This is a genomic window from Kitasatospora viridis (assembly GCF_007829815.1).
GTDB classification, from domain to species: Bacteria; Actinomycetota; Actinomycetes; order Streptomycetales; family Streptomycetaceae; genus Kitasatospora; species Kitasatospora viridis.
This window is the reverse complement of the sequence record NZ_VIWT01000001.1, coordinates 4,582,892-4,636,814: the sequence shown is the minus strand read 5'-3', so window position 1 is coordinate 4,636,814 and position 53,923 is coordinate 4,582,892. Positions and strand designations below refer to the sequence as shown.

At 73.6% G+C, this 53,923-nt stretch carries 55 protein-coding genes, 1 other RNA gene and 1 pseudogene (1 of these 57 only partly in view); 24 read left to right on the top strand and 33 right to left on the bottom strand.

The annotated features are described in order from the left end of the window. Positions 1-290 precede the first annotated feature (290 nt). Entirely contained in the window at positions 291-1,652 is a 1,362-nt protein-coding gene (gene glnA / locus FHX73_RS20915; protein ID WP_145906455.1) for a type I glutamate--ammonia ligase, read from the bottom strand. A 209-nt stretch (positions 1,653-1,861) separates the two neighbouring features. Between glnA and FHX73_RS20910 the strand changes: the two genes are divergently transcribed. Continuing rightward, positions 1,862-3,589 (top strand): NAD+ synthase, encoded by a 1,728-nt coding sequence (locus tag FHX73_RS20910; protein WP_145906454.1) that lies wholly within the window; start codon positions 1,862-1,864, stop codon positions 3,587-3,589. 28 nt (positions 3,590-3,617) lie between these two features. Here FHX73_RS20910 and FHX73_RS20905 read toward each other — a convergent pair whose 3' ends face one another. From FHX73_RS20905 to FHX73_RS20895, 3 genes are all read right to left on the bottom strand, one after another. Further along, positions 3,618-4,685 (bottom strand): endonuclease/exonuclease/phosphatase family protein, encoded by a 1,068-nt coding sequence (locus tag FHX73_RS20905; protein WP_211786228.1) that lies wholly within the window; start codon positions 4,683-4,685, stop codon positions 3,618-3,620. A 146-nt stretch (positions 4,686-4,831) separates the two neighbouring features. Then, positions 4,832-5,497 (bottom strand): TetR/AcrR family transcriptional regulator, encoded by a 666-nt coding sequence (locus tag FHX73_RS20900; RefSeq protein WP_145906453.1) that lies wholly within the window; start codon positions 5,495-5,497, stop codon positions 4,832-4,834. Positions 5,498-5,522: 25 nt separating this feature from the next. Next, the gene (locus FHX73_RS20895) at positions 5,523-7,145 is read right to left on the bottom strand and encodes an MFS transporter (protein ID WP_211786227.1); all 1,623 of its coding nucleotides are present in this window, start codon (positions 7,143-7,145) and stop codon (positions 5,523-5,525) included. A 276-nt stretch (positions 7,146-7,421) separates the two neighbouring features. On the opposite strand from FHX73_RS20895, the gene panB reads away from it, so the two are divergent. From panB to FHX73_RS20880, 3 genes are all read left to right on the top strand, one after another. After that, entirely contained in the window at positions 7,422-8,333 is a 912-nt protein-coding gene (panB, locus tag FHX73_RS20890) for a 3-methyl-2-oxobutanoate hydroxymethyltransferase (protein ID WP_145906452.1), read from the top strand. Between the two features lie 104 nt (positions 8,334-8,437). Beyond that, positions 8,438-9,466 (top strand): ATP-binding cassette domain-containing protein, encoded by a 1,029-nt coding sequence (locus FHX73_RS20885; protein ID WP_145906451.1) that lies wholly within the window; start codon positions 8,438-8,440, stop codon positions 9,464-9,466. Beyond that, positions 9,463-10,281: an ABC transporter permease gene (locus tag FHX73_RS20880; RefSeq protein ID WP_145906450.1), complete on the top strand. Its 819-nt coding sequence runs from the start codon at positions 9,463-9,465 to the stop codon at positions 10,279-10,281. The genes FHX73_RS20885 and FHX73_RS20880 overlap by 4 nt, the downstream gene beginning before the upstream one ends. Before the next feature lie 22 nt (positions 10,282-10,303). Here the strand turns inward: FHX73_RS20880 and FHX73_RS20875 are convergent, their stop codons facing one another. Beyond that, on the bottom strand, positions 10,304-13,657 hold the full coding sequence (locus FHX73_RS20875; RefSeq protein ID WP_145906449.1) for an AfsR/SARP family transcriptional regulator: 3,354 nt from the start codon (positions 13,655-13,657) through the stop codon (positions 10,304-10,306). 113 nt (positions 13,658-13,770) lie between these two features. Between FHX73_RS20875 and FHX73_RS20870 the strand changes: the two genes are divergently transcribed. Beyond that, positions 13,771-14,580 (top strand): site-2 protease family protein, encoded by an 810-nt coding sequence (locus FHX73_RS20870; protein WP_145906448.1) that lies wholly within the window; start codon positions 13,771-13,773, stop codon positions 14,578-14,580. Between the two features lie 13 nt (positions 14,581-14,593). On the opposite strand, the gene FHX73_RS20865 is transcribed toward FHX73_RS20870, so the two are convergent. Continuing rightward, positions 14,594-14,839: a hypothetical protein gene (locus FHX73_RS20865; RefSeq protein WP_425461405.1), complete on the bottom strand. Its 246-nt coding sequence runs from the start codon at positions 14,837-14,839 to the stop codon at positions 14,594-14,596. Positions 14,840-14,916: 77 nt separating this feature from the next. Further along, complete coding sequence (gene npdG, locus FHX73_RS20860; protein WP_145906447.1) at positions 14,917-15,600, bottom strand: NADPH-dependent F420 reductase; 684 nt, start codon at positions 15,598-15,600, stop codon at positions 14,917-14,919. Positions 15,601-15,646: 46 nt separating this feature from the next. On the opposite strand from npdG, the gene FHX73_RS20855 reads away from it, so the two are divergent. Continuing rightward, a complete protein-coding gene (locus FHX73_RS20855; protein WP_145906446.1) occupies positions 15,647-16,222 on the top strand; it encodes a hypothetical protein in 576 nt (191 codons plus the stop codon). Positions 16,223-16,264: 42 nt separating this feature from the next. Here FHX73_RS20855 and FHX73_RS20850 read toward each other — a convergent pair whose 3' ends face one another. Continuing rightward, complete coding sequence (locus FHX73_RS20850) at positions 16,265-16,495, bottom strand: hypothetical protein (RefSeq protein WP_145906445.1); 231 nt, start codon at positions 16,493-16,495, stop codon at positions 16,265-16,267. A 96-nt stretch (positions 16,496-16,591) separates the two neighbouring features. On the opposite strand from FHX73_RS20850, the gene map reads away from it, so the two are divergent. Beyond that, on the top strand, positions 16,592-17,440 hold the full coding sequence (gene map / locus FHX73_RS20845; protein ID WP_145906444.1) for a type I methionyl aminopeptidase: 849 nt from the start codon (positions 16,592-16,594) through the stop codon (positions 17,438-17,440). A 44-nt stretch (positions 17,441-17,484) separates the two neighbouring features. On the opposite strand, the gene FHX73_RS20840 is transcribed toward map, so the two are convergent. Further along, positions 17,485-18,183 carry a bifunctional DNA primase/polymerase gene (locus tag FHX73_RS20840; RefSeq protein ID WP_145906443.1) on the bottom strand — a complete coding sequence of 233 codons (699 nt, stop codon included), beginning with the start codon at positions 18,181-18,183 and terminating at the stop codon, positions 17,485-17,487. A 308-nt stretch (positions 18,184-18,491) separates the two neighbouring features. Between FHX73_RS20840 and FHX73_RS20835 the strand changes: the two genes are divergently transcribed. Next, entirely contained in the window at positions 18,492-18,710 is a 219-nt protein-coding gene (locus FHX73_RS20835) for a hypothetical protein (RefSeq protein WP_145906442.1), read from the top strand. A gap of 33 nt (positions 18,711-18,743) precedes the next feature. Here the strand turns inward: FHX73_RS20835 and FHX73_RS20830 are convergent, their stop codons facing one another. Further along, positions 18,744-19,340, bottom strand: coding sequence for a PadR family transcriptional regulator (locus FHX73_RS20830; RefSeq protein ID WP_145906441.1), 597 nt, complete (start codon positions 19,338-19,340; stop codon positions 18,744-18,746). A 186-nt stretch (positions 19,341-19,526) separates the two neighbouring features. Between FHX73_RS20830 and FHX73_RS20825 the strand changes: the two genes are divergently transcribed. Further along, the gene (locus FHX73_RS20825) at positions 19,527-19,925 is read left to right on the top strand and encodes an ACT domain-containing protein (RefSeq protein ID WP_145906440.1); all 399 of its coding nucleotides are present in this window, start codon (positions 19,527-19,529) and stop codon (positions 19,923-19,925) included. Positions 19,926-19,947: 22 nt separating this feature from the next. On the opposite strand, the gene FHX73_RS20820 is transcribed toward FHX73_RS20825, so the two are convergent. Next, on the bottom strand, positions 19,948-21,441 hold the full coding sequence (locus tag FHX73_RS20820) for a DUF2079 domain-containing protein (protein WP_145906439.1): 1,494 nt from the start codon (positions 21,439-21,441) through the stop codon (positions 19,948-19,950). 159 nt (positions 21,442-21,600) lie between these two features. Here FHX73_RS20820 and hemC point away from each other — a divergent pair, with 159 nt between their 5' ends. Then, the gene (hemC, locus tag FHX73_RS20815) at positions 21,601-22,533 is read left to right on the top strand and encodes a hydroxymethylbilane synthase (RefSeq protein WP_145906438.1); all 933 of its coding nucleotides are present in this window, start codon (positions 21,601-21,603) and stop codon (positions 22,531-22,533) included. Positions 22,534-22,574: 41 nt separating this feature from the next. On the opposite strand, the gene FHX73_RS44820 is transcribed toward hemC, so the two are convergent. The 3 genes from FHX73_RS44820 to FHX73_RS20805 form a co-directional block, all read right to left on the bottom strand. Beyond that, complete coding sequence (locus FHX73_RS44820) at positions 22,575-22,742, bottom strand: hypothetical protein (protein ID WP_170304984.1); 168 nt, start codon at positions 22,740-22,742, stop codon at positions 22,575-22,577. 115 nt (positions 22,743-22,857) lie between these two features. Continuing rightward, a complete protein-coding gene (locus FHX73_RS20810; RefSeq protein ID WP_145906437.1) occupies positions 22,858-23,184 on the bottom strand; it encodes an AzlD domain-containing protein in 327 nt (108 codons plus the stop codon). Further along, complete coding sequence (locus FHX73_RS20805) at positions 23,181-23,861, bottom strand: AzlC family ABC transporter permease (RefSeq protein WP_145906436.1); 681 nt, start codon at positions 23,859-23,861, stop codon at positions 23,181-23,183. The genes FHX73_RS20810 and FHX73_RS20805 overlap by 4 nt, the downstream gene beginning before the upstream one ends. Positions 23,862-23,976: 115 nt before the next feature. Between FHX73_RS20805 and FHX73_RS20800 the strand changes: the two genes are divergently transcribed. Beyond that, positions 23,977-24,252, top strand: coding sequence for a DUF6059 family protein (locus FHX73_RS20800; protein WP_145906435.1), 276 nt, complete (start codon positions 23,977-23,979; stop codon positions 24,250-24,252). A gap of 19 nt (positions 24,253-24,271) precedes the next feature. On the opposite strand, the gene FHX73_RS20795 is transcribed toward FHX73_RS20800, so the two are convergent. Beyond that, positions 24,272-24,496, bottom strand: coding sequence for a hypothetical protein (locus FHX73_RS20795; protein ID WP_145906434.1), 225 nt, complete (start codon positions 24,494-24,496; stop codon positions 24,272-24,274). Positions 24,497-24,682: 186 nt separating this feature from the next. On the opposite strand from FHX73_RS20795, the gene FHX73_RS20790 reads away from it, so the two are divergent. After that, complete coding sequence (locus FHX73_RS20790) at positions 24,683-24,913, top strand: hypothetical protein (RefSeq protein ID WP_145906433.1); 231 nt, start codon at positions 24,683-24,685, stop codon at positions 24,911-24,913. Between the two features lie 20 nt (positions 24,914-24,933). Here the strand turns inward: FHX73_RS20790 and rnpB are convergent. The 3 genes from rnpB to FHX73_RS20775 form a co-directional block, all read right to left on the bottom strand. Continuing rightward, positions 24,934-25,327: RNase P RNA component class A (rnpB, locus tag FHX73_RS20785), an RNA gene on the bottom strand. 53 nt (positions 25,328-25,380) lie between these two features. Beyond that, positions 25,381-26,832 (bottom strand): RNB domain-containing ribonuclease, encoded by a 1,452-nt coding sequence (locus tag FHX73_RS20780; protein ID WP_145906432.1) that lies wholly within the window; start codon positions 26,830-26,832, stop codon positions 25,381-25,383. A 43-nt stretch (positions 26,833-26,875) separates the two neighbouring features. After that, positions 26,876-27,310, bottom strand: a complete 435-nt coding sequence (locus FHX73_RS20775; RefSeq protein ID WP_145906431.1) for an SRPBCC family protein — start codon at positions 27,308-27,310, stop codon at positions 26,876-26,878. 301 nt (positions 27,311-27,611) lie between these two features. Between FHX73_RS20775 and yaaA the strand changes: the two genes are divergently transcribed. Next, complete coding sequence (gene yaaA, locus FHX73_RS20770) at positions 27,612-28,409, top strand: peroxide stress protein YaaA (protein WP_145906430.1); 798 nt, start codon at positions 27,612-27,614, stop codon at positions 28,407-28,409. A gap of 33 nt (positions 28,410-28,442) precedes the next feature. Here the strand turns inward: yaaA and FHX73_RS20765 are convergent, their stop codons facing one another. The 3 genes from FHX73_RS20765 to FHX73_RS20755 all read right to left on the bottom strand — a co-directional run bounded on the left by FHX73_RS20765 (position 28,443) and on the right by FHX73_RS20755 (position 31,325). Further along, on the bottom strand, positions 28,443-29,582 hold the full coding sequence (locus tag FHX73_RS20765) for a bifunctional RNase H/acid phosphatase (protein ID WP_145906429.1): 1,140 nt from the start codon (positions 29,580-29,582) through the stop codon (positions 28,443-28,445). 11 nt (positions 29,583-29,593) lie between these two features. Beyond that, the gene (locus FHX73_RS20760) at positions 29,594-30,337 is read right to left on the bottom strand and encodes a zinc ribbon domain-containing protein (RefSeq protein WP_145906428.1); all 744 of its coding nucleotides are present in this window, start codon (positions 30,335-30,337) and stop codon (positions 29,594-29,596) included. Between the two features lie 142 nt (positions 30,338-30,479). Next, positions 30,480-31,325: a Nif3-like dinuclear metal center hexameric protein gene (locus FHX73_RS20755; protein WP_145906427.1), complete on the bottom strand. Its 846-nt coding sequence runs from the start codon at positions 31,323-31,325 to the stop codon at positions 30,480-30,482. A gap of 372 nt (positions 31,326-31,697) precedes the next feature. On the opposite strand from FHX73_RS20755, the gene lanL reads away from it, so the two are divergent. From lanL to FHX73_RS20730, 5 genes and pseudogenes are all read left to right on the top strand, one after another. Beyond that, positions 31,698-34,634 (top strand): class IV lanthionine synthetase LanL, encoded by a 2,937-nt coding sequence (gene lanL / locus FHX73_RS20750; RefSeq protein ID WP_342795310.1) that lies wholly within the window; start codon positions 31,698-31,700, stop codon positions 34,632-34,634. Continuing rightward, positions 34,631-36,694: a S9 family peptidase gene (locus FHX73_RS20745; protein WP_145906425.1), complete on the top strand. Its 2,064-nt coding sequence runs from the start codon at positions 34,631-34,633 to the stop codon at positions 36,692-36,694. Before lanL ends, FHX73_RS20745 begins: the two co-directional genes overlap by 4 nt. Before the next feature lie 208 nt (positions 36,695-36,902). Next, positions 36,903-37,043 carry a VenA family class IV lanthipeptide gene (locus tag FHX73_RS44810; RefSeq protein WP_170304982.1) on the top strand — a complete coding sequence of 47 codons (141 nt, stop codon included), beginning with the start codon at positions 36,903-36,905 and terminating at the stop codon, positions 37,041-37,043. Between the two features lie 134 nt (positions 37,044-37,177). Further along, complete coding sequence (locus tag FHX73_RS47260; RefSeq protein ID WP_145906424.1) at positions 37,178-39,208, top strand: ATP-binding cassette domain-containing protein; 2,031 nt, start codon at positions 37,178-37,180, stop codon at positions 39,206-39,208. After that, positions 39,205-40,917, top strand: a pseudogene (locus tag FHX73_RS20730) (ATP-binding cassette domain-containing protein); the annotation flags it as partial. The gene FHX73_RS47260 and the pseudogene FHX73_RS20730, both read left to right, overlap by 4 nt. Before the next feature lie 243 nt (positions 40,918-41,160). Here the strand turns inward: FHX73_RS20730 and FHX73_RS20725 are convergent. Beyond that, positions 41,161-41,700: a GNAT family N-acetyltransferase gene (locus tag FHX73_RS20725; protein WP_145906423.1), complete on the bottom strand. Its 540-nt coding sequence runs from the start codon at positions 41,698-41,700 to the stop codon at positions 41,161-41,163. A gap of 48 nt (positions 41,701-41,748) precedes the next feature. Further along, positions 41,749-42,396, bottom strand: coding sequence for a TetR/AcrR family transcriptional regulator (locus FHX73_RS20720; protein WP_145906422.1), 648 nt, complete (start codon positions 42,394-42,396; stop codon positions 41,749-41,751). Between the two features lie 92 nt (positions 42,397-42,488). Here FHX73_RS20720 and FHX73_RS20715 point away from each other — a divergent pair, with 92 nt between their 5' ends. Further along, positions 42,489-43,103 (top strand): RBBP9/YdeN family alpha/beta hydrolase, encoded by a 615-nt coding sequence (locus FHX73_RS20715; protein WP_145906421.1) that lies wholly within the window; start codon positions 42,489-42,491, stop codon positions 43,101-43,103. 7 nt (positions 43,104-43,110) lie between these two features. Here FHX73_RS20715 and FHX73_RS20710 read toward each other — a convergent pair whose 3' ends face one another. The 3 genes from FHX73_RS20710 to FHX73_RS20700 all read right to left on the bottom strand — a co-directional run bounded on the left by FHX73_RS20710 (position 43,111) and on the right by FHX73_RS20700 (position 45,664). Next, entirely contained in the window at positions 43,111-43,941 is an 831-nt protein-coding gene (locus FHX73_RS20710) for a thioesterase family protein (RefSeq protein WP_145906420.1), read from the bottom strand. Between the two features lie 141 nt (positions 43,942-44,082). After that, positions 44,083-44,778 (bottom strand): DUF4232 domain-containing protein, encoded by a 696-nt coding sequence (locus FHX73_RS20705; protein WP_170304981.1) that lies wholly within the window; start codon positions 44,776-44,778, stop codon positions 44,083-44,085. 115 nt (positions 44,779-44,893) lie between these two features. Further along, the gene (locus tag FHX73_RS20700) at positions 44,894-45,664 is read right to left on the bottom strand and encodes an ArsR/SmtB family transcription factor (RefSeq protein WP_145906418.1); all 771 of its coding nucleotides are present in this window, start codon (positions 45,662-45,664) and stop codon (positions 44,894-44,896) included. Positions 45,665-45,770: 106 nt separating this feature from the next. Here FHX73_RS20700 and FHX73_RS20695 point away from each other — a divergent pair, with 106 nt between their 5' ends. After that, positions 45,771-46,262 carry a GNAT family N-acetyltransferase gene (locus FHX73_RS20695; RefSeq protein WP_246213617.1) on the top strand — a complete coding sequence of 164 codons (492 nt, stop codon included), beginning with the start codon at positions 45,771-45,773 and terminating at the stop codon, positions 46,260-46,262. Positions 46,263-46,292: 30 nt separating this feature from the next. Here the strand turns inward: FHX73_RS20695 and FHX73_RS20690 are convergent, their stop codons facing one another. Further along, positions 46,293-46,949, bottom strand: a complete 657-nt coding sequence (locus tag FHX73_RS20690) for a class I SAM-dependent methyltransferase (protein WP_145906416.1) — start codon at positions 46,947-46,949, stop codon at positions 46,293-46,295. A gap of 49 nt (positions 46,950-46,998) precedes the next feature. Next, positions 46,999-47,526: a PadR family transcriptional regulator gene (locus FHX73_RS20685; RefSeq protein ID WP_145906415.1), complete on the bottom strand. Its 528-nt coding sequence runs from the start codon at positions 47,524-47,526 to the stop codon at positions 46,999-47,001. Positions 47,527-47,697: 171 nt separating this feature from the next. Between FHX73_RS20685 and FHX73_RS20680 the strand changes: the two genes are divergently transcribed. Next, positions 47,698-49,191, top strand: coding sequence for an MATE family efflux transporter (locus FHX73_RS20680; RefSeq protein ID WP_145906414.1), 1,494 nt, complete (start codon positions 47,698-47,700; stop codon positions 49,189-49,191). Positions 49,192-49,609: 418 nt separating this feature from the next. On the opposite strand, the gene FHX73_RS44805 is transcribed toward FHX73_RS20680, so the two are convergent. Genes FHX73_RS44805 through FHX73_RS20670 form a run of 3 tightly spaced genes read right to left on the bottom strand, consistent with a single transcriptional unit; the run spans position 49,610 to position 50,225 of the window. Beyond that, a complete protein-coding gene (locus FHX73_RS44805; protein WP_170304980.1) occupies positions 49,610-49,780 on the bottom strand; it encodes a hypothetical protein in 171 nt (56 codons plus the stop codon). Further along, positions 49,777-49,998 carry a hypothetical protein gene (locus tag FHX73_RS20675; RefSeq protein WP_145906413.1) on the bottom strand — a complete coding sequence of 74 codons (222 nt, stop codon included), beginning with the start codon at positions 49,996-49,998 and terminating at the stop codon, positions 49,777-49,779. Before FHX73_RS20675 ends, FHX73_RS44805 begins: the two co-directional genes overlap by 4 nt. Continuing rightward, the gene (locus FHX73_RS20670; RefSeq protein ID WP_145906412.1) at positions 49,995-50,225 is read right to left on the bottom strand and encodes a hypothetical protein; all 231 of its coding nucleotides are present in this window, start codon (positions 50,223-50,225) and stop codon (positions 49,995-49,997) included. Before FHX73_RS20670 ends, FHX73_RS20675 begins: the two co-directional genes overlap by 4 nt. A 106-nt stretch (positions 50,226-50,331) precedes the next feature. Between FHX73_RS20670 and FHX73_RS20665 the strand changes: the two genes are divergently transcribed. The 3 genes from FHX73_RS20665 to FHX73_RS20655 all read left to right on the top strand — a co-directional run bounded on the left by FHX73_RS20665 (position 50,332) and on the right by FHX73_RS20655 (position 51,620). Then, entirely contained in the window at positions 50,332-51,168 is an 837-nt protein-coding gene (locus FHX73_RS20665; protein WP_145906411.1) for a helix-turn-helix domain-containing protein, read from the top strand. After that, complete coding sequence (locus FHX73_RS20660) at positions 51,153-51,359, top strand: DUF397 domain-containing protein (protein WP_145906410.1); 207 nt, start codon at positions 51,153-51,155, stop codon at positions 51,357-51,359. The genes FHX73_RS20665 and FHX73_RS20660 overlap by 16 nt, the downstream gene beginning before the upstream one ends. A gap of 75 nt (positions 51,360-51,434) precedes the next feature. Next, entirely contained in the window at positions 51,435-51,620 is a 186-nt protein-coding gene (locus tag FHX73_RS20655) for a DUF397 domain-containing protein (protein ID WP_145906409.1), read from the top strand. Here FHX73_RS20655 and FHX73_RS20650 read toward each other — a convergent pair. Next, a complete protein-coding gene (locus FHX73_RS20650; RefSeq protein WP_246213616.1) occupies positions 51,610-52,893 on the bottom strand; it encodes an MFS transporter in 1,284 nt (427 codons plus the stop codon). The genes FHX73_RS20655 and FHX73_RS20650 overlap by 11 nt on opposite strands. A 293-nt stretch (positions 52,894-53,186) precedes the next feature. After that, a protein-coding gene (locus FHX73_RS20645) for a radical SAM protein (RefSeq protein WP_145906408.1) crosses the window boundary here: on the bottom strand, positions 53,187-53,923 show its 3' portion. The gene runs 481 nt beyond the window's last position; only the last 737 of its 1,218 coding nucleotides appear in the window; its start codon lies beyond the right edge, outside the window; the stop codon is at positions 53,187-53,189.

The window sequence follows — 53,923 nt, the reverse complement described above, 5'->3', positions numbered from 1 at the left end:
AGAGGCGCTTCCCCATGCAATTGCGCTGATGACGGACACGCATTGCCCCCTAGAATCCGGTCAGGTTATCCACGGATGTGACGCGGATTCTACTCCCACGAGCCTGGCGACAGAACCGGTTCTTCGTGAGTGCCATGCAGCCGGTGCCCGGTGGACGGCTCGGGCTGGGCGGCGGCTTCCGGGAGCGGTGACCCACAGGCGGCCAGGGCAAGTGAACGGCCTCGTGCCAGCGGAATGAAGTCCGCTGGCACGAGGCCTTTCGCTCGCCTGTGTACCGCTCTGACCTGGGCTTACAGCACCTGCAGGTTCTTCCGCAGCTCGAACGGCGTGACCTCGCTGCGGTACTCCTCCCACTCCTGCTTCTTGTTCCGGAGGAAGAAGTCGAAGACGTGCTCGCCCAGCGTCTCCGCGACCAGCTCGCTCTTCTGCATCAGGTCGATCGCCTCGCCGAGGTTCTGCGGCATGGGCTGGATGCCCATGGCGCGGCGCTCGGCGTCGGTCAGGGCCCAGACGTCGTCGTCGGCGCCGGGCGGGAGTTCGTAGCCCTCCTCGATGCCCTTGAGGCCGGCGGCGAGGGTGACCGCGTAGGCGAGGTAGGGGTTGCAGCCGGTGTCGAGGGAGCGGACCTCGATGCGGGTGGAGCCCTGCTTGCCGGGCTTGTACATGGGGACGCGGATCAGGGCGGAGCGGTTGTTGTGGCCCCAGCAGATGTAGGAGGGGGCCTCGCCGCCGGCGCCGGCGGTGCGCTGGGAGCCGCCCCAGATCCTCTTGTACGAGTTGACCCACTGGTTGGTGACGGCGGCGGTCTCGGCGGCGTGCTTGAGCAGGCCGGCGATGAAGGAGCGGCCGACCTTGGAGAGCTGGTACTCGGCGCCGGACTCGTGGAAGGCGTTGCGGTCGCCCTCGAAGAGGGAGACGTGGGTGTGCATGCCGGAGCCGGGGTGCTGGGAGAACGGCTTGGGCATGAAGCTGGCGTGCACGCCCTGCTCCAGCGCGACCTCCTTCATGACCAGGCGGAAGGTCATGATGTTGTCGGCGGTGGAGAGCGCGTCGGCGTAGCGCAGGTCGATCTCCTGCTGGCCGGGGGCGCCCTCGTGGTGGGAGAACTCGACCGAGATGCCCATCGACTCCAGCATGGTGATGGCCTGTCGGCGGAAGTCGTGGCCGATGCCGCGCGGGGTGTGGTCGAAGTAGCCGGACTGGTCGGCGGGCTCGGGGGCGGTGCCGTCGCCGGGGAGGTTCTTCAGCAGGAAGAACTCGATCTCCGGGTGGGTGTAGAAGGTGAAGCCCTGCTGGGAGGCCTTCTCCAGGGTGCGCTTGAGCACGTAGCGCGGGTCGGCGTAGGAGGGCGAGCCGTCCGGCATCATGATGTCGCAGAACATCCGCGCGGTGCCGGGGGTCTCGGAGCGCCAGGGCAGTATCTGGAACGTGGTCGGGTCCGGCTTGGCGATCATGTCGGACTCGTAGACCCGGGCGAAGCCCTCGATCGCCGAGCCGTCGAAACCGATGCCCTCCTCGAACGCCTGCTCCAGTTCGGCCGGCGCCACGGCGACCGACTTCAGGAACCCCAGCACGTCGGTGAACCACAGCCGGACGAACCGGATGTCACGCTCTTCGAGCGTACGAAGCACGAACTCCTGCTGCTTGCCCATGGGGACAGTCTCACCTCTGCTCTTTACGTTCGTGTTACGCATGCGGGGCGTCCGGCCACCACTGCCACCGGACCTGCGCGCGACCTGTCCCCATCATCCCGGATCCCGCACCCGAGGGGCAGTCAGGGGCGGCTGAAGCTACCGCGGACGGGGGCCGCGAGCCCCTCCCCACCCCCCATAGCGTCAGAACGACGATTACACTGGCGGGCATGCCGAACCTCCGCATAGCCCTGGCCCAGGTCGACCCCCGTGTCGGTGACATCGCGCGCAACTGCGACGAAGTGGTGCGCCGGGTCGAGGAGGCGGTGGCGGGCGGAGCCCGGCTGGTGGCGTTCCCCGAGCAGGTGGTGACCGGGTACCCGGTGGAGGACCTGGCGTTGCGCGGGTCGTTCGTGGAGGCGTCGCGGGCGGCGCTGGTGGAGTTGGCCGGGCGGCTGGCCGGCGCGGGGCTGGGCGCGGTGCCGGTGGTGGTCGGCTACCTGGGGCGCCGGCCTTCGAGCGGGGCACCGCAGAACTGCGCGGCGGTGCTGCACCGGGGCGAGGTGGTGCTGCGGTTCGCGAAGCACTACCTGCCCAACTACGGGGTCTTCGACGAGCACCGCTACTTCGTGCCGGGCGACCAGCTGCCGGTGCTCCGGGTGGACGGCGTGGACGTGGCGCTGGCGATCTGCGAGGACATCTGGCAGGAGGGCGGCCGGGTGCGCGCGGCCGGGGAGGCCGGGGCGGGGCTGCTGCTGGTGATCAACGGCTCGCCGTACGAGCGGGACAAGGACGACCAGCGCCTCGCGCTGGTGCGCCGCCGGGCCGCCGAGGCGGGCTGCACGCTGGCCTACCTGAACCTGGTGGGCGGCCAGGACGAGCTGGTCTTCGACGGCGACTCGGTCGTGGTGGCCGCCGACGGCGAGGTGCTGGCCCGAGGCCCGCAGTTCGAGGAGGCGCTGCTGGTGCTGGACCTGGAGCTGCCGGCCGCGCACAGCACGGACGCCGAGGGCACGGTCTACGGCGACGGCCTGCGCCTGGTGCGGGTGGACGCGGGCACCGAGCCGGTGGCCCCGGACGTACCGGCCCCGGCGCAGGAGTTCGCCCGGCTGGACGACGAGGCGGAGATCTACGCCGCGCTGGTCACCGGCACCCGGGCGTACGTGCGCAAGAACGGCTTCCGCTCGGTGCTGATCGGCCTGTCCGGCGGGATCGACTCGGCGCTGGTGGCGGCGATCGCCTGCGACGCGGTCGGCGCGGCGAACGTGCACTGTGTCTCGATGCCCAGCCGGTACTCCTCGCAGCACTCCCGGGACGACGCGGCCGAGCTGGCCCGCCGCACCGGCCTGAACTTCCGCACGGTGTCGATCGCCCCGATGTTCGACGCGTACATGGACCCGCTCGGGCTGACCGGGCTGGCCGAGGAGAACCTGCAGTCCCGGCTGCGCGGCACGCTGTTGATGGCGGTCTCCAACCAGGAGGGCCACCTGGTGCTGGCCCCGGGCAACAAGAGCGAGCTGGCGGTGGGCTACTCGACGCTGTACGGCGATTCGGTGGGCGCCTTCGGCCCGATCAAGGACGTCTACAAGACGCTGGTCTTCCGGCTGGCCCGCTGGCGCAACGAGCAGGCCGGGCTGCGCGGCGAGGTTCCGCCGATCCCGGAGAACACCATCGTCAAGCCGCCGAGCGCCGAGCTGCGCCCGGACCAGGTGGACGCCGACTCGCTGCCGGACTACGACCTGCTGGACACCGTGCTGGACCTGTACGTCGAGCAGGACCTGGGCCGGGACGCGATCGTCGCAAAGGGCTTCGACGCGGCGGTGGTGGACCGGATCGTGCGGCTGGTGGACACCGCCGAGTACAAGCGGCGGCAGTACCCGCCGGGCCCGAAGATCTCGCCCAAGGGCTTCGGCCGGGACCGCCGCCTGCCGGTCACCAACGGCTGGCGCCGCGGGTGACCGCGAGCCTCCAGGGCCTGACGGTGCGTCAGCGGTTGTAGCGGTAGTCGGCGCCGATCGCCCGGTGGTCGCTGCCGTCGGCGGGCAGCACCCAGGACTCGGTGGGCTTCATGCCCCGGCTCATGATCTGGTCGATCCGGGCCATCGGGAACTGGGACGGCCAGCTGAACCCGAAGCCGGAGCCGGCCGAGCCCTGGGCGGAGCGCAGCTGCGAGGTGACGGGCGCCAGGCTGCGGTCGTTCATGGTGCCGTTCAGGTCGCCGAGCAGCAGCACCTTCGGCAGCGGCTCGGCCTGGATCGCGTCGCCCAGCGCCTGGGCGCTGACGTTGCGTCGGCCCGAGGTGAAGCCGCCGTCGAACTTCACCCGCACGGAGGGCAGGTGCGCCACGTAGACGGCCAGCGGGCCCTGCGGGGTGCTCACCTGGGTGCGGAAGGCCCGGGTCCAGCCGATCTTGATGTCCACCACCCGGGTGTCGCTCACGGGGTAGGCGGACCAGAGCCCGACGGTGCCCTCGACCACGTGGTACGGGTACTTGGCGGCCAGCCCCTCGGTGTAGACGGGCAGTGCGGCGGAGGTCAGCTCCTCCAGCGCGATGATCCGGGCGCCGGAGGAGTTGAGCAGTTTCACGGTGCCGGCCGGGTCGTGGTTGTCGGCGTCCACGTTGTGGGTGACCACGGTGAAGTCGCCCTTGCCGCTGCCCTTGTCGGTGAGCAGGCCGCCGAAGAGCAGGAACCACAGGGTGCAGGGCAGCAGCAGCGCGATCAGCGCGGTGGCGGAGCGGCGCAGCAGGGCCGGCACCAGCAGCACCGGGACGGCCAGGCCGACCCAGGGCAGGAAGGTCTCCAGCAGGCTGCCGAAGTTGCCGAAGCTGTCCGGCAGGGTGCGGTGCCAGATGAGTGCGACGGCGACCAGCAGGGCCAGCGCGGCGGTCACCAGGCCGCGGCGCCAGCAGTTGCTCCCCCGGGCGTCCCGGCCCCAGCTCCGCCGCACCCGGCGCCACCAGCGCGGCCGGTCGGCCGCCGAGGCGCCGGGGGCGGTCGGGTCGCCGTCCGGGTCGCCCTCGGTCGGCCGCGGTGCCTGGTCGGCCTGGGTCATGCGGGGGCCCTTTCGTCGTCGTCCGCGCCGTGCCGGCCCGTCGTCCCGGGAGTGACCCGTTGTGACGGGTTCGTCCCGAGATGATGGGATCTTCGGCTCAGCCTATGCGGAGACAGACGCCGGGGCGGGCGGCCTGGGTTCCCGGTTCAGCGCGTGGCGCTCGGCACCGGGCCGCCCAACCCCTCCAGCAGGCTGTCCACGATGGTGGCGGCCAGCTCGGGGTCGTCCAGCGGCCGGTCGTCGTAGAGCACGGCGCGCGACAGCATGGCGCCGGACAGCATCTCGGCCAGCAGCGCCGGGTCGATGTCGGCCCGCAGCTCGCCGTTGGCGATGCCGCGCCGGACCAGGTCGAGCAGCTGCTGGCGGCGCCGGCCGATCACCCGGGTGAAGTAGGCCTCCTTCAGCGCGGGCGTGGTGTGCATCTGCTCCAGCGCCATCTTCAGCACCCAGCGGGAGCGCTTGGCCAGGCCGCGCCGGCGCATGTAGTCGAGGACGGCCACCAGGTCGTCCCGGACGCTGGTGCCGGGCAGCGGCTCGGCGGGCTCGTCCAGCCGGTCGATCATGTCGGCGAGCATGGCGTCCTTGTTGGGCCAGCGCCGGTAGATGGTGGCCTTGCCGACGCCGGCCGCCTGGGCGACCCCCTCGATGGTGAGGTCGCCCAGGGTGCCGCCCTCGGCCATCAGCCGCTCCACGGCGTGCTGGATCGCCAGCTCCGCCGCCTCCGAGCGGGGCCGCCCGCGCCGGGGCGCGGTGCACGGCGGGTCCACGGTCAGCTGGTCGGTGGACGGCGTGGCCTGGCGATCCGTTCCCATGCGGCTATTCTCCTTCGCCCGCTACTCAGTCCATGACCACGGCGACCGGCTGGTCCGTGTCCGACGGCGTGCCGCCCTTCCCGGGCGCGCCGCCCGGGCCGGCGACCCGGGCCGGCAGCAGGAACCAGGCGATCAGCGCGCCGACCATCGTGATGCCGGCCGACAGCCCGGCGACCATGTGCATGGCGTGCAGGAAGGAGTCGTGGGCGGGCTGCACCAGCGCCTGGCCGCGCGGGCCGGCCGCCTGGGCGAGGGCCAGCGTGGACTCGATCGACTCGCCGGCCTTCTCCTTGATCCCGGCCGGCAGCGGCAGCGGGGCGAGCTTGTCGTGGATGCCGTTGCGGTAGACGGTGGAGAGCACCGCGCCGAGCACGGCGACCCCGAGCGAGCCGCCGACCTGGCGGAAGGTGTTGTTGACGGCCGAGCCGGCGCCGGCCTTCTCGCGCGGCAGCGAGCCCATGATCGAGACGGTGACCGGCGGCATCACGTGCGCCATGCCGGTGCCCATCACGAAGCCGATCACCTCCAGCACCCAGATCGGGGTGGACTGACCGAGGATCAGGTAGCCGAGGAAGCCGACCGCGATCAGCGCCATGCCGCCGGCGCAGGTGGCCCGGACGCCGATCCGGTCCACCACCAGCCGGGCCCGCGGCGCGAACAGCAGCTGGGCGCAGGCCAGCGGCAGCATCAGCGCGCCGGACTGCAGGGCGCTGTAGCCGCGCACGCTCTGGGTGTAGAAGACGCCGAAGAAGCTGACGCCCATCAGCGCGAAGAAGACGATGCCGATCACGCCGACCGAGGTGGAGAACACCCGGTTGCGGAACCAGCTGACGTCCAGCGCGGGGTGGGTGACCTTGCGCTCGTAGAGCACGAAGGCGACCAGGGCGAGCACGCCGATCAGGAACGGCACCGAGGCCCGGGGGTCGGTGACCGAGGCCAGGTCGCCGCCCTTGATGATGCCGTAGATCAGCGCGACCAGGCCGATGATCGACAGCAGCACGCCGACCGGGTCCAGCCGGCCCGGATTGGGGTCGCGGGAGTCCGGCACCAGCAGCGACATCGCGATCAGCGCCACCACCACGATCGGCACGTTGACCAGGAAGACCGAGCCCCACCAGAAGTGCTCGATCAGCAGGCCGCCGGTGATCGGGCCGATCGCGATGGCCAGGCCGACCGCGCCGGCCCAGACGCCGATCGCCTTGGGCTGCTCGTGGCGCTCGAAGACGTTCATGATGATCGCCAGGGTGGCGGGCATGACGAAGGCGCCGCCGACGCCCATCACGCCGCGGTAGGCGATCAGTTGTCCCGAGTCGGTGGCGAACGCGGAGAGCAGCGATCCGACGCCGAACACCAGCATGCCGATCAGCAGCGCCTTCTTGCGGCCGAACCGGTCACCGAGCAGGCCGGAGGTGAAGAGCAGTCCGGCGAAGGCCAGGGTGTAGGAGTTGATCGCCCATTCCAGGTCGCTCTGGCTCGCGCCGAGGCCGACCGGGGCCGGGGTCGCGATGGTCTTCATCGCGACGTTCAGGATCGAGCTGTCGAGGACGACCACCAGCAGCGCCAGGATCAGCGTGCAGAGGATCGCCCACCTGCGGCGGTGGATGTGCGGCGGCACGTGGAGTGCGGCGCCGCCTGTGGCGGTGGTCATGCGTGGTGTGTCCCGTCCGTGCGAAGTGGTGCGGCCACTGGTGGTGCGGCCCCTGGCAGGACAGCGAGACGGGAGCGTCTCGTAATCCCCCTGCGACGACTCTACCCGCTTTTTCGATACGAGTCAGTCTCGTATCGAAAACGATGCGGACGGCGCCACTGACCCGTTCCGCGACCCACCCGGCTCTTTGCGCGGCGCACCGGCCGTGCAAGCATGGAGGAGATCCGGGGACGCCACACGGCGCCACGAGACCACAACCCTTCAGGAGCCTGTTCGATGAACGCTTCTCAGTTCTCGCCTGCCCAGACGCCGGAGCCGGCCGCCCCGGCCTCGCCGGACAAGACCGCGACCGGCGGTGGCGGGCACTCCCTCTACGGCGGCGTCGTCAACCGCCGGGTCACCGTCCGCGACCTGGCCGCCGCCAAGCAGCGCGGCGAGCGCTGGGCGATGCTCACCGCCTACGACTCGCTCACCGCCGGCGTCTTCGACGAGGCCGGCATCCCGGTGCTGCTGGTCGGCGACTCGGCCGGGAACTGCGCGCTCGGCTACGAGAGCACCGTGCCGGTGACCATGGACGAGATGACCATCCTCTCGGCCGCCGTGGTCCGCGGCACCAAGCGCGCCATGGTGGTCGGCGACCTCCCGTTCGGCTCCTACCAGGAGTCGCCGGCGCAGGCCCTGCGCAACGCCGCCCGGCTGATGAAGGAGGCGGGGGTCGGCGCGGTCAAGCTGGAGGGCGGCGAGCGCAGCGCCCGCACCATCGAGCTGCTGGTCGAGTCCGGCGTGCCGGTGATGGCGCACGTCGGCCTGACCCCGCAGTCGGTGCACGCGCTCGGCGGCTACCCGGTGCAGGGGCGCGGCGAGGAGGCGGCGCACCGGCTGCAGCGGGACGCCAAGGCGGTGCAGGAGGCCGGCGCGTTCGCGGTGGTGCTGGAGGCGGTGCCGGCCGAGCTGGCCGCGCAGGTGACCGCCGAGCTGGCCATCCCGACCGTGGGCATCGGCGCCGGGGTCGGCTGCGACGCCCAGGTGCTGGTCTGGACCGACATGGCCGGGATGAACCCGGGCCACACGCCCAAGTTCGTCAAGCAGTACGCCGACCTGCGCGGCGTGCTCGGCGCGGCCGCCCGGCAGTACGCCGACGAGGTGCGCGGCGGCACCTTCCCGGACCAGGCCCACTCGTTCAAGTGAGCGAGCCCTTCGAGTAGCCCCCGCTGTCACCCGGTGACAGCGGGACGACAGCGGTGACAGCCGGTTGCCCGGGGCCTGACAGCGGCCCCGGGCAGTCTGGCGTCATGACCACACAGACCGCCCCGGCCCCGAACGACCAGGGGCAGCAGACCGCGGCGCCGGGCAGCAACGCCGTCGAGGCCCGCGGCATCGTCAAGCACTTCGGCGACACCAAGGCGCTCGACGGCGTGGACCTGACGGTCCGCCAGGGCACCGTGCTCGGTGTGCTCGGCCCGAACGGCGCGGGCAAGACCACGCTGATCCGGGTGCTCTCCACGCTGATCCGCCCGGACGCCGGCACCGCCGTGGTCGGCGGCTTCGACGTGCTGCGCCAGCCCCGCCAGCTGCGCCGCACCATCGGCCTGACCGGCCAGTACGCCTCGGTCGACGAACTGCTCTCCGGCTCGGAGAACCTCTACCTGATCGGCCGCCTGCTCGACCTCTCCCGCCGCGACGCCAAGGCCCGGGCCGCCGAGCTGCTGGAGCGCTTCTCGCTCACCGAGGCCGCCGGCCGCCCGGCCAAGACCTACTCCGGCGGCATGCGCCGCCGCCTCGACCTGGCGGCCAGCATGATCGGCCGCCCCCGGGTGCTCTACCTGGACGAGCCCACCACCGGCCTGGACCCGCGCACCCGCAACGAGGTGTGGGACGAGGTGCGCCGGATGGTCGCCGAGGGCAGCACGGTGCTGCTCACCACCCAGTACATGGAGGAGGCCGAGCAGTTGGCCACCGACCTGACCGTGGTGGACCGCGGCCGGGTGATCGCCAACGGCACGGTGGACGGGCTGAAGCGCCAGGTCGGCGGCCAGACCCTGCGGGTCCGCCCGAGCCGCCCGGCCGAGCTGCCCGAGATGGCCCGCACCCTCGCCGAGCGCGGCCTGGCCGCACTGGTGGACGAGCAGGAGGGGCTGCTCAACGTGCCGGTGACCGGCGAGCAGCAGCTGACCGAGGCGATCGGGCTGCTCGGTGGCCGGGGCTTCGGCATAGCCGCCGTGGACACCGTGGTGCCCAGCCTGGACGAGGTCTTCCTCGCCATCACCGGTCAGCCGACCGCCGCCCAGCAGACCGAAGCCACCGAGGAGACCGTCCGATGACCACCGCCGTGCTGACCGCCCCCGCCCCGGCCGGCCCGGCCGAGGGCCGGATACCGCTCACCTCCCACCTGCGCCACATCGGCGCGCTGACCCGCCGCAACCTGATGCGGATCAAGGCCGACCCGGAGTCGATGTTCGACGCCCTGCTCGCGCCGATCATCTTCACCCTGCTCTTCGTCTACGTCTTCGGCGGCGCGATCTCCGGCTCGCAGGCCGACTACCGGCAGGCGCTGATCCCGGGTCTGCTCGGCACCACCGGGCTGAACCTGGCGATGGCCGTCGGCACCGGCCTGTGCACCGACCTGCAGACCGGGGTGATGGACCGGTTCCGCACCCTGCCGATCGGCCGGGCCTCCGTGCTGATCGGCAAGATGCTGGCCGAGGCCTGCCGCAGCCTGGTCGCGCACGCGGTGCTGATCGTGGTCGGGCTGGTGCTCGGGATGACCCTGCCCACCGGGATCCTCGGCGTGCTGGGCGCGGTCGGCCTGTCGCTGACCTTCGGCATGTCGCTGGTCTGGGTCTCGATGCTGCTCGGCCTGACCCTGCGCAGCGCCCAGGCGGTGCAGGGGGTCGGCATGCTGGTGATCATGCCGCTGCAGTTCGGCAGCTCGATCTTCGCGCCGACCGCCACCATGCCGGGCTGGCTGCGGGCCTTCGCCGACAACAACCCGCTCTCCAGCCTGGCGGACGCCTGCCGCCACCTGATCAACGGCGGCCCGGTGGCCCACTCGGCGACCCACGTGCTGCTCTGGTCGGTCGGGATCACCGCCGTCACCGCGCCGCTCGCGGTGCGCCGGTTCATCAAGAAGACCTGACGGAACGTCGGGCGACGGTGAGTCAGAAGTCCACCAGCAGGGCCGCGGTCTGTTCCCAGGACAGCTCGCGGCCCTGGGCGCGCAGCCGGGCGTACTCGTCGACGCCGAGCAGCTCGTTCAGCACGGCGTCCCGGCGCTCCCGCTCCAGTTTCTCCAGGTAGAGGCTCTGCAGGCCCATCCGGCCGCCGTGCGCGCCGAGCAGCAGCGCGGCCCGGCGGGCCGGCTCCCGGTCGTCGGCCCACTCGGCCAGGGCGCTCAGCACGCTGGCCGCCATCGGGAGCAGCTGGACGGTGATCTGCTGGGCGAAGGCGCTGGCCGACTCCGGCACCTCGCGCAGCAGGGACAGCCCGTGGCGCAGCAGGCCCACCGCCTCCTCCAGCTCGCCGCAGCGCACCCGCACGGTCGCCTCCGCGCAGCTGACCAGGCCGTTCACCAGGGCCGGCACCATCCGGGCCAGGTCGACCTGGGATCCCCGCATCGCGTCGAGCTCGGCCAGCGCCGCCCGGTACTCGCCGCGGTGGGCGTACAGGCCGCCGAGCATCAGGTGGCCGAACAGCTGGGCGCCGTCGGCCTGCTGGCCGCGCCGGATCGCGCCGGCCAGCCCCTCGCGGATCTGCCGCTCGCCGGCGGCCTCGTCGTGCTCCAGCAGCGCCTCGCCGAGCCGCACCTGGAGCATCGGCACCTCCTGCGGCGCGCCGAGCTCCAGGGCCAGTTCGATCGCCCGCCGGTACCGGGCGACCGCGACCAGGCTGTCCCCGGCGAAGCCGGAGGTCTCGGCCTGGGCGGCGAGCGCCTCGACCATGCCCCAGGAGTCGCCGAGCCGGCTGTAGATCTCCATCGCCTCGTCGCCGTCCCGGCGGGCCTGCTCCAGGCCGTCCACCTGGTCGTTGGACATCTTGGCGCGCAGTTGCAGGGCCCAGGCCAGCTCGCTCTCCCGGCCGAGCCGGCGGCAGCCCTCCACCGCCTCGTCGATCATGGCGGCCATCTGCTCGGCCCGCTGGGCCAGGAAGCAGGCGAAGAGCCGCAGCAGGGTGGGGAAGGTGTGCGCCTGTGGCAGGTCGGGGGTGTAGGCCTCCAGGATCCGCGGCGCCCGCTCGACCAGCTCGGTGTCGCCGATCACGTCCATGGCGCCCTCGAAGCGGGAGACCAACTGGTAGATCCAGACCTGCCGGCGGGCCTCCTGCACCACCGGCTCCGGCCAGGGCAGCGGGTGGGCCAGCGGGCCGTCGTCCAGCGGGACGGCGGCCGGGGAGCCGGGCACGTACGGGTCGCTGCCGAGCGCGCAGACCTGGTCCACCCAGGTGCGGGCCTCGGTCCGGAAGTCGCGCATCACCCAGTACCAGGTCATGCCGAGCACCAGCGTCAGCGCGTCCTGCTCGGCCCGCACCGCCAGCGCGTGCCGCAGCGCGGTGCGGATGTTCTCCTGCTCGCGGTCGAGCACGCCGAGCATCCGGATCTGCCCGGACCCGTGCAGCTGCGGCTCGGCGAGCCGGACCAGCTCCCGGTAGGCGACCAGGTGGCGGTCGGCGGCGTCGGGCTCGCCCACCTCGGCGAGCCGCTCGACGGCGTACTCGTGGATCGTCTCCAGCATCCAGTAGCGCGGCTGCTCGGGCTGGTTGAGCCCGGCCACCACCAGCGACTTGTCGACCAGCGAGGCGAGCAGTTCGGCCACCTGGCCGGCCCGCACCAGGCTGCCGTCGGCGCAGACCTGCTCGGCGGCCTCCAGGGTCCAGCCGCCGGCGAAGACGGAGAGCCGGCGCAGCACCGCCCGCTCCCGGTCGTCCAGCAGCTCCCAGCTCCAGTCCACCACCGCGCGCAGGGTCTGCTGACGGGGCAGCAGCACCCGGCTGCCGCCGGTCAGCAGGGCGAACCGGCCGTCCAGCCGGTCGGCCAGTTGACGGGGCGTCAGCGAGCGCAGCCGGGCGGCGGCCAGCTCGATGGCGAGCGGCAGGCCGTCCAGTCGTTGGCAGATCTCGGCGCAGGCCGCCGGGTCCTGCTCGACCGCGAAGCCGGGGCGGGCGGCGGCGCCGCGGTCGGCCAGCAGCCGCAGCGCGGTCGGGTCGGGCAGCGGCTCGACCGGCTGCAGCACCTCCCCCGGCACGCCCAGCGGCTCCCGGCTGGTGGCCAGCACGGTCAGCTGCGGGCACTCGGCGAGCAGTTGGTCGACCAGTTCGGCGGCGTCCTGGATCAGGTGCTCGCAGTTGTCGAAGAGCAGCAGCATCCGGGCCCGGGCGCAGTGCTCGACGATCCGGCGCACCGGGTCGGCCGGGACCTCGCCGACGCTGTGGTGCAGCACGGTGCGCAGGCCGAGCGCGGAGAGCACCGCGCCGGGCACCGCCGCGCCGTCGTCCAGCGGGGCCAGTTCGATCTGCCAGACGCCGTCCGGCCAGTCGCCGCCCGCCTGGGCCTGCCGGCCGGCCTCGACCGAGAGCCGGGTCTTGCCGGAGCCGCCGGGGCCGGTCAGGGTGACCAGCCGGGTGGTGCCGAGCAGGCCGGCCACCGCGGCCAGGTCCTGCTCGCGGCCGACGAAGCTGGTCAGCCGGCCCTTCAGGTTGCCGGCCTGCGGCGCCACGACGGGCGCCGGGGAGGCGGACGTCGGGGCGGCGGGGGCCGGAGCGGTGAGGGCTGGAGCGGCGGGGGCCGCAGCGGTGGGCGGGGCCTCGGCCGGGCGCAGCAGCTCCTGGTGCAGCGCGCGCAGTTCGGCGCCCGGGTCGGCGCCCAGCTGCTCGGCCAGGTCGCGCCGCACCCGCTCGTACCGCTCCAGCGCCTGCGCGGTGCGCCCGGCCTGCCGCAGCGCCCGGATGCCGAGCACCTGGAGCGGCTCGTCCAGCGGGTGGTCGGCGCAGAGCCCGGCCAGCTCGGCGAGCAGTTCGGCGCCGCGCCCGAGCGCCAGCTCGGCCGCGATCCGGGCCCGCCGGGCCTCGGCCCGCTGCGCCTCCAGCCGCACCGCGCTGCCGGCCCGGTCGGGCAGGTCGGCCAGCGCCGGGCCGCGCCAGAGCCCGAGCGCCTCGCGCAGCAGCCCGGCGGCCTCGGCCGGGGAGCCGGCGGCGAGCGCGGCGGTGCCACGGGCCGTCAGTTCCTGAAAGCGGGTCAGGTCGCTGTCCCCACCGGTCAGCCAGTAGCCGCCGGGGCCGGAGCCGACCTCGGACCGGCCGATGGTGCGGCGCAGCCGGCCGACCAGGGTCTGCAGCGCGGCCGCCGTGTCCTGCGGCGGCTCGTCGGTCCAGACCTCGGCGACCAGCACCTCGGCGGGCACCGGGCGCCCCTGGCGCAGCACCAGCGCGGTGAGCAACGCGCGCAGCCGGGCGCCGCCCAGCGCGATGGGCGTGCCGTCGTCCTGCCGGGCCGTGGTCGTTCCGAGGATGCCGTAGTGCACCGGACCATTCTGCTGCCTGCCGGGCACCGGGTGACCGGCAGCCCGACCCCACGGGGTTTACTCGCCCTATACCCTCCCTACGTGAAGCCGAGCACGTCCACCAGGGAGCTGAGATGAGTTTTGCCGACGCCCGCCGGTCCGGCAGCGAGGAGCGCCGGATCAGCCCGGTGTTCTGGGTGCTGCTCGCGATACTCGGCACCTCGGGCTGGGCGGTCTGGAGCGGCTACGGGGCGCCCGGTTTCGGGGTCTTCCTGCTGGTGGTGGCCGGGTGGATGGTCTCGCTCTGCCTGCACGAGTACGCGCACGCCCGCACCGCGCTGCACGGCGGCGACATCACGGTGGGCGCCAAGGGCTACCTGACGCTCAATCCGCTGAAGTACGCCAACGGCATGCTGAGCTTCGTGATGCCGGTGATCTTCGTGCTGCTCGGCGGCATCGGCCTGCCGGGCGGCGCGGTGTACATCGAGCGCGGCCGGATCCAGGGCCGGCTGAAGCACAGTCTGATCTCGGCGGCCGGGCCGCTGGTCAACGTGCTCTTCGCGCTGGTGCTGCTGATCCCGGTCGGCCAGGGCTGGCTGGACGACACCCCGGGCGTCGCCACGGTCCGCGGCTACGAGCTGCACACCTTCCCGGTCGCCCTCTCCTACCTGGCGATGCTCCAGGTGAGCGCGGCGCTGCTGAACCTGCTGCCGGTGCCCGGCCTGGACGGCTACGGGATCATCGAGCCCTGGCTCTCGCTGAAGACCCGTCGGGCCGTGGAGCCGTTCGCGCCCTACGGCCTGCTGGCGGTCTTCATCGTGCTGTGGCAGTCGAAGGTGAACACCTGGTTCTTCAACCTGGTGTTCCAGATCATGGACCTGTTCCAGGTGCACGCGATCTACGCGGGCCTGGGCCAGGTGCTGTTCCGCTTCTGGGAGAGCTGACCGGGCCCGGGGGTCAGTCGTGCTGCGCCGCCCGGGCGGCCAGCTTCTCCTTGCGCAGGTAGAACCAGGCGATGTTGCTGGCCACCCCGGCCAGCAGCACCCAGATCACGCCGAGCCAGTTGCCCTGCACGAAGGAGACCACCGCGGCGGCCACCGCGAGGACGAAGACGATCGAGGCGTAGAGGGCGTTGCGGGGCATCTGTCCGGCTTCCGGTCGGTTCGGCGCGGCCGGCTCGGCCGCGCGGTGGTCGGCGTCCATTCTCGCCGACGATCCGGGTCCGCCCGCAGCGGGGTGGACCCGGACCCGCCGCTCCGTCACCAGGACGTCACGCGGCGTCACACATCGGTGATCCGCAGCCCGGCGTGCGCCTTGTACCGGCGGTTCACCGAGATCAGGTTGGCCACCAGCGACTCCACCTGGTGGGCGTTGCGCAGCCGGCCGGCGAAGATGCCGCGCATCCCGGGGATCCGGTCGGCCAGCGCCTGCACCAGCTCGGTGGCGGCCCGGTCCTCACCGAGCACCATCACGTCGGTGTCGATCCGCTCGACCTCCGGGTCCTGTAGCAGCACCGCCGAAAGGTGGTGGAAGGCGGCGGTCACCCGGGAGTCCGGCAGCAGCGCGGCGGCCTGCTGGGCGGCGCTGCCCTCCTCGGGCTTGAGCGCGTAGGCGCCCTGCTTGTCGAAGCCGAGCGGGTTGACGCAGTCCACCACGATCTTGCCGGCCAGCTCGGCCCGCAGGCCGGCCAGCGTCTCGCCGTGCCCGTCCCAGGGCACGGCGACGATCACGATGTCGCTCTGCGCGGCGCAGGCCGCGTTGTCCGCGCCGCGCACGCCGTGGCCGAGTTCGGCCGCGGCCGCCTCGGCCCGCTCGGCGCTGCGCGAGCCGATGATCACCTGCTGGCCAGCCTTGGCCAGCCGGTAGGCCAGGCCGCGGCCCTGGTCGCCGGTGCCGCCGAGGACGCCGACCACTAGCTCGGTGACGTCGGGTCCGGCGGAGGTCGCTGATTCGAGGGAAGTCATACCGAGATCCTGCCAAAGCCGCGCGCGCCGCTCCATGCTGTCCGGCATGGACGCCTCCGGAGTCACCGAACTGCGGGCCGCGCTGGCGGGTTCCCCGCTGCTCGACGCCACCCGCTCGTTCGCCGGCACCCTGCGCACCGCCGTCACCCGGCGCACCGCGCGCGGCCTGCTGCTGGTCGGGCCGGCCGAGCACGAGCCCTGGCACCTGGCCGCCCACCTGGCGGACGAGGCCGCCTGGTCCGAGGTGCCGCAGCTGGCCCCGTCGCTGATCCGCCATCAGCCGGTCGGGCCGGCGGTCGGCCTGGACCGGCTCTCGGCGGCCCGGCGGGGCGAGACGGTGCTGGTGGTCACCCCCCGGGCGAGCGGCGCGCCGCTGCTGGAGCGGGTGGCGGACGCCCGGCGGGGTGGGGCGGTGGTGCTCGCGCTGGAGGCCGGCGACGGCGAGCTGGCCGCGCTGGCGCACGAGCAGCTGACCGTGGACGGGTCGGACGAGCCGGACGGACCGGGCTTCGACCTGGTGCAGCACCTGGTCAGCGCAGCGGCCGGGGAGCGGGCCCGGGCGCGCTCCCGACTGGCCCGACTGGTCCGGCAGTTCTCCGCGGAGCCGGTGAACCGGTGGTGAGCCGACCGGCCGTCGGGTGACTGTTCGTCGGGTGACCGGTCGTCAGCTCTTGTCGTCCTGCGGCCGCTCCTCGTCGTTCCAGGCCGGGTCGGCGCGCCACTCGCGGTTGCGCTCGGCGGCGGTCTCCAGGGCGTGCTCGGCCTCGGTGCGGGTGGCGTACGGCCCCAGCCGGTCCTTCGCGGCGCACTCCGGCCCCTCCTCGACCTTGTGGTGCTTGAGGCAGAAGTACCACTCGCCGGGCTTGCCGGTGGGCTGGTGACGGAACAGCGGCATGGGACTCTCCTTCGACGCGCTCTGGCTGGATCATGCCCGCCCGCGCCTTCGCACACACAGCCGGGCCGGGCGGGGCCCGCGGGATAGACTCCGCCCATGGCTCACCTCGTTCCCGGCACCCAGTCCCCCGTCCGCAAGGTCCCGGCGCACATCGCCCGGCCGGAGTACGTGGGCAAGCCGATGCCGACCCCCTACACCGGCCCCGAGGTGCAGGACGCCGAGACCGTCGAGAAGATGCGGATCGCCGGCCGGATCGCCGCGCAGGCGATGGAGGCGGCCGCCGCGCTGATCGCGCCGGGCGTCACCACCGACCAGCTGGACGTGGTGGCCCACGAGTACATGTGCGACCACGGCGCCTACCCGTCGGACCTGGGCTACCGGGGCTTCCCGAAGTCGATCTGCACCTCGATCAACGAGGTGATCTGCCACGGCATCCCGGACTCGACGGTGCTGCGGGACGGCGACATCGTCAACATCGACGCGACCGCCTTCATCCACGGCGTGCACGGCGACCTGAACGCCACCTACCTGGTGGGCGAGGTGGACGAGGAGTCCCGGCTGCTGGTCGAGCGCACCCGCGAGTCGCTCAACCGGGCGATCAAGGCGGTCAAGCCGGGCCGGCAGATCAACGTGATCGGCCGGGTGATCGAGTCCTACGCCAAGCGGTTCGACTACGGCGTGGTGCGGGACTTCACCGGCCACGGGATCAACACCTCGTTCCACTCCGGCCTGATCATCCCGCACTACGACAGCGACCGGGCCACCCAGGTGATCAAGCCCGGGATGACCTTCACCATCGAGCCGATGCTCACCCTCGGCACCTACGACTACGAGATCTGGCCGGACGGCTGGACCGTGGTGACCGCGGACCGCAAGCGGACCGCCCAGTTCGAGCACACCCTGCTGGTGACCGCCGACGGCGCGGAGATCCTCACCCTGCCGTGACGGCCCGTCAGCCCGGCTGCCCGGACTGACGGGTGGTCAGGCAGTCAGCCGATCAGCCACTGCTCCTCGGCGACCGCGCCGACCTCGGTGCAGGCGTCGGTGAGCACGTCGAGCACCCGCAGCGGTTCGGGCAGCGGGTGCTCGGGGCCGTGCAGCCAGCGCACCTCGGTGCCGTCCGGCAGCGCGGCCGGCGGCAGCAGGGTGTAGGAGCCGCGGCAGTGCCAGCGCAGGCCCGGGTGCTCCGACATCGAGTCCGGGTGGCTGTCCAGCTCGGAGGACCAGAACTCGTCCTCGTCCTCCGGGGTGCCGCGGGTGGCGGTGAAGAACAGGTAGCGGTCCTCGCCGACCGCGGCCACCGGCCCCTCCACGCCCAGCTCGGCGAGCCGGGCCAGCGCCAGCCGGCCGGCCTCGGCGGGCACGTCGAGCACGTCGTGGGCGCGGCCGGTGGCGGTGATGAAGTTGGCCAGCGGGTCCCGGGTCAGCCAGCGGGTCAGCTGCTCCGGGTCGGTGGTGGCCTGGGACTGCCAGGCGAAGGAGAGCGGGTGCCGGGCCGGCGCCGGACAGCCGACCCGGTCACAGGAACAGCGGTGACCGGCCGGGTGGGCGGCGGGGGCCAGCGGGAAGCCGGCCGCGACCGAGCCCATCAGCAGGTCCAGCCGGGCCTGCGGCGACTCGGGCCCGGGCACCGCATCGCGCTCCCGACCGCGCCGCAACCACGCCGTCCACCTGCTGCTGGCTACCATCGGGCCCCTTTCGCAACGGCTGTGACCGGTGTGCCACAGCGTTTCGACGCAACAACCGACGCAACGCCGGGCGCGGCCCACAGCTTCCCTGGTCGTGGCCCTGCCGTTCACCGGTCGGCCGGCACCGGGGTCACCGGGCGGCCACGCCCTCCGGTCCACACATAAGGGGGCCGCTTGACCGGGCCGGGCCCGGCGGCGTACTGAGCAGGATAAGGGAGCAGCGGGGCTGCTCCGTCCCACGGGCGTTTGGGTCCGGGCGCGAGCTGGTGCGAAGCTGGACGGACCGGGCACGAGGAAGGGCACGATTCATGCGCAGCGCGGACACCGAGTTCGTCGGCGGACCACTGGACGGTCGGATCCTGCCGATCCTGCTGAGCACCTTCAACTCGGTGCCCAAGGTGTACCGGGTGCCGGTGCCGGCGCACGGCGACCGGCCGGCCGAGACCCTGGTCTACGACCGGGCCAAGGCGTACAGCGCCAAGGGCCGCGCGCGCTGGCAGTACGTGTTCCGGGCGCCCCAGGCGTAGCGCCCCAGCCGTGGCGGCGGCCGTGGTGGGCCGTCAGTCCTCCTCCGCCAGGATCAGGTACAGCTTCTTGCGGGCCTCGGTGAGCACCGCGAGGCCCTTCGCCCGCTGGTCCTCGCTGCCGGTGGCCATCACCTGGCGGACGGCGTGGTCCAGCGAGGCCAGCGCCTGGCCCACCTCCCGCACCGACTCCCAGTCGACGCCGCGCCCAGCCTCCCGCCACGGCTCGGCCGAACCCTGCTCGGCCTCCGCCCGGCCCGTCTCGGTGAGCGCGAACAGCCGCTTCCCGCCGGTCTCCTGAGCCTCGATCAGGCCCTCCTCCTCCAGCAGCTGGAGGGTCGGGTAGACCGAGCCCGGGCTCGGCCGCCAGGTGCCCGAGGTGCGCTCACCGATCTCGGTGATCATCTCGTAGCCGTGCATCGGCCGTTCCTTGAGCAGCGCGAGCAGCGAGGCCCGCACGTCTCCCCGGCGGGCCCGACCACCGTGCCGCCCGCGACCGCGGTGCGGCCCGCCGAATCCGAACGGCCCGCCCATCGGCGGCCCGAAGGCCGGCCGCTGCTCGCCGAACTCGCCCGGCCCCTCGCCGAACCGGCCCGCCCAGGGGCCGCGCCTGAAGTGCTTCTCCGTACGCATGGCGTACCTCCTCGACCGATCTCGTCGGTCACTCGTCGATCGTCGCCGATCAATGTCGTACGCGCCTTCTGCGTACGCTCTCGATGCTTCGACGATATATCGGTGACTGTCGAGCGTCAACGATATATCGGAACGAGTTCGCGTCGGACGGGCCTGCGGACGGCCCGCGGGCGGTAGCGTGTCGCCATGGCGGGCGAGAGAGATCTTCGGAAGCTGTTGGCGGGGATGGACCCGGTGCTGAACCCGGGCCGGTACGTGTACTGCACCTTCCCCGGGCGGGTGCCGACCGGGCTGCGGCCGGTGGTCACGGTGGCCGAGGCCGAGGGTGTGACGGCCGTGGTCGAGCAGGCCGAGGCGGAGGCGCTCGGGCTGACCTACACCTATCCCGCGGCCTGGATCACGCTGCGGGTCACCTCGGCGCTGGACGCGGTGGGGCTGACCGCGGCGGTGGCCGGACGGCTCACCGAGCACGGGATCAGCTGCAACGTGGTGGCCGGGTTCCACCACGACCACCTGTTCGTCGACGCCGAGCACGCCGAGCGCGCGGTGCGGGCACTGGCCGAGCTGGCGGCGGAGTCGGCGTAGGCGCAGCCGGCCTGAGGGTCCGTCAGGCGGTGCGGCGCAGCACGGTGACCTGGTCCCGGCTGAACACCACGGCGTAGTGCGCCCCCGGGTGCAGCGCGGTGGCGTAGCCGGGCAGGTCGGTCGGGCCGCCGGTCCAGCCCTGCACGTCGACGCAGAGGTACTGCGGCGGCACCGGCCGACTGCCGCCCAGCCAGTAGGCGTCGTCCTTGGCGGCCAGCCGGGCCAGCGGGCCCATGCTCGACTCCACGCTGACCCCGGGCGGCACCGCGGCGACCGCGGCCCGCAGCGCCGCCGTGTGCCGGCCGCCGGTCCAGGCGCCCGGGTCGCTCAACCCGCCCAGGCCCACCGGCAGGCTGACCGTGCAGGCCGCCCCGATCGCCAGCGAGGCCGGCACCATGCCGAGCGCGAACGACCTGGCCCGGCTGCCCTCCGGCCGGTCCGCCAGCCGGCCGACCACGTCCACCATGGCCAGGAAGAGGATCGGCATCAGGGTCGCGTTGTAGTGCCAGTCCGGGCTCCAGAACATCGAGTTCGAGGAGCTGAACCGCCAGGCCAGGGTGGGCAGCGCGAGCAGCACCAGCGGGGAGCGCAGGGCCAGGAAGCCGGTGATGCCGAGCAGCCAGCCGCAGGTCTTCCAGACCGCCAGCCGGGAGAACGGGGCGAGCAGGATCCGCCAGGGCTGCGGGTGGGTCCCGCCCGGCAGCTTGCTCCAGTAGTCGTACTGGTGGTTCGGGTTGAAGTGCGGGATCAGCGTGCCGACGGTGATCGCCGCGACGCCGAGGCCGATGCACACCAGCGCCGTGCCGGCGGCCCAGTGCCGGGCCCGCACCATCAGCACCACGCCCAGCGCGGCCACCGTCAGCCCCATGTCCTCCTTGACCAGCACCAGCGGCAGCGACCACCAGGCGGCCCGCTCCCAGCGCCCGAGCAGCAGCTGACGGCAGATCACCGCGAGCACCGGGACGGCGAAGGCGATCTCGTGGAACTCGAAGTCGACCGCCCGCTGCAACCCCCAGGAGAGCCCGTAGGCAGCGCCGATCAGCAGGCCCTTGGTACGGCCGCCGAGCACCTGCTCGGCCGTCCGCGAGACCACCCCGACCGACCAGGCGAACAGCGCGCACTGGGCCACCAGCAGCATCGCCGCCGAGGGCCAGACCCACCAGAACGGGGCGAGCAGCGCGACGATCGGCGACCAGTGGTCGCCCAGCGCGTTGTAGCCGGGCCCCTTGATCGACAGGATCGGCGCGCCGAGGTGCGCGTAGCCCTTGACCGCCTCGGTGAAGATGCCCAAGTCCCAGGAGGGCGAGCCGAACCGCTGGTAGCGCAGCAGCGCGTCGAGGCAGTAGCCGAGCAGGAAGGCGGCCGAGAGCAGCAGGTGCGGGCCGTTGCCGCGCAGCCGGCCGACCCGCGCGGACCGGGCGGACCGGACGGCCCGAGCGGCCCGGGCGGCTCTGGCGGCCAGTCCCCAGGCCGGCACCCGCTGGGTCGGGATCGCGGTCTCTCGGGTCTCGGCCATCCGCGCGTCAGCCCTCTCGGCGAGGTCGAAATCGGTCGGAACACGTCGGAACACGGTTGTGCGAAAGGTGCAGGCTATCGCGCGGACGCGCGACCGACCCGTGGGACACCGGTCGTGTTGGGCTGATCGGTGGGCCCCCTACGGCCTATCGTGGTGACCATGTCGCCTTCCGTGCTGCGGATCGTCTCCCGCTCCTCCCCGATGGCCCTCGCCCAAGTGGCCCGGGTGCAAGCCGAACTGGCCGCGCTCCACCCCGGACTGCGCACCGAGGTGGTGCCGGTGACCACCAGCGGCGACCGGTGGACCGGCGCGCTCTCCGAGCTCGGCGGCAAGGGCGCGTTCACCAAGGAGGTGGACGCGGCGCTGCTGGCGGGGCAGGCCGACCTCGCGGTGCACTGCGTCAAGGACGTGCCCGCCGACCGGCCGCTGCCGGCCGGCACGGTCTTCGCCGCCTTCCTGCGCCGCGACGACGTGCGCGACGCACTGGTCCACCCGGGCGGCCTGACCCTCGATCAACTGCCGCCCGGCACCCGGATCGGCACCTCCTCGGTGCGCCGGATCGCCCAGCTCGCCGTCAGCCACCCGGAGCTGGTCTGCGTGCCGATCCGGGGCAACGCCAACCGCCGGCTGGAGAAGCTGGCCGCCGGCGAGGCCGACGCGCTGCTGCTGGCCGCCTCCGGACTGGACCGGATCGGCATGGCGGACCGGATCACCGAGGTGCTGTCGACCGAGGTGATGTGCCCGCCGGTCGGCGCCGGGGTGCTGGCCATCCAGTGCCGCGAGGACGACGGGGCGACCATCGCCGCCGTCTCCCCGCTCGGTGACGAGGACGCCTGGCGGGAGACCACCGCCGAACGGATGCTGCTGCACGTGCTGCAGGGCCACTGCAACAGCCCGATCGCCGGCCTGGCCCGGGCCGAGCGGGACGGGCGGCTCTCGCTGCGCGGCCGGGTCTTCTCGGCCGACGGCAAGACGGTGCTGGACGCCCACGAGTGGGCCGGGCCGCTGGACCCCGCCACCCTCGGCACCTCGGTGGCCGTGGCGCTGCTGCGCCAGGGCGCGCGGGAGGTCATTGACGCGATCCCGCACTGAGGCGCGGGCGTTACGGCGTCAGGGCGTCAGGGCAGGTCAGATCACTCGCCGTCGCGGCGGTGCTCCTCGGCGGCCTCGGCCACCCCGGCCTCGTGGCCGGCCTGGTACACCCGGCGGACGAATTCGGCGGCCTGCTCCTGGGTCAGGTCGTCGGTGAGCGTCATCAGTTCGTCGGTGAAGCGGATCAACCAGTGCTGTCGGTGTGCCATGACACCCATGACACACCGTCAGCCGTGGCCGCCGCGAACGGAGGGCCGCCGTTCGAAGGTAGCGCCGCCGTCCGAAGTCAGGACCACCGTTCGACGGCGGGGCTCATCACACCGCTCACCGCACCCCGAGCAGCCGCAGCCCCGCCGCCGTGGCCGCCGCCGCCAGCACCACCAGCACGAACGGCACCTTCCGCCAGGCCAGCAGCCCGCCGACCAGCACCCCCGCCGGGCGGGCCCAGCCGGCCGCACCGTGCCCCTCGTAGAGCGCGGTGGTGGCCACCAGGGCGGTGAGCAGCACCACCGAGGAGGCCTCCAGCAGCCGCTCCACCCGGGGCGGGAAGGTCACCCGGGAACGCAGCAGCGGGCCGGCCACCCGGAACCCGTAGGTGCCCGCCGCCAGCACCAGCGCGGCGGCCAGCAGCACCAGCTGATGGTGGCTCATGCCGCCGCCTCCCGCTCCCGGCCGCCCGGCACCGCCAGCCCGGCCAGCGCCAGCAGCACCGGCAGCCCGGCGGGCAGGAACGGGGTGGTGGCCAGCGCCACCGCTGCGCCCGCCAGCGCGGCCCGCCGCTTGGGCCGCTCGCGCAGCGCCGGCAGCACCAGGGCGAGCAGCACGGCCGGGAACATCGCGTCCAGCCCGAAGGTCGCCGTGTCGTGCACCGCCGAGCCGAGCACCGTGCCGAGCACCGCCCCGGTCGGCCAGCAGACCAGGATGCCCAGCCCGCAGAGCCAGTAGGCGGCCCGCCGGCGGTCCGGGTCGGGGGTGGAGAGCGCGAACACCACGGCCTCGTCGTTCATCAGGTGGCTGCCGAAGAGCCGGCGCCAGCCCTGGCCGAGCACGTCCGGCAGCGAGAGGCCGAACGGCAGGTGCCGGGCGTTGACCAGCAGCCCCGCCGCCACCGCCGCGAACGGGTTGCCCCCGGCCGCGACGATGCCGACGAACAGGAACTCCGAGGCGCCCGCCACCACCAGACAGGCCATCACCACCGGCAGCCAGGCGGGCAGGTGGGAGGCGACCGCGATGGTCCCGTACGACACGCCGATCACCCCGACCGCCAGGCAGACCAGCCCCACGTCGCGCAACAGCGCCCGGTCGACTCCTCGCCATATCGCTCTCATGAACCCATCCCATCACCCGTCGACGGCCACCGGGGCGAGCGGATCTACCGATCCTCTAGCCGGTGCGCGCAGCCTTGGCCCGCCAGTGCACCGAGTTGGCTTGGAGGGCCGAGCGATGACGACGCTGATCGGACTGCTGACCCGGCTGCTGATCCGGCTGCTGGGCTGGGTGCTGCGCACCCTGGCCGGCTACGGCAGCTGCCTGGGGCTGGCACCCGAGCCGGAGCCGCAGCCGCGCCAACCCTCGCTGCGGACCGTCCGGTTGCTCCTCGCCCGCCGGGGTGCCGGCCCGCCGGCCCGGCACCCCGAGCGGCTCCGCCCCGACCTGCCGCTCACCCCCGTGGAGCGGCGGCTGGACCGCGAACTGCGGCTGGAGTCCGAGTGGTTCTGACCCGGAGCCCGGTTCGGGTTCAGGGCCGCTCGAAGAACCCGTCGAGCCGGCCGCGCGCCAGCACCCCGGTGAGCGGCGCCGGGCCGAGGCAGCCCCGACGCGCACCGGGGCACAGGATCCGCACCCCATCGCCCGGCGCCGCACCGTCCAGGGCGCCCTGGACGAGCCTGGTCAGCCCGGGGTCGAGCAGGAAGGTCCCGTGGTTGCAGGGCAGCGCCGTCGGCGCGTCGGGGTCCTCGATCACCAGCAGCGACCGGACCGTCCCGAGTTCTGCGAACGGCTGGTTCGTTGTACACCGCCCCCGGGACGACTCGCACAGGAAGATAGCCGGACAGACCGGGCAACCACCCCCAAAGGGAATCCCACCGGGACCTGATGATGGCTCAGCCGACGGGCGTTCGGGTACGGTGCGCCGAGAAGGGGGTCGGGTATGACGTTCTGGCAGGTACTGCGCGCACTGCTCGCCGCCGGCAACCGGCGCAGGCTGGTGACGACCCTGCTGCTCGACGCGGTGGTGGCGGGCGTCTGGTCCGCGATCATTCCGCCGCCGTACAACTCGACGGTGCTGATCCTGTTGGCCCCGGTGAACACCTTGCTCTTCCGTGGCGCCCTCGACCGCGCCGCGAAGAAGGCGGAAGCGCAGGAGCGGGCGGAAGGCTGACCCCTCCTCGGCGGAGGGGGCGGACGAGCAGGCCTGTACGCCGGGTTCTGTCTCCCGGGGTGCTTGCGCGGCCCGGGGAGGCGGCCATCCATCTAGGGCTGCCGTTGCCGACAGCCTCGTGCGGTCTACCCGCGGACTCGGGCGAGCAGCCCTCGAACATCCGCGCACGGGACCCGGGGGTCCCGATCTTGACCTTGCTCCGAGTGGGGTTTACCTAGCCGGCCGAGTCACCTCGGTCGCTGGTGGTCTCTTACACCACCGTTTCACCCTTACCTACCGAGGTAGGCGGTCTGTTTTCTGTGGCACTGTCCCGCGGGTCACCCCGGGTGGGCGTTACCCACCACCCTGCTCTGTGGAGCCCGGACGTTCCTCGGCGGGCCCCTGAGGACCCGTCGCGACCGCCCGGCCGGCTCGTCCGCCGTACTGGTCATCGTAGCCGGTCGGGTGGCCCGCTCCGGTCACCGGGCCTAGGCGGGGGCGAACCGGACGGTGCGGGTGAGGGGATCGGCCCGGGTGAGCCGGACCCGGATGCGTTCACCCAGCGGCAGGCGGGTCCCGGCCCCCTCGCAGCGGGCCCGGACGGCCGGCTCGGCGAGCTGCACCGTGCCGTGGGCCGGGCGGCGCTCGTCCAGGTCGATCACCACCGCGTCGAAGTCCTCGCCCTCCCGGCCGCGCAGCAACTCCGCCTCCACCAGGGCCACGCAGGCCCGCTCCACCTCGTGCGCCCGCCGCTCGCCGCCGGCCATCAGCCCGGGCACCGCGTCCAGGGACTCGCGCACCCAGGCGGGCACCTCGTCCCCCGCCGCCACCGCCAGGCAGACCTCCTGCGCGAACCGGTCGGCCAGCCGGCGCAGCGGCGCGGTGCAGTGGGTGTACGGCGCGGCGAGCGCGGCGTGCCCCGGGTCGGCCGGCGGCAGCAGTCCGCGGCCGATGTCGAAGGCGTGGTAGGCCGCACCGCGCAGCAGCCCCGTGCACTCGTTGAGGAAGGCCGCGTGGTGCGGCAGGTGCGGGTCGAGCGAGCGGATCAGCGCCGGGTAGTCGAGCGCGGGCGGCCACGGCACGTAGAGCGCGTGCGCGCAGCGGCGCAGCCGCTGGTAGGCGGAGTCGGGTGCGGTCGGCAGGGTGCGCAGCAGGCCGACCCCGGCGTCCAGCATCAGCTCCGCCGCCGCCATGCCGGTGAGCAGCGAGACCTGCGCGTTCCAGCCGTCGGCCGGCCGGGGTGCCCGGTAGGTGGGGCGGTAGCCGTGGCTGGTGGCCTCGATCTCCTGCTCCGGCAGCGGCAGGCTGACCCCTCCCCTGGCCTGCTCCTGGAGTTCGCGGGCCAGGCCGAACTCGGCGAGCAGGGTGAGCTGCTCGTCCGGGCGGCCGCCGTCCACCGCCTGCTGCACGGCCGCGTAGTCCAGCCGGCGGCGCGAGCGGACCAGCGCGCGCCGCACGTCGGCGATCACCAGGGCGCCGTCCGCGTCCAGGTCGATCCGCCAGAGCAGGGCCGGCCGCGACTGCCCGGGCAGCAGGCTGGCCGCACCCTCGGAGAGCACGGCGGGGTGCAGCGGGATCGGCCGGTCGGGGAAGTAGAGGGTCTGCACCCGGCGCCGGGCCTCGGCGTCCACCGCACCGCCGGGGCGGACGAACGCGGCCACGTCGGCGATCGCGTAGTGCACCCGGTAGCCGCCGCCCGGTCGGCGGGCCAGGTGCATCGCCTGGTCCAGGTCGAGCGAGCCGGGCGGGTCCAGGGTGAACAGCGGCAGGTCGGTGGCGTCCAGCGCGGGCAGCCTGGGCGCGGCGGCGGCCAGCTCCGCCTCGGCCAGCACCGCCGGCGGGAACTCGGCGGTGATCCCCATCCGGGTGCGCAGCTCGTCCAGTTCGGCGTTGATCCTGGTCGGGTCGGCGGCACGCAGGCGCAGCAGGCGGCGGGGCATGTCCGTCAGGGTAGGCGGGCGGTCGGCCCGGCGGCGGGAGGCGCTACGGCCCGGTCGCCGTGGTCTCGCACCAGCGCTTCAGCCCGGCCGCCTCCTGGCCCAGGTACTGGCGGATCAGCCGGCCGTAGAGCAGCGTGCCGAGCGGGGCCAGCGGGCCGGTCACCGCGAGGTCCAGGATCACCCGGGTGCCGCCGGGCACCGGGCGCAGCTCGTGGCCGGCCTCGGTGCGGGCCCCGGGCGAGCCGGTGCGCCAGTCGAAGGAGCGCCCCGCCTCGAAGGCGCTCACCTCCCAGACCGCGCGGCGCATCCGCGGCTGCTTGACCAGGGCCCGGGAGCCGAGCCCGAACGGCTCCTGCGGCTCCTGACGGCGGATCAGCTCGATGCTCGGCGTCCAGCGGTGCCAGCTCTGGACGTCGGTGAGCACCGCCCAGACCGCTTCGGGCGCGGCGGCCATCTCGACCTCGACACGGTGGCGCATGACGTCACCCCCTCACCGCCCATGGTAGGGAGCGCGGCCCCGGCCGGGTAGATTGCTACGAACTGTTCAGACCGACCGGCAAATGGTGGGTGGAGGAAGGAGCGGGTCGAGAGCCGAACCTGGGCGGCGCCGACGATGGGGGTACCTCCCGGCCGAAGGCTGGGGGCGAGTCCATGCGGAGCATTGGCGACTGAGGAGAAGCCGTCCAGGCGAGAGCTATCGGCCCGCGACGCCGCCCACCATTTGCCGGTCGGTCTCAAGAGCTCTGCTTGAGCGAACCGCGCGAGGGGAAGCCGCCCGCATGCCGTTCCTGGTCCTGCTGCCACCGTCCGAGGGCAAGGCCGAGGCGCCCGAGGGGGCGCCGGTCGACCTGGCCGGGCTCTCCCTGCCCGGACTGACCGGCGCCCGCGAGCGGGTGCTGGACGCCCTGGTCGAGCTCTGCCGGGGCGGGGAGGACCGGGCCGCCGAGGTGCTCGGACTGAGCAAGGGCCTGCGCGGCGAGGTGTCCCGCAACGCGGGGCTGCGCACCGCGGGCACGCTGCCGGCCGGCGAGCTCTACACCGGAGTGCTCTACGACGCGCTGGGGCTCGGCAAGCTGGACGAGGACGCCTACCGGCGGGCCGAGCGCTCGCTGCTGGTCTTCTCCGGGCTCTGGGGCGCGGTGCGGATCGGCGACCGGATCCCCGCCTACCGCTGCTCGGGGGGCGTGAAGCTGCCGCCGCTCGGCGCGCTCGGCGCCTACTGGCGCCGCGAGACGGCCGAGGTGCTGCCCGCCGAGGCCGCCGCCGACTCGCTGGTGCTCGACCTGCGCAGTTCCGCCTACGCCGCCTCCTGGGCGCCGGCCGGCGAGCTGCTCCCCCGCACCGCCACCGTCCGGGTGCTCCAGGAGAAGGACGGCAAGCGCTCGGTGGTCAGCCACTTCAACAAGGCGACCAAGGGCCGGCTGGTCCGCGACCTGCTGAACTCCGGCGCCGAGCCGGCCACCCCGGGCGAGCTGTACGAGCTGCTGACCGCCCTCGGCTACACCGTGGAGGTGGCGGCCGAGGGCACCGCGCGCAAGGCCTGGAAGCTGGACGTGGTGGTCACCGAGCTGCACTGACCCGGCGTCACCGCCACCTGCGCCGACGGTGCGTCAGCGCAGGTGGCCGGTGTCGTTGAGCAGTCGCAGCGAGGCGTTGCCGTCGCCGTAGTACTGCACCGCGCAGAACGAGGCGGCCGACAGCTCCATCCGGTAGATCGAGTCCGGCGGGGCGCCCAGCGCCAGCCGGACCAGCGTCTTGATCGGGCTGACGTGCGAGACCACCAGCACCGTCTGCCCCGGGTAGCGGGCCAGGACGCGGTCCCGGGCCGCCGCGACCCGCTGGCCGAGCGAGGCGAAGCTCTCGCTGCCGCCGGTCGGCTTGGCCCGGGTGGAGGCCAGCCAGGCGTCCAGGTCGGCCGGGTGGCGCTGCTGCACCTCGGCGAAGGTCAGGCCCTCCCAGGCGCCGAAGTCCAGCTCGCGCAGCCCCTCCTCGACCGACACGTCGAGGCCGAGCCGGACGGCGACCGCCTCGGCGGTCTGCCGGGTGCGCAGCATCGGCGAGCAGACCACGGCCTGCACGGTGCCCCGGGCGGCCAGCGCCTCGGCGGCGCGCTCGGCCTGCCAGCGGCCCTTGTCGGAGAGCTCGGGGTCGCTGCCGGTCGAGCCGGAGAAGCGCTTCTGCGGGGTGAGCGCGGTCTCGCCGTGGCGCAGCAGCACCAGGGTGGTGGCGGTGCCGAGGTCGGCGCTCCAGCCGGCCGGAGGTGCGGCGGGAGCGGTCTCGGCGGGCTCGCCGCGTTCGGTCTCGGTTACGGCGGTGGTGGGCTCCCAGGCGCGGCCGGCCTGGCCCGCGTCCATCGCCTCGTTGGCCAGCCGGTCGGCGTCCTTGTTCCGCTCGCGCGGGATCCAGGAGTAGCTGACCCGCTCACGCGGGAAGACCTCGCCGGCCTCGGCCGCCAGCGGCCGCATGTCCGGGTGCTTGATCTTCCAGCGCCCGGACATCTGCTCGACCACCAGCTTGGAGTCCATCCGGACCTCCACCAGCGCCTCGGGGTCGAGCCGGTGGGCGGCCCGCAGCCCGGCGATCAGGCCGCGGTACTCCGCCACGTTGTTGGTGACCCGGCCCAGGTAGTCGGCCGCCTCGACCAGGATCCGCCCGGTCCCGGCGTCGCGGACCACCGCGCCGTAGCCGGCCGGCCCCGGGTTGCCCCGGGAGCCGCCGTCGGCCTCGACGACCAGCCTGCGCTCGGTCATCCGACGGACCCTCAGATACCGGCGTCGGCGGTGCGGACCAGGATCCGGCCGCAGTTGTCGCAGCGGACCACCGCGTCGGCCGGCTCGGCCTTGATCGCGTTCAGGTCGGAGACCGCGAACTCGACCCGGCAGCCCTCGCAGCGGCGCTGGTAGAGCCGGGCCGCGCCGACGCCGCCCTGCTGCTCGCGCAGCCGGGTGTAGAGCTTGAGCAGGTCGGCCGGGATCACCGCGGCGACCGTCTCGCGGTCCCGGGCGACCTTGGCGGCCTCCTCGTCGATGCCGGCGAAGGCGGCGTCGCGGCGCTCGGTGGCCTCCTTGAGCACCACCTCGGAGTGCTCCAGCCGGCCGGAGAGCTCGATGACCCGGGTCTGGGCGCTCTCCAGCCGCTCCATCACCTCCAGGACCACGTCCTCCAGGTCGCCCTGGCGCTTGGCCAGCGAGGCGTTCTCGTGCTGCAGGTTCTCCAGGTCCTTGGCCGAGGTGACCGAGCCGGAGTCCATCCGCTGCTGGTTGCGGGCGGCCCGGGTGCGGACCTGGTCGACGTCCTGCTCGGCCTTGGTCAGCTCGCGGGCGGTGTCGCCCTGCTGGGCCTCGGCGGCGACCACGAGGCTCTTGAGCGCGGCGTGGTCGGCGGTGGCCTTGTCGATCTCCGCGTGCTCGGGCAGGCTGCGGCGCCGGTGGGCCAGCTGGTCCAGCTTGGAGTCGATGGCCTGCAGGTCGAGGAGGCGGATCTGGTCGGCGGGCGCGGCGTTCAAGCGGGGAGCTCCTGTTGAGGCGTTGAGACTGGGTCGAGCGGTGGGCGGGCGGCGGCCGGGGCGGCCGCCCGGGGTCGCGCGACGGCGGGGCTGTCGCGCGGGTGCGGGCAGCGCCGGGGCCGCCACGCGGGTGCGGGCGGCGCTAGGGCTGCCGTGCGGGGGTGGACATCGGCGCGTGCGCCGTCCACGGGTCGGTGACCAGGGTGGAGACCCGGGTCTCCAGCTCCCAGCCGTGCTTCTCGGCGATCGCGTCGAGCTCGCGGGCGGCCTGGCCGAGCCAGGGCCACTCGGTGGCCCAGTGCGCGGCGTCGACCAGGGCGACGGGCTCGGCCGCGAAGGCTTCGGAGGCGGGGTGGTGGCGCAGGTCCGCGGTGACGAAGGCGTCCACGCCGGCTGCCCGGACCTCGGCGAAGAAGCTGTCTCCGGAGCCGCCGCTGACCACGACCCGGCTGATCACCGCGTCGGGGTCGCCGGCCACCCGGATGCCGGTGGCGGTGGCGGGCAGTGCGGCGGCCACCCGGGCGGCGAAGGCGCTCAGCGGCTCCGGCTCGGGCAGTTCGCAGATCCGGCCGCTGCCGCGCCGCCCGGCCGGGTCGGTCGGGTCGGGCACCAGCGGGCCGAGCACGGTCAGGCCGATCGCGGCGGCCAGCGCGTCGGAGACGCCCGGGTCGGCGTGGTCGGCGTTGGTGTGCGCGACGTGCAGTGCCGTGCCGGAGCGGATCAGCTGGTGCACCACCCGGCCCTTGAACGAGGTCGCCGCGACGCTGGTGGTGCCGCGCAGGTAGAGGGGGTGGTGGGTGAACAGCAGGTCCGCGCCCCACTCGGCGGCCTCGTGCGCCACCGCGGGCAGCGGGTCCACTGCGAGCAGCACCCGGCGCACCTCGGCCTGCGGGTCTCCGCAGACCAGACCGACGGCGTCCCAGGACTCCGCCCACCGGGGTGGGTACAGCTCTTCCAGCGCGGTGATGACCTCGGACAGTTTCGGCACCCGTTGAGACTACCGCCTACCCGGCCGGGACCGGGGCGGACGGGTGCTCGTCAACCCCGGTGCGCCGGGCGCCGACCCCGTTCGGCGGCGGCCGTATGACGATCGCGCGGGACGCGCGAAGCAGGAGGAGCGGCCCGCGCGCCGGGGAAAACGAATTCAGATCACCCTTAAGAGTGAAGTGACCCGCTCCACGTTGAGCCGCCCGGGCACCGAAAGTAACTTCTCCAGTGCATCGGGAAGTCATCCGGTCGGGGGGCCGGAAAAGGAGTCGCGCACCGCTTTCGGGCGGCGCGCGGAGCCGGATTTCTCCCGCACTTCCGAGGGCCGTCCGACGGCCCTTCGACACCGATATCCGAACCGCCGGGCAGATGAATGGGGTGTGAAAGCAACATGGGGACGGGCACACCACTGTGCGCGGCTGGGGGGCCGGATCAGGTGGACGACGCGTGGCGTACCGGAGCACCTGCGGACGACATGCTGGTGGAGGTGGCACGGGCGGCCGTGGCCGGCGCCGGAGGGTCGGGCGAAGGGGGCGTCGCAGGCGGCTGGGGAGCCGGCTACGACGGCTTCTGGTGCACGGTCCGGCCGCCCGAGGGGGTTCCGGCGCCGCCGGAGCAGGGGTGGAAGCTCCATGTGAGCGCCGCCGCCACGGTGGCCGCCGAGGTGCTTTCGGCGGTCGCCACGGTGATCGCCGAGGATCCCTGCACCTTCAAGTTCGCGATGGACCGGGAAACCCTGCACCAGGTGAATTCCCGGAACAGCGACCGGGGCTCCGCCGGAAAGTTCATCACCGTCTATCCGGCCGACGAGGAGCAGTTCCGGCGGCTCGCCGCGGAATTGCACCTGGCGACCGAGGGAATGCCCGGACCGGTCGTGCTGTCGGACCGTCAGTTCGCTCCGGGGAGTCTGGTGCATTATCGCTACGGCGCTTTTTCCGGGCGGGCCGAACTCGGCAATGACGGTGCTTATCGATCGATTCTGACCGGACCTGACGGAGAGCGTTTCGAAGATGTTCGGGCAGCGACCTACCGCTGTCCGCCGTGGGCGGCGGACCCGCTCCGGGAGGCACCGTCACTGGTGGCCGGGCCGGCACGAACAGGGGCAGGGGAGGCGGGTGCGGTGCGCAACGGTTCCGGCGCCGGCGGCGGCGCGAAAGGGGGCGGCGGCGTGCTGGTCGGCGGGCGGTACGCGCTGACCGCGGCCGTGCGGCACTCGGCCAAGGGCGGCGTCTTCCTCGGCACCGACACCACCGACGGCACCGCCGTGGTGGTCAAGCAGGCCCGTGCGCACATCGAGGTGGACCGGGCCGGCACCGAGGCGCGCAGCGCGCTGCGGCACGAGGCCCGGATGCTCGCCGAGCTGGCCGGGCACGGGCTCACCGCCCGCCCGCTCGACCTGATCGAGCAGCAGGACTCGCTGCTGCTGGTGCAGCAGCACATCGCGGGCCAGCCGCTCGGCAGTTGGGTCGCCGCCCAGCTGACCCGGGACGGCGCGCCGGACGTGCCCTGGGAGCGGGCGCAGCCGATGGCACTGGCACTGGTCGACCTGCTGGAGCGGGTGCACCGGGTCGGGGTGGTGCTGCGGGACCTGGCGCCCGGGAACGTGCTGGTGCGGGACGACGGTCCGGCCGGCGCACCCGCCCCGGCCGCGCTCTGCCTGATCGACCTGGAGCTGGCCTGCGCGGCCGGCACCCGGGCCGGCACCGCCGGCACCCCCGGCTACCGGGCCCCCGAGCAGCGCGGCCCCGCCGCCGTCGCGGACCCCGCCGCCGACCGCTACGCCCTCGGCGGCCTGCTCTTCCTGCTCGCCACCGGCCACGATCCGCTGCTCCCCGAGGCCGAGCAGCTGCCCGGGGCCGACCCGGTGCCCGAGCGCCTCGACCGCTGGCTCGCGCTGGCCGCCAGGACCGGCCGGACGGCTCGTCAACTGGCACCGCTGATCGCCGAGTTGCGCGCACCGGACCCGGCCGACCGGTGCTCGCTGGAGCGCGCCCGGGAACTGCTCGGCGCGCCCGCCGGACCACCACCGGCGCCGGCCGCGCAGCCGCTCGACCGGCTGCTGCGGGACGGGCTGCGCCGGCTCACCGAGACCGCCACGCCGCACCGGCCGGACCGGCTCTGGCCGACCGTGCCCGGCGGACTGCTCACCGACCCCTGCAACGTGCAGCACGGCGCGGCCGGCGTGGTCGCCCTGCTGGCCCGCGCGCTGACCGTGCACCCGGAGGCCGAGCCGACGCTGCGTCAGGCCGTGCACTGGATCGAGCGGCGCTGCGCCGCCGAGCCGGTGGTGCTGCCCGGACTGCACTTCGGCCGCTCCGGCACCGCCTGGGCGCTGCTGGACGCCGCCGAGGCGCTCGGCGACCCCGCCGCCGCGGCCCGGGCCCGTCGGCTCGCCGAGCCGGTCCCGGTGCGCTGGCCCAACCCCGACGTCTGCCACGGCGCGGCCGGCGCCGGCTTCCTGCGGCTGCGGCTCGGCGACCACCCGGCCGCGCTGGCGGGGGCCCGGGCGCTGCTCGCGGCGGCCGGCGAGGAGCCGTACGGCACCGTCTGGCCGGTGCCGAAGACCTTCGACTCCGGCCTGGCCGGGATCACCCACCTCGGGTACGGGCACGGGGTCGCCGGGGTCGGCGCCTTCCTCCTCGCCGTGCACCTGGCCACCGGTGACGACGCCGCGCTGGACGGGGCCCGGCGGGCGGCGCGGACGCTGGCCGCGACGGTGCGGTCGGGGGCCGGTGGCCCTGGTGGTGCTGGTGGCCCTGGTGGCCGTGGTGGTGCGGTGGCCGGATGGTGGCCGCAGTCGGCCGGTGACCCGGCGTCGGTGCGGTTGGCGCACTGGTGCAGCGGCTCCTCCGGGGTGGGCAGCTTCCTGGTCCGGCTCTGGCGGGCCACCGGGGACGCCGAGGCGGGCGAACTGGCGCTGGCCGCCGGGCAGGCCGTGCTGGACAACCGCTGGCACAGCGGCACCAGCGCCTGCCACGGACTGGCCGGGGACGGCGAGTTCCTGCTCGACCTGGCCGACGCCACCGGCGAGGACCGGTTCCGGGACGGCGCGGCGGAGTTCGCCGAGCTGATCGGCGCCCGGGCGGTGCTGCGGGGCGGGCTGCTGGTGCTGCCCGACGAGACCGGCACCGGCTGCGCGGCCGCCTACGGCACCGGGACGGCGGGACCGCTCGCCTTCCTGCTGCGGCTGCGCGAGGGCGGGCCACGGCTCTGGCTCGACCCGGTGGGACCGGGCGCGGCGGCTGCCACCGCTTCTCCGAACCCCGGCACCCCGATCACGTCCGCCCGCATGACGGAGGTCCGCGCATGAACACCGCCGTCCGCGCCCTGGCCCCGGCCCAACGGCGGCTCAGCTTCACCTTCGCCGCCGACGGCTCGCACGCCGCCTGCCTGGCCGCCGGCCCCGACAGCGGCTGGTACGCCGAGAGTTGGCGCCTGCGCCCCGGCCTGCCCGCCGAACCGGTGGCCCTGCCGCTGGCCGCCCAACGCTCGGAGAACCTGCGCACCCAGTTGCTCGCGCTGCCCGACGGCCGGGTGCTGGCCTGCCGACACGACGGCGAGCGGCACGACCTGGTGCTGCTGGCCCCCGGCGGCAACGGCGAACCGGCCACCGAGACCTCGCTCGCCACGCTGCGGATGCTCGGCCTGCGGCTGCTCGCCGTGCCGTCCGCCGACGGTGCGCCGGACGCCCCCGTCGCCGTCGCGCTCGGCACCGACATCACGCCCACCACCCGGGCCTGGCTGCTCTTCGCCGACGGGCGGCCGCCGCGGCAGGTCGCCGAGTTCCCCGGCCTGCACGGCGGCGGGGTCTGGCTCGACCGGACCGGTCGGCTGCTCGCCCTGGACCGGGTGCGGGCCGGAGTGGTCAAGACCGTCGTGCTCGACCTGCGGCTGGGCACGGTGACCCCGCTGCTGGAGATCGCCGAGCGCAGCAACGACCGGCTGGTGCTCTTCGACCCCGACACCCGGTTCCTGCTGCTGCGCAGCGACGCGCCCGGCGAGGACCGGCTCGGCTGGGGCGTGCTCGGCGGGGCGGCACCGGTCCGGTTCCCGGAGTGCCTGCACGTGCCCGGGCTCTTCCTGCGCCCCGTGGTGCTGGAGCCGGGCGCCGCCTCCGCCGACCGGACCAGGGTGGCGATCCAGGTGGACCACGGTGTCACCTCGGCGCTCGCGCTCTGGGAGCCGACGGCCGGGCGGCTGGAACCGCTGGCCGTGCCGCCCGGCCGGCTCGGGGCGATCGGCCACTGGTCCGCCGCCGGGCTGCGGATGCCCTACTCGGCGCCCGACCACCCCACCGCGCTCGCCACCCTGCGGGTGGACCAGTTGCGCCGTCCGCTCGGCGGGTCGGTGGGCGGGACGGGGGCGCTGCCGCTCTCGTTGGCGCCGCTCTCCGGGCCCCGGCTGGTGCCCAACCCGGCCGCGCCCGGGCAGGTCGTGTCTGGGCAACTGACGCATGGCCAGGTGACCGGGCAGGTCTCCGCGCGGGTGCCCGGGCTGGTCCCGGCCCAGGTGGGCGGTGCGCCGGTGACCCCGGAGACCGGCTGGCGCCTCGACGGCAGCGCGCCGCCGACCGACGGCGGCCGCTGGCACGGCGCGCAGAGCCTGGAACTGGCCGGACCGGCCGGCCCCATCGAGGCGGTGGTCTACGGCGGCGAGGCCTGGCTGAGCAGCCCGCACCTGGTGATCGCCCTGCACGGCGGCCCGGCCGACGCCTGGCGCCTGGAGTTCGACCCCGCTCTGCAGCGGATGGCCGCCGAGGGCCTGGCCGTGCTCGCGCCCAACCAGCGCGGCAGCACGGGCTACGGCGAGCACCACGCGATGGCGGTCAAGGGCGCCTGGGGCGGTCCCGACCTGGCCGACGTGCTCGCCCTGCTGGAGGGCGTGGCCGGACAGCGGGCCGCGATCGGGCTGGAGCCGCCCGCGCTGTTCGGCGTCAGCTACGGCGCGTTCCTCGCCCTGCTGGCAGTCGCCCACGCGTCCGGCGACCGGGTGTCGCGGTGCGCCGTGGTGGCCCCGTTCCTGTCCGGCGGGCGACTGCTCGCCGAGGCCGCACCGCCCGTGCGGGCGCTCACCAGCCGACTGGGCGGCGACGAACCGCTGCACGACGCGCTCGGTCCGCGCGACGTGCTCGCGCTCGCCGACCGGCTCACCGCGCCGCTGCTGATCGTGCACGGGGAGCGGGACGAGGTGATCCCGGTCAGCCAATCCCGCGCGCTGCGGCACGAGTTGCTGCGGCTGGGGCGCACCGAGGGCAGCGACTTCCGCTACGTGGAGGCCGCGGGCACCGGACACGAGGTGCTCGCGGAGGAGGGCTCGGCCGTGTTGCACGAGCTGCTGGCCGGCTTCCTGCGCACCGGACGCCCGGTCTGACGTCGCTCCTGACGTTCCGTCAGTTCGCTTCACCACCAAGACTTTCCCGTTCCGCGATCGCGACGCGGCGACGGGGGGACTGCCCGCCCGGCCGGTTCGGCCGGGGGTCGACTCGGCCGGAGGTCGACTCGGCCAGGGGCAGATCGCACCACCCGACAGTCAGCGGACCGCCAACTGCGGCCGCACCTTTTAGGGGAGGAAACCCACCATGGAGATGACCAGCTTCGAGACCGACCTGGCCGCCCTGCAGGACCTGCCGGAGACCGAGTCCGTCGAGCTGACCGGCCACGGCAACGGGTGCCAGTTCACCTGTCTGATCCTGACCTGCCTGATCTTCACCATCGCCTGACGGTCGCCGGTCAGTCACCCCACTCCTGGTGGCCCAGGACCCCTCGGGTCCTGGGCCACCAGGCCTTGCCCCGACGCCCGCTTGCCCTGCCCTGCCGGCCCTGCCCTGCCTTGCCTTGCCCTTGGAGGAGCCGCATGCCGCCCAGCCGGACCGTGGTGCTGCTGATCGCGGCGCCGCTGGACTCCGCCCTGACCCTGGCCCTCCCGGCCGCCATCGCGGGGGCGGCCGATGCCGTCCTGTCGCGCGGCGGGTACGGCTCCGCCGTGCTGCTGCTGGCCGCCGTGCTGCTCGGCGGTGCGGCCACCACCGCCACGGTCGCGCTGGTCTCCCCCGTCTGCTCCGCCGACGCCACCGCAGCGCTGCGCGAACGCTTCCTCGGCCACCTCCTGACCCTCGATCCACACCGCGCCTCCGCTTGGCCCACCGGCGACCTGACGGCCCGCCTGGTGACCGCCACCACCGACGCCGGGAACCGCCTGCCGGCCACCATCGGCACGGCGACCGCCCTGTTCACCTCGCTCGGCGCGGTGATCGGCCTCGGCCTGCTCTCTCCCTGGCTCGCGCTCGCGTTCTTCGGCGGCGTGGTCCCCGGCGTGCTGCTGGTGCGGGTGTTCGGCCACCGGGCCGGCGCCGTCTTCGTCCGCTACCAGCGCGCCCAGTCCGCGCTCGCCGCCCGACTCACCGGCGCCCTCGACGGCCTGCGCAGCATCCACGCCGCCGCGGCCGAACACCGCGAGGCCACCCGGGTGCTCCAGCCGTTGGAGGAACTCTCGGGCGCGGGACACGAGTTGTGGCGGGCCCAGCGCCGCATCGTGTGGCAGGCGATGCTGCTGATCGCGGCGGTCGAGCTGGCGGTGCTCGCGACGGCCGGCACCCTGGTGGCCCAGCACGCACTGCCGGCCGGGGCGTTGGCCGCTGCGGCGGGGTGGTCGGCGCTCGGCGTGGGGTTCTTCGAGCAGGTCGAGGCGCTGGCTGCGCTGGCGCACGCGCGGGCGGGGCGGGCGCGGTTGGGGGAGGTGTTGGAGGTCGGCGCGGGGGCGGGGACGGGCGGCACGGGGGCTGGCGGCGCGGGGGCTGGCGGCGTGGGGCCTGGCGGCGTGGGGCCTGCTGATGGTGCGCCAGTTGGCGATGGCGCACTGGTCGCGGGTGGTGCGCCGGAAGTCGGCCGGCCCGACTTCCGGCGCCGCCGCCACATCCAGCCCCGCCGCCACCCCCGCTTCCGCCCCAGCCCGCACCCCCGAACAGCGTTAATACTGCCCATTATTGGCCGAAAGCTAATGAATCGTCAGAGAGCGAGCACCATTGCGCCGCCCGCTACCCCTCCCGCCAATTCCGAGTCCACATTAATGCCCCCCATTACCGCCAACGCCAACCCCAACGCCCGCACCAGCGCCCACCTCTCACCACCCCCACACCCCACCGGCGAGCCGTTAATAATGCCCAGCATTAGCAGCGAGCTAATGCTCCGTCAGATCCGGGTGACCTCCGAAGGCGGCAAACCCCTCCTGGGTCCGCTCACCCTCACCGTCCCGACCGGCTGCACCGTGGCGCTGGTCGGCCGCTCCGGGTCGGGCAAGTCCCTGCTCGCCGCGCTCGCGGGCGGGTTGCGGCTCCCCGACGAGGGCGAGGTCCTGATCGACGGGGTGCCGGTCACCCGCCTCTCCCCCGCCCAGCGACGCGAGGCGATCGGCTACGCCTTCGAGCGCCCCGTGCTGGTCGGCCGCACCCTCGGCGAGGCCCTGGAGGGCGCCGGCCCGGCGGAGTTGCGGGCGGCGCGGGCCGCCGAGTTCACCGACCGCCTCCCGGCCGGGAAGAACACGAGGCCGGGAGACCTCCGGCTCTCCGGCGGTGAGCTGCAACGCCTCGGCCTGGCCCGCCTGTTGGCGCAGTCCCCCCGGGTCGTGGTGCTCGACGACGCGACCTCCAGCCTGGACCTGGCCACCGAGTACCAGGTGACCCGTGCCCTGGAGGAGGCCACGGCCGGCCGCACCCGCCTGCTGGTCGCCCACCGCGCCGGCACCGCCGCCCGGGCCGACCTGGTCGCCTGGCTCGACAACGGCCGGCTCCGCGCCCTCGCCCCGCACTCGGTGCTCCTCACCGACCCCGACTACCGCACCACCCTCGCCGCCGGAACCGCCGCACCCGCCGGAGCTGCCACCCCATGAGCCCGCAGCCCGAGCACCGCGAGCGCCTCGCCGACGCCCCGACGCTCCACCTCACCCTCCCAAGGTCCGCACCCACGCCTGCACCCAACGGACCTGACGCCTCGCCACAAGCCGACAAGTCGCCAAATCCCCACCTTCCCCCAGCTCCAACCCTCTCCCCCTCCCCGTCCCCCTCCACCCCCCACCCCCTGCGCCACCTCCTCCCCCACCTGCGCGCCGCCCGCCCGGCCGTCGTCCGCGTCCTCGCGTGGTCCATGGTGGAGGCGCTCCCGCCGCTGCTCTCCGGCCTGCTGCTCGCCACCGCCGCCGACCGTGGCTTCCTGGCAGGCCGACCGCTCACGGGGTGCGCGTGGCTGGGTGTCCTCGGTGTCGCGCTGCTCCTGCGCGGCTGGGCTGCCCGGGCCGCGTTCCCGGCGGTGGCCGACGTCGTGGAGCCGATGCGGGACCGGCTGGTCCGTCAGGTGGTGGAGAGCGCACTGGCGCGTCCCACCGCCGATCCGGCCGAGGTTGCACGGCTCACCGAACAGGTGGAAACCGTCCGGCAGTTGACGGCGACGCTGCTCCGCACGCTGCGCGGCATCGGGGTCAGCCTGGTCGGCGCCGTGCTCGGACTGGCGCTGCTCGCGCCGGCCGTGCTGCCACTGGTGCTAGCACCGCTCGCCCTCGCCGCGCTGCTGTTCGCACGGCTGCTGCGCCCGGTGCTCGCCCGCTGGCAGGCGGTCGTGCTCGCCGACGAACGGGTGGCCGCCGATGCCGGGTCAGCGCTCGCCGGGTTGCGCGACGTGGCTGCGGCGGGTTCCCAGCGGCGGGTGGCCGTGTGGGTCGGCGAGGCGTTCGGCGCCCAGCTCACCGCCACCCGCGCGCTCGCCCGCACAACCGCCCTGCGCTCCCTGACCATCGCGCTGGGCGGCCGCCTCCCGGTGCTGCTCGTCCTGGTGGCCGCACCGTGGCTGGTCCGCCACCACCAGCTGACGGCCGGCCAGGTGATCGGCGTGCTCGCCTACCTGACGCAGCAGTTGGAGCCCGCCATCCGCACCCTGTCCGGCGCGGTGGGCGGCTGGCTGCCCCAACTGGCCGTCACCTTGGACCGCTTGTCCACCACCACGACGCTCACCCCCATCCCCGCACCTACCCTCGCACCTGCACCCACACCGCCACCCACACCCCACCTGCGCACCACCGCCCTCCGCTACACCCACCCCCACGCCGCGGCACCGGTCCTGACGGACCTGACCCTCGACATCCCCCCGGGCGGCCACCTCGCCGTCGTCGGCGCGAGCGGCACCGGCAAGTCCACCCTCGCCGCCCTGTTGGCCGGCCTCCTGACCCCCGAGGGCGGCGAGATCCGGCTCGGCGACGCGCGCCCGGACCAACTCCCGCCGCCCGCCCGGGCAGCCCTCGTCGCGCTGGTCCCGCAACAGGCGTACGTGTTCACCGGCACGGTCCGCGAGAACCTCGACTGGTTGAACCCCGGCTGGTTGAACCCCCGCCAGCCGAACCCCGGCCGGCCGAACCCCGCCGGCCCCAGCACACCCAGCACCCGAACCCTGCTCGACGCCATCGAACTCCTCGGCGCCACCGACCTGGTGGACCGCCTCGGCGGGCTGGACGCCGAACTCCCGGACCCCGCCACCGCGTTGTCCGCCGGCGAGCGCCAACTTCTGGCGCTGGTCCGAACCTACCTCTCCCCCGCACCAGTGGTGATCCTGGACGAGGCCACCTGTCACCTCGATCCGGCCGCCGAGGCCCGCGCCGAGGCGGCGTTCGCCGACCGTCCGGGCACGCTGATCGTGATCGCGCACCGCCTCGCCTCCGCACTGCGCGCCGACCGCGTGCTGCTGCTCGACCACGGCCGGGCGATCACCGCCCGGCACGGCGACCTCCAGGTGCTCTCGCCGTTCTACCGCGAGCTGGTCGGCCACTGGCTCACCGCGCAGTCCGCAAGCTCAGCCTCAGGCTGCGCCGAGCGACCCGTCCGGACCGACCAGCCGACGCCCCATCAGCACGTCGTCCGCGTAGCGCCCGCCGACGAAGAACTCCTCCGGGCAGACGCCCTCCACCACGAAGCCGCACCGCTCGTAGAGGCGCCGGGCGGGAGTGTTGTGCCCGAGCACCCGTAGCGTCATCCGGCGCGCGCCCTCCTCCCGGGCCGCCGCGCACGCCGCCTCGACCAGGGCGCGCCCGAACCCGCTTCCCTGGGCGGCGGGGTGGACGGCGAGGCCCTGTATCTGCCGGACGTGCCGGTTGCTCGGCAACGAGGTGGGCGGCACCTGCCGGATGAACCCGATCACGTGGCCGTCGAGTTCGGCGACCAGGTACTGCTCGGGCCAGCGGCCGTCGACGAAGACCAGGGCACCGGGCGCGGGCGGCGGGGTGACCTCGCTCCGCCAGGACCAGGTCAGGGCCCGGAGTTCGGCCAAGGAGCGCTCGTCTCGGGGCTCGGCTCGACGGATGATCGCGGCTGCGTCTGGCTTCCCAGTCGTCCCAGGCATGCCATCACGGTAACGAGCCCGCCCCGGCGGCCCGCTCCACCCCTCCGGTCAACTCGCCCGCAGGCCCGCCAGCAAGCGGTCCACGTGGGCGGAGGCGTCGGCCGGGTCGAGGGGCAGGTGCCGGGCCAGCAAGCGGTACCAGAACGGGCCGAAGACCAGGTCGACGGCGTGCTCCAGGTCGAGGTCGGCGGCGAGCTCACCCCGCGCCGCGCCGCGCGCGAGCAGCGCGGCCACCACCTGACGCCGGCTGCGCACCCACTCGGTGAACCGGGGCGCGAACTCGGGGTCGAGCTGCGCCTCGGCCATCAGGCCGCGCAGCGCCTCCGCCCTCGTCGGGTGCTCCACCACGGAGTACAGCTGACGCACGAAGATCCGCAGGTCCTCGGCGCAGTCGCCGCTGTCCGGCTCCGGCATCCGCTGCGTGACGGCGAGTCCGTAGGCGTCCATCACCAGTGCCGCCTTGGACTTCCACCAGCGGTAGACGGTGCTCTTGGCGACGCCGGCCCGGGCGGCGACGCCCTCGATGGTGAGCCGGCCGTAGCCGATCTCCTCCAGCAGCGCGGCAGTGGCCAGGAGTGTCTGCTCGTGGGCGTCCTCGCTGCGGATCCGGCCGCCGGTGCGGCGGCGGGTCTGCTCGGGACGGCGGGGCCGGCTGTCGCCACCGTCGCCTGGGGTCTGGTCCTGCGGATCTTGCATGGACCGAACGGTAGCAGCGTGCTAGTTTTATCGAAACGCGACGGATCGTTTCGATAAAACGCCGCTCGCCGAACCATAGGGGGCTGGAACTCATGAGCACGGTCATCGTTTCGCACGCCATCACCACCACGCCGGACGACCTCTGGTACCCGCACCTGAAGGCCGATCTGACGGCGGACGGCCGGCAGGTCCTGGTGCCCGCACTGCCCGACCCGAACTCCCCGCAGCCCGCCGCCTGGGCCGCCGGGATCACCGGTCTGACGGCCGCCGTCGAACCCGCCGAGACGGTGCTGGTCGGCCACAGCCTGGGCGGCGTCAACCTGTTGCGGGTGCTCCAGCAGCACGACACCGAGCGGCGGGGGGCCTTCGCGGGCGTGGTGCTGGTCGCCACGATGGCCCACGAGGTGGGCTACGACCCGCTGAAGGAGTTCTTCGACGGCGACTTCGACTGGCAGCGGATCCGCGCCGCGGCCGGCCGGGTCCGGATCCTGGTCGCGGCCGACGATCCGGTGCTGGTGCCCGAACCGTTCGAGCACGTCCGCACGTTCGTCACCGAGCTCGGCGCGACCGCCGTGGTCCTTCCCGAGGGCGGCCACCTGCCCAACTGGAGCCCGGGCGCCCTGCCCGAGGTGACGGTCCCGCAGGTCACCGCCCTGGTTCGGGAGATCCTCGCCGAGGCCGAGGCCGCAACCATCGAAACCAGCTGACACTACGTCACATAGCGCCCAGCGGACGCACCGTGAGGATCTGCTCGGCCCGGCCCACCGGGCCCGCCGTGTCGTGCAGCACGGTGCTGGTGACGCCGTGTCCGGTCGGGCCGAAGCTGACGGTGGTGTCCAGTCCGGTCCAGCGGCCCTCGGGGCGGCGGTGCAGGTGGATGGTCAGGTCCACGTTGGGGAACATCCACTCGGTGGGCGGCTGTTGCACGGCGATGCCGTTCGCGGTGTCCACCAGGGCGATGAACGCGGCGTGCGGGCCGGCCGGTTCGCCCGCGACCAGCTCGTGCGGGGTGCTCAGCCAGGCGGTCGACCGGCCGGGGCGCTCGCGGTGCCGGCGCACGTCGATCGAGGCGATGTAGCCGCCGCCCCACAACTCGCCCATCGGCCAGGGGTCGAGGGACTCGGGTGCGGGCAACTCCGCGACCGGGGTGTCGGCGACGGCCGACGTGTCCAGGGTCTCCAGCAGCCAGGCGCGGGCCCGGACCACCGGACGCCCACCGATCACCACCACCGCCTCGACCAACTCGACGGTGCGGCCGGGCCGGACGGTCTGCACGGTGATCTCGCACTCGTCGAGGGCGATCCGGCCGAGGATGTCGTAGCTGATCCGGGCGAGCACGAGTCCGTCGTCGGGGCGGGCGGCGCGGTGCCGGTCGATCGCGTGCACGATCAGGCCGGCCAGCGGGCTGAAGTGCTGCTCGTCCAGGTTCCAGGCGCCCCCGGCATGGGCGGTGGGCTTGTAGCGGTGCTCGTCGATGCGCTGGTAGTAGCTGCCGGGCGAGACCGTGGGGGCGGTGGGGGCGGTGGGGGTGGTGGGGGCGGTCAAGGACGGTTCTCCTCAGGACGGTTCACAACGGCACCCGAGAGAACGGCACCCAGGCGATCGTAGGCGGCCGAACGGTCGGTAGGAACGGTGACGCCTCCCACACCCCCGCCCAGCCCCTGTGCCCACCCAGCCCCAGCCCGCTCAGGAGTTGAACAGCACGCCCACCGTCGGCTGCAGGGTGCCGACCGTGATGCCGGCGGAGGAGACCAGCACCTGGATCACCGGCTTGTTGTCCAGGCCCGTGAGCTCGGCGACCAGCTGGGACTTCTGGTCCGGCGGGGTGACGACCAGACCGCCGAGCACGTGGCAGGTGGTGTCGCCCTTGTCGCAGGAGTTCCACTTCATGCCGGCGAAGGCGTTGTCGCCGGGCTTGATGGTGATCTTGTCGGTGGGCGGGAACGGATACGGCACCCGGGTGGTGTTGAGGTTGATCTGGCTGTTGTCGGCGAGCAGACCGCCGAGGCCGGGGTAGCCGGTGATGTCACAGGTGCGCTTGCCGACGTTGGCGAGCTTCAGCAGCCCGGCGCTCATGTTGCCCAGCGGGGGCTCCATCTGGATGTACGCCTTGAGCTCGTCGGGGCGGCAACGATCGGCGGTGGACGACGGCTTGGCGCTGCCGGCGCCACCACTGCCGCCGGTGCTCGCGCCGGCACCGCCGGAGCCGCCCGAACCCCCGGTCGCACCGGTGCTGCCGCCCGAGGCGGACCCACCCGCCGCGTGCGAGGCCGCCGGCGGGTTGGCGGTGCCGGAGCCGGAACCGTCGTCGTTGCAGGCCACCGCCCCCATCGCCAACGCAACCGTGCTCGCCGCAATCGCCGCCGCCTTGGTGACCTTCATGACGCTTGCTCCTCCGTGTGGGTGGCTCGTGCCTTCTCCTCTCAACACGCGGTCCGTGTCCCCGGGGGTTCGTGATCTTGTGTCGCAGCCGAGTAACAGGAGCGTCGCCGAAATGTCAGGCCGAATCAGGCTCTTGGTCCGATTCCAACCCCGGCTCCCGGTCGCCCAGTTCCACGCCGAGCAGCTGACGGAACGCCACGCGGCCGGGCTCGGTGAGGGCGAGCGCGCGGGTGGTGCCGATCCGGGTGAACCAACCCTCATGCAGCGCGTGGGCGCAGAGCCCGGCGCCGACCGCGCCGGCCAGGTGCGGGCGGCGCTCGGTCCAGTCCAGGCAGGCGCGCACCGCCGGGCGACGGGCGCCACCGGGGACGGCGATCCCGGTGGCGGCGAACAATTCGGCTCCGGCCGGGGTGAGTTCGGCCTCGGGTTCGAGGACGACCAGGCCCTGGGCGGTCAGCGCGTCGGCGATCGCGAGCGCGACGGCGCCGGCCAGGTGGTCGTAGCAGAGGCGCGCCCGGGCCAGCGCGCGCTGCCGACCGGCGGCGGAGAGCGTGCGCGGCGCGGCGCACCGGCGCGGGGCGAGGTCCGCGAGCGCCTCCACCAGGGCGACGGCCCGGGGGTCGGACAGCCGCAGGTAGCGGTGCCGCCCGTGCCGCTCCTCGACGAGCAGGCCGCCGGCCACCAGGAGGTTCAGGTGCTCGCTCGCGGTGGACGGGGCGACGCCCGCGTGGCGCGCGAGCTCGGTGGCCGTCCAGGCGCGCCCGTCCGCCAGGGCGACGCAGAACCCGGCCCGGGTGCCGTCGGCGAGCAGCCGCGCGACGGCGGCGATGTCCAGGCCGACGTCCGCCGAGGCAGCGGTCGGGCGGCGCGGGGGCTGGGTCTCCATGCGATCGATTGTCGCTGACCAGGTCGATCGTTCGGCGGCGGCCGAACCATCAGCGGCCTACCGTCCCGGTACCGAACACGCTCACCCTCACCTCAACGGAGACCACGTGGACCCCCTCGACCTCCTGCTCACCGACACCCCGGCCCCCGCCGACCTCGCGCTGCTCTCCGACGCGCTCGACGCCTTCAACACCGACCGCACCGGCGTCGCGGACCGCCGCCCGCTCGCCGTCCTGGTCCGCGACCGCGCGTCCGGCGAGGTGGTGGGCGGGCTCACCGGGCGGACCTCGCTCGGCCTGCTCTTCGTCGACCTGTTCCACCTGCCGCCCGCACTGCGCGGGGCCGGCCTGGGCGGCGAGCTGCTGCGGCGGGCCGAGCGGGAGGCGGTGCGGCGCGGCTGCCGGACCGGGGTGCTCTACACGATCAGCTTCCAGGCGCCCGGGTTCTACCTGAAGCACGGCTGGCGGGTGTTCGGCGAGGTGCCGTGCGACCCGCCCGGGACCAGCCGGGTCTTCCTGACCAAGAACCTGACCACGGACCCGGCCACGGACCCGGCCACGGACCCGGCCACGGACCTGACCACGGAGTCGGCCGGGTAGCGGCCTCGCAGCTTCAGCTCTCGCGGCGGCCTAGGCTCCTCCGGGCGCACGCCACACCAGCGTGTACCGCCAGAACAGCCGACGGCGCAACCTGGCTCCCGGGAGCAGGCGTTGGGCCTCCCGGACCAGGTCGGCGTACCGCACCTCGGCGGGCTTGGTGCGGGCCCGCATCGCGGGCGGGCGCGGCGACGGGCGGCCGCCGTTCTTGAGGATGCCCACCACCGGGTTGAGCAGCAGCGAGGCGAGTTCGAGCAGGCGGTCCGTCAGGTCCCAGGACGGTTGCGCGAGTCCGACGACCACCAAGGTGCCGCCGGGCGCCAGCCGTTCGCGCAGGGCCGTCAGCGCCGCCGCCTGCGGCAGGTGGTGCAGCACGGCGACGCAGGTGATCGCGTCGTGCGGCCCGGGCGGCAGGCCGGTTACCGCGTCGCCGACCGTGTACTCGATCGGGGCACCGGCCCGGGTCCGCCGCCGGGCCAGCTCGACGATCGCGGGATCGCTGTCGATCCCGTGCACCTCCCGGGCCCGGACGGCGAGCCGGCGGGCCAGGTCGCCGGCGCCGCAGCCGACGTCGAGCGCGCTGCGGGGGCGGGCCGGGAGCTGACGCAGGATCCACGGGTGGAGGCGGGCGTTGTGGTCCCACGGGTAGGCGGAGTTGAGCCGGTGGACCAGCCGCAGGAGATCGGGCACCCGTGGATTCCACCAGATCCGCGCCCGGCGCGCACCGACTCCCGCCCCGTCAAGCGGCCGGGAGCGACTCCAGCATCTCCTCCAGCCAGGCCCGTTCGGCGAGTTGCGCGGCCCTGGCGACCACCAGCATGCCCCTGCGGTACGGGTCCTCGGTGTCCTTGATCCGCTGGGGCTTCCCGTTCGCGCTGAAGAAGCCGGCCGGTGCGGTCAGGAAGGCGAGGCGGCGGCGCAGGACGGTGGCGCGCGCGGCCGGTTCGGGCAGTTGGCCCAGGAAGGCGAGCAGCACGAAGAACTCGCCGCCGTTGGTGATCTCGCTCTGCTTGGGTTCGGCGAGCCGGCGCAGGAGTTCGGCCCGGCCGGCCTCGGTGAGCTCCAGCATCTGGCGCTGCGGCGCTCCGCCGCCGGGTTCGGCGTGGCGGGAGAGCAGGCCGGCCTCGCGCAGGCGGTTGAGCGCCGGGTAGAGCGCACCGTCGCTGACCGGCCGGTTGTGGCCCATGAGTTCGGACAGGCGGCGCCGCAACTCGTAGGCGTGCAGGGACTCTTCGGCGAGGAAGCCGAGGATGGCGAGGGTCAGCACGGTGCTCCTCAGGCGGATCGAGGACGAGAGGACAGGACGGGACAGGACGGGGCGGGACGGGGACAGCCGGACCATTCTCCCGCTAACTCTATTCGAGGGACTCGATTCGAGGTAGTGTGACGGCGCCTCAGCCGAGAGCCCCGTCCTCCCCTGACTGATTGGTCGGCACCGATGTCCGTCACCCCCGTCTCCACCCCGTCCTCCCCCGCCGCCGTGCGCCGGGCCCTGCTCGGCTTAGGCGTGCCGGTCTACCTGGAACTGCTCTCCGGGGTGATCGCGGGCATCATCGACACCGCCTGGGGCGCCCGGCTCGGCGCGTCGGCGGTCGGCGCGATCGCCGTGGCGAGCACGGTGGAGAACGTGCTGCTCGGCGTGATCCTGGCGGTGAACGTCGGGGCGACCGTCCTGATCGCGGACGCCCTGGCAAGTGGCCGGCGGGCGGCGGTGCCGGTGATCACCCGGGCCGCCGGGCTGCTCTGGCTGGCGATCACACCGGTGGTGGCGGTCGGCGGGTTCCTCGCGCACGGCGAGGTGGCCCGGCTGCTGGCCGGCGGCGACACCGAAGTGGTGCGACTGGCGGCCGAGTTCTTCGCGGTCTCGTTCCCCGGCATGGCGGTGTTCTTCGCCCAGAACGTGGTCGACGGCCTGTTCAAGGGCACCGGCGACACCCGAACTCCGATGCGGATGGCGATGGTTGCCAACGCGGTCATCCTGGTCGCGGACCCGGTGCTGATGTACGGCGTGGGCGGGGCGCCACGACTCGGCGTCGCGGGGGCGGCGGTCGGGATGCTGCTGGGGCGCACGATCGCGCTGGCGGCGAGCCTGGTCCTGCTACGCGGACGGCGAGTTGGGGAGCATGGCGGCGGTCCCCGACTGGGTGAGGTACTGCGCAAGCTGCTCGGGATCGGGCTGCCCGTCTCCGGCGACTTCGTGCTGCGGATGGGCATGGCGGCGGCGCTGGTCGGCGTGGTCGCCCGGTTCGGCGAGGCACCGCTGGCCGCGTACGGCATCGGCACCAAGCTCATCCTCTTCGTCACGATGGCCTGCTACTCGTTCCGCCAGGCCGGGAGCATCCTGACGGCACGTGGGTGCGGGCCCCAGCTGGTGGGTCGGCAGAGCGCGTTGCTGGCAATGGGGTTGGCCGCCGGCGCCGGCACGGTGCTGGCGCTGTTCGGACGGTCGGCGGCGCGGGTGTTCAGCTCGGCGCCGGACGTGGTCGGGGTGACCGGCGAGATGCTCTGGTACCTGGTGCCGTACCTGGTGCTGCTGGCGGGAGTCATCTCGCTGGGCGGGGTGTTCATGGGGAGCGGGAGGAGCAGGTCGCTGCTCTGGGCGACGGCGTTCGGGGCGGCCGTGCAGCTGCCGCTGGCGTACGGGCTGAGCGCGGTCGCCGGAGTGCGCGGGGTGTGGCTGTCCATGGTGCTGGGCGCGGCGGCCCAACTGGCAGTGGTGCTAATCCTGTTCCTGCGCCTGGGTCGGGGCGGGAAGCGGATCGGCCGGCGGAGCGGGGAGCTCCGGGGTGCCGCCGGCCAGGCGGGCGTGGACGGCATGGGTGACGCCGGTCCACGGGACGCCGAGCCCGTGCAGGCGGGCCAGCGTCTGGGCGGTCGTCGGGTTCATGGCAACTCCGAGGTGACGAAGGACCTGATCAGTCGGACCAGGTGATCGGTTCACAGCGCGGGCAACGGCACGGCGGCCACTCGCCGGCGATCGGCGGGGTGTACGGCTCGCCGAGGCGCACGGTGGACCGCGAGACGCGGATCCGCCGTCCGGTGGGCGTGACTCGGTAGACGCGAAGCGTCATGAAGCTCTTGCGCCTTGGACGCATTGTTACTCATTTCCGCTCGCAGATGGGGCAGTTGGGCCAGCCAAGCGAGCAGCGGACTGGTGTGGACCGGTGCCGCCGCAGACGCACCAGGAGAGCGCCCAGCACAGAACGGGCGCGGGCGCGGACCTGGAGGAGCAACGGGCGCCGGGCACGCGGGGATTGGGGGCTGTCACCCCGGCGCGCGGGAGGCAGCGAGCCGCTGGGGTCGGAGGCCGCCGGCGAGGGGACGGCGGCCGGGCGCTGCGGGTTGATCGCCTAGACCTCGGGGGCGGTGACGGCGGTGTGCAGTTCCTTCATCCGGGCCAGCGTCGCGTCGAGCTCGGGGTCCCGGGCGGCGGCCATGGCGTTGAGCTTGCAGCCGAGCGCGTAGAGCTCGTCCAGCGCGGCCTGGCGGTCGAAGGGCGGTTGCGGGTCGGCGGTGGTCACGGGGTGGTCCTCTCGGCGTTCGCGTCGCGGACGGCGGCGCGGTGCAGCATGCGGTTGGCCCGTTCGAAACCGGACAGGCACCAGGGGATGGAGACTTGGCCACCGTCGACCGTGGTGATCACCGGCCCGGGGGCCACCAGGGTGGCGCGGTGGCAGCAGTGACAGCGGCCCAACCGCCACGCATCGGGCGGCGGCGAGGAGATGGGCCACTCGGTCACGCGGTCGGTTCCAGGTCGGCGCCCGGCGGGGCGGGCTCGATGTCGTAGGCGGAGACCTCCCACTCGCACCCGCCACCGGGCGGCCGCAGGAAGACGGTGGGCTTCGCCTCGTAGCCGGGCCCCTGGTAGGTACCGGTGCGCCCGGTGGTGAGGTCCCGGACCAGCTCCCCATTGCGAGGGGCGTACAGCGCCCGCTGCGGTTGCGTGGGGTGAGTGCGTGCGCTCACGGCCGCTCCTTTCCGTAGTCGTTCCACTACTAAGGATCGCGGCCCACGACTACGCTCGGAAGCGTTTCAACTCTCTAGTTGCGCTGGCTTTAAGTTGGAGCCGATCATGAACCGACGTGAACTTGACCCGACGTCATCTCCCTTGGCTGCTCTTGCCGTACAACTCCGCAGGTTGCGGGAGGCGAAGGGCCTTACCCAGGTGGAGTTCGGACGCCTTGTTCGATACTCCAACGTCTATATCTCGAACGTAGAGACGGGAAAACAGGCGCCGAGCTTAAAGTTTGCTCTCCGGGCCGATGCGGTCCTGGAGGCCAACGGCTCGCTTGAGCTGCTGTGGTGGAGCTGGAAGAACAGCGCTCTCATTCCGGGGTTCGCCGAGTACGCGCCGAAAGAGCGAGAGGCAATCGCGGTACGACTGTTCGAGACGGACATGGTGCCGGGTTTGCTTCAACATCCTGAGTACGCGGCCGCCTACGAGTCGGCTCCGGTCCGACGTGGCGAAGCCACCGAGGCCGAAGCTGAGGACCGCTTGCGCCTGCTGGCGGCGCGTCAGGGCCTTCTCGTCCGCGCCCCTGCCATTCATGTCGTGCTGGACGAGGGAGTTCTTCGTCGCCCCATCGGCGGCCCGCAGGTGATGATCAAGCAGCTCACTCACCTTGAGGAGCTGGCTCAACGTCCCAACCTGATCCTGCAGGTGGCTCCTTTCACCCTGGCCGAGGACCGGCCGCTGTCACATTCGGTCACTCTGCTGACTCTGCCCAACCGGACGATGGTGGGCTACACGGAGTCGCTTCACCGGGGCTACCTGGAGCGGGATGCTGACACGGTCGCGGGCTGGGCCGGAAAGTACGATCGGCTGCAGGTCGACGCCCTGAACCGGGCCGACAGCTTGGCCATGATCCGTGAAGCGCGGAAGGAACTAATGTCATGCAGGTGGACCTGACGAGCGCCAAGTGGCGCAAGAGCACACACAGCAACGGACAGGGTGGCTGCATCGAAGTAGCCGACGGCTTCCCCGGCACGATGCCAGTGCGTGACAGCAAGGACCCCCACGGCCCTTCCCTCTTCTTTACCGCCGCTGGCTTCAGCGCCTTCGTTCAGAACGTGAAGAACGGTTCCTTCGGCGCGATCTGACCTGCCGACAGCCCGCTGGCCCGTCCACAATGGACGGGCCAGCGGCGTTTCCACCCACCCGAAGGACCGTCAGCCATGCACTGGTTCAAGTCCTCCTACAGCAACGGCAGCGGCGGCTGCGTCGAGGTCTCCCCCTCCTCCACCACCACCGTCCCCGTGCGCGACTCCAAGGACCCCGGCGGCCCCGTCCTCGCCTTCCCCCGCGAGTCGTTCACCGCCTTCATCCGGACCCTTCAAGCCACCACCACCCTCAGCTCTTAGCCACCGCCTCCGGCACGTCCCGCATCCGCCGCAGCGGCGAGAAGAACACGAACCAGCCCGCCGCCCACGCGCCCACGAACGCCACCGCCAGGGCGGCCCGCACGCCGACGACGGTGCCGAGCACGCCGCCCAGCAGGCTCCCGAGCGGCAGCGTGCCCCACACCACCCAGCGCACGGCCGCGTTGGCCCGGCCCAGCATCTCCGGCGGTGTGACGGCCTGCCGGTAGCTGATCTGGGCGACGTTGAAGACCATCGACGAGAAGTACGCGGTGGCCATGCCCACGGGGTAGAGCAGCACGCCCCAGCCCGGGGTGGCGGTCGCCGCGAGGATCTGCGGCGCGCTGAACACCAGGAGCGACATCCAGATGATCCGGGCCGACCCGACCCGCTTGGCGATCCGGCCGGCGAACACGCCGCCGGCGATCCCGCCGACGGCCGCGCCCGCCACCACCAGACCGGTGAACGCGGGGCCCACGTGCACCACCCGCACCAGGAACACCATCGAGAGCGACGACGCCACACCGGTGAACAGGTTCGCGGTCCCCGAGCACGCCACCACCTTGCGCAGGATCGGGTGCTTGACCACGAAGCTCAGGCCCTCCGCGATCCGGCTGCGCAGTGTCCCTTCCGGCGCCCCGGCGGGCGGCGGCTCCTCGCGCTTCCTGATGCTGAGGATCGACAGGACCGAGACGGCGTACGAGAGCGCGTCGGCCGTCATCGCCCCGGCCGCGCCGAACGCCCCGACCAGCCCACCGCCCAGGCTGGGTCCGGCGAGCTGCCCGAACCCCTGGGTGGTGCCGAGCTTCCCGTTGGCGTCCAGCAGTTGCTCGCCGCTGACCAGCGAGGGCAGGTAGCTCTGGTAGGCGACGTCGAAGAACACCGTGCACACACCGGCGGTGACGGCGACGGCGTACAGCTGGGGCAGCGTCAGGCCGCCGAGCGCGGCGGCCAGCGGCACCGAGCCGACGATCACCAGCCGGAGCAGGTTGCAGACGATCATGATGGAGCGCTTCGGCCGGCGGTCCACGAGCACGCCCGCGGGCAGCGCGATCAGCGCGAACGCCAGCGTGCTGGCGCCGCTCAGCAGCGCGACCTGCAAGGTGCTCGCCTTGAGCACGACGACCGCGAGCAGCGGCAGCGCGATGCGCGTCACCGCCGAGCCCATCTCACTGACCGTCTGACCGCTCCACAGCAGCAGGAAGTCGCGGTGGCGCCATAACCCCGGGCTGCCCTGCCCCGCCACGACGTCCTGACCAGCCTTCGTTTCCGTCACCGCGACAACCTAACGTCGTAACTGTAGGTATTGCCAGAGTCCAGACAAATGAACTGCTCAGAGGGCTATCCGTGCCCGGATGAACAGGTACGGATCAACCGGTATCCGGCGAAGTGCCCGAACACCGACCGGAGTGTCCGTCAGGTCCAAGAGGTCTGGTTTTGTCGGCAGTTGCGAATCCGGACCACCCGTCCCGGACCACCCACCGAGGTGAGGTAGGTTCTCGTCATGACCGCGTTCGATCATGTCGCCCGGCCGCCCGCGCCGATCAGGACCGAGCGGCTCGCGCTCCCCTACCGGCCCAAGGCTGCGGCCAAGTCCCGGTGGGCCTCGGGGAACTGCCGCAGGTACGGCAGCTGGAGACCGTCGCAGTCGTCGGCGAACGGGCATCCGCCGCAGACGTGGAGCTTGGCGGCCACCTCACCGCGCAGCACCGCGGAGCTGACGAAGGGCGACACGCCCAGCATCGACCGCCGCTGCGAGAGGGTGTAGGCGGCGGGCAGGCCGACCGCCGACGCGATGCACGGCGGCACGTTGGCGACGGACACCTGGACGTCCCCGGCCGCCCTCGCCAGCGCCGCGGAGACCCGCTCCACGAACGTGCGCAGGCTGGGCAGCGTCGACTCCGCGTTGTCGTGGGCGGCCCCCTCGACGATGGGGAGCGAGTAGCGGACGGCGGCCCCGGGCGCGACCCTGCGGACCAGGTCGAGGAACTCCTCGGTCTCGCTCGCGTTCTGCGCGCAGACCACGAAGTTGACCTCGGCGCGGACCCGGTCGTCGGCGGCCAGCGAAGCCAGCGCACGCAGGGCGAGGGCGAAGCTGCCGGGACGGCGGGCGATCCGGTCATGGGTGCCGGGGGAAGCACCGTGCAGGGACAGCAGCACCTGGGTCACGCCCGAGCCGACGAGGAGCTCGAAGTACCCCGGGTCGGCCAGCCGGTGACCGTTCGTCTGCAGCCCGATGGACGTGAACCCCTTCGCCGAGGCGTGCCGGATCAGGTCGGGCAGGTCCTTCCGTAGGGTCGGTTCGC

Excerpts from the sequence above, each read along its gene's own strand:
- glnA (WP_145906455.1), bottom strand. The coding sequence starts at position 1,652 with ATGGGCAAGCAGCAGGAGTTCGTGCTTCGTACGCTCGAAGAGCGTGAC.
- FHX73_RS20910 (WP_145906454.1), top strand. The coding sequence starts at position 1,862 with ATGCCGAACCTCCGCATAGCCCTGGCCCAGGTCGACCCCCGTGTCGGT.
- FHX73_RS20905 (WP_211786228.1), bottom strand. The coding sequence starts at position 4,685 with ATGACCCAGGCCGACCAGGCACCGCGGCCGACCGAGGGCGACCCGGAC.
- FHX73_RS20900 (WP_145906453.1), bottom strand. The coding sequence starts at position 5,497 with ATGGGAACGGATCGCCAGGCCACGCCGTCCACCGACCAGCTGACCGTG.
- FHX73_RS20895 (WP_211786227.1), bottom strand. The coding sequence starts at position 7,145 with ATGACCACCGCCACAGGCGGCGCCGCACTCCACGTGCCGCCGCACATC.
- panB (WP_145906452.1), top strand. The coding sequence starts at position 7,422 with ATGAACGCTTCTCAGTTCTCGCCTGCCCAGACGCCGGAGCCGGCCGCC.
- FHX73_RS20885 (WP_145906451.1), top strand. The coding sequence starts at position 8,438 with ATGACCACACAGACCGCCCCGGCCCCGAACGACCAGGGGCAGCAGACC.
- FHX73_RS20880 (WP_145906450.1), top strand. The coding sequence starts at position 9,463 with ATGACCACCGCCGTGCTGACCGCCCCCGCCCCGGCCGGCCCGGCCGAG.
- FHX73_RS20870 (WP_145906448.1), top strand. The coding sequence starts at position 13,771 with ATGAGTTTTGCCGACGCCCGCCGGTCCGGCAGCGAGGAGCGCCGGATC.
- FHX73_RS20865 (WP_425461405.1), bottom strand. The coding sequence starts at position 14,839 with ATGGACGCCGACCACCGCGCGGCCGAGCCGGCCGCGCCGAACCGACCG.
- npdG (WP_145906447.1), bottom strand. The coding sequence starts at position 15,600 with ATGACTTCCCTCGAATCAGCGACCTCCGCCGGACCCGACGTCACCGAG.
- FHX73_RS20855 (WP_145906446.1), top strand. The coding sequence starts at position 15,647 with ATGGACGCCTCCGGAGTCACCGAACTGCGGGCCGCGCTGGCGGGTTCC.
- FHX73_RS20850 (WP_145906445.1), bottom strand. The coding sequence starts at position 16,495 with ATGCCGCTGTTCCGTCACCAGCCCACCGGCAAGCCCGGCGAGTGGTAC.
- map (WP_145906444.1), top strand. The coding sequence starts at position 16,592 with ATGGCTCACCTCGTTCCCGGCACCCAGTCCCCCGTCCGCAAGGTCCCG.
- FHX73_RS20840 (WP_145906443.1), bottom strand. The coding sequence starts at position 18,183 with ATGGTAGCCAGCAGCAGGTGGACGGCGTGGTTGCGGCGCGGTCGGGAG.
- FHX73_RS20835 (WP_145906442.1), top strand. The coding sequence starts at position 18,492 with ATGCGCAGCGCGGACACCGAGTTCGTCGGCGGACCACTGGACGGTCGG.
- FHX73_RS20830 (WP_145906441.1), bottom strand. The coding sequence starts at position 19,340 with ATGCGTACGGAGAAGCACTTCAGGCGCGGCCCCTGGGCGGGCCGGTTC.
- FHX73_RS20825 (WP_145906440.1), top strand. The coding sequence starts at position 19,527 with ATGGCGGGCGAGAGAGATCTTCGGAAGCTGTTGGCGGGGATGGACCCG.
- FHX73_RS20820 (WP_145906439.1), bottom strand. The coding sequence starts at position 21,441 with ATGGCCGAGACCCGAGAGACCGCGATCCCGACCCAGCGGGTGCCGGCC.
- hemC (WP_145906438.1), top strand. The coding sequence starts at position 21,601 with ATGTCGCCTTCCGTGCTGCGGATCGTCTCCCGCTCCTCCCCGATGGCC.
- FHX73_RS44820 (WP_170304984.1), bottom strand. The coding sequence starts at position 22,742 with ATGGCACACCGACAGCACTGGTTGATCCGCTTCACCGACGAACTGATG.
- FHX73_RS20810 (WP_145906437.1), bottom strand. The coding sequence starts at position 23,184 with ATGAGCCACCATCAGCTGGTGCTGCTGGCCGCCGCGCTGGTGCTGGCG.
- FHX73_RS20805 (WP_145906436.1), bottom strand. The coding sequence starts at position 23,861 with ATGAGAGCGATATGGCGAGGAGTCGACCGGGCGCTGTTGCGCGACGTG.
- FHX73_RS20800 (WP_145906435.1), top strand. The coding sequence starts at position 23,977 with ATGACGACGCTGATCGGACTGCTGACCCGGCTGCTGATCCGGCTGCTG.
- FHX73_RS20790 (WP_145906433.1), top strand. The coding sequence starts at position 24,683 with ATGACGTTCTGGCAGGTACTGCGCGCACTGCTCGCCGCCGGCAACCGG.
- FHX73_RS20780 (WP_145906432.1), bottom strand. The coding sequence starts at position 26,832 with ATGCCCCGCCGCCTGCTGCGCCTGCGTGCCGCCGACCCGACCAGGATC.
- FHX73_RS20775 (WP_145906431.1), bottom strand. The coding sequence starts at position 27,310 with ATGCGCCACCGTGTCGAGGTCGAGATGGCCGCCGCGCCCGAAGCGGTC.
- yaaA (WP_145906430.1), top strand. The coding sequence starts at position 27,612 with ATGCCGTTCCTGGTCCTGCTGCCACCGTCCGAGGGCAAGGCCGAGGCG.
- FHX73_RS20765 (WP_145906429.1), bottom strand. The coding sequence starts at position 29,582 with ATGACCGAGCGCAGGCTGGTCGTCGAGGCCGACGGCGGCTCCCGGGGC.
- lanL (WP_342795310.1), top strand. The coding sequence starts at position 31,698 with ATGGGGTGTGAAAGCAACATGGGGACGGGCACACCACTGTGCGCGGCT.
- FHX73_RS20745 (WP_145906425.1), top strand. The coding sequence starts at position 34,631 with ATGAACACCGCCGTCCGCGCCCTGGCCCCGGCCCAACGGCGGCTCAGC.
- FHX73_RS44810 (WP_170304982.1), top strand. The coding sequence starts at position 36,903 with ATGGAGATGACCAGCTTCGAGACCGACCTGGCCGCCCTGCAGGACCTG.
- FHX73_RS47260 (WP_145906424.1), top strand. The coding sequence starts at position 37,178 with ATGCCGCCCAGCCGGACCGTGGTGCTGCTGATCGCGGCGCCGCTGGAC.
- FHX73_RS20725 (WP_145906423.1), bottom strand. The coding sequence starts at position 41,700 with ATGCCTGGGACGACTGGGAAGCCAGACGCAGCCGCGATCATCCGTCGA.
- FHX73_RS20720 (WP_145906422.1), bottom strand. The coding sequence starts at position 42,396 with ATGCAAGATCCGCAGGACCAGACCCCAGGCGACGGTGGCGACAGCCGG.
- FHX73_RS20715 (WP_145906421.1), top strand. The coding sequence starts at position 42,489 with ATGAGCACGGTCATCGTTTCGCACGCCATCACCACCACGCCGGACGAC.
- FHX73_RS20705 (WP_170304981.1), bottom strand. The coding sequence starts at position 44,778 with ATGAAGGTCACCAAGGCGGCGGCGATTGCGGCGAGCACGGTTGCGTTG.
- FHX73_RS20700 (WP_145906418.1), bottom strand. The coding sequence starts at position 45,664 with ATGGAGACCCAGCCCCCGCGCCGCCCGACCGCTGCCTCGGCGGACGTC.
- FHX73_RS20680 (WP_145906414.1), top strand. The coding sequence starts at position 47,698 with ATGTCCGTCACCCCCGTCTCCACCCCGTCCTCCCCCGCCGCCGTGCGC.
- FHX73_RS20665 (WP_145906411.1), top strand. The coding sequence starts at position 50,332 with ATGAACCGACGTGAACTTGACCCGACGTCATCTCCCTTGGCTGCTCTT.
- FHX73_RS20660 (WP_145906410.1), top strand. The coding sequence starts at position 51,153 with ATGCAGGTGGACCTGACGAGCGCCAAGTGGCGCAAGAGCACACACAGC.
- FHX73_RS20655 (WP_145906409.1), top strand. The coding sequence starts at position 51,435 with ATGCACTGGTTCAAGTCCTCCTACAGCAACGGCAGCGGCGGCTGCGTC.